This window comes from Pseudomonas sp. 9Ag (assembly GCF_902506445.1).
Taxonomy (GTDB): Bacteria; Pseudomonadota; Gammaproteobacteria; order Pseudomonadales; family Pseudomonadaceae; genus Stutzerimonas; species Stutzerimonas stutzeri_AB.
On the sequence record NZ_LR733836.1, the window covers coordinates 3,731,366 to 3,789,036 of the forward strand.

Annotated in this window: 48 protein-coding genes, 4 tRNA genes and 2 rRNA genes (2 of these 54 running past the window's edge); 34 read left to right on the forward strand and 20 right to left on the reverse strand. The window is 58.6% G+C overall.

Annotated elements, in window-relative coordinates:
* The 15 genes from rpoB to birA all read right to left on the reverse strand — a co-directional run.
* Positions 1-2,739 carry the 5' portion of a DNA-directed RNA polymerase subunit beta gene (gene rpoB / locus ALTERO38_RS17000; protein WP_159969089.1) on the reverse strand. The gene continues 1,332 nt to the left of window position 1, outside the view, so only the first 2,739 of its 4,071 coding nucleotides appear in the window; it begins with the start codon at positions 2,737-2,739; the stop codon falls past the left edge of the window.
* A 221-nt stretch (positions 2,740-2,960) separates the two neighbouring features.
* A complete protein-coding gene (rplL, locus tag ALTERO38_RS17005) occupies positions 2,961-3,329 on the reverse strand; it encodes a 50S ribosomal protein L7/L12 (RefSeq protein WP_102838131.1) in 369 nt (122 codons plus the stop codon).
* A gap of 77 nt (positions 3,330-3,406) precedes the next feature.
* On the reverse strand, positions 3,407-3,907 hold the full coding sequence (gene rplJ, locus ALTERO38_RS17010) for a 50S ribosomal protein L10 (RefSeq protein ID WP_102838132.1): 501 nt from the start codon (positions 3,905-3,907) through the stop codon (positions 3,407-3,409).
* Positions 3,908-4,117: 210 nt separating this feature from the next.
* Positions 4,118-4,813 carry a 50S ribosomal protein L1 gene (gene rplA, locus ALTERO38_RS17015; protein ID WP_102838133.1) on the reverse strand — a complete coding sequence of 232 codons (696 nt, stop codon included), beginning with the start codon at positions 4,811-4,813 and terminating at the stop codon, positions 4,118-4,120.
* Positions 4,813-5,244, reverse strand: coding sequence for a 50S ribosomal protein L11 (gene rplK / locus ALTERO38_RS17020; protein ID WP_102838134.1), 432 nt, complete (start codon positions 5,242-5,244; stop codon positions 4,813-4,815). Before rplK ends, rplA begins: the two co-directional genes overlap by 1 nt.
* A 111-nt stretch (positions 5,245-5,355) precedes the next feature.
* The gene (gene nusG, locus ALTERO38_RS17025) at positions 5,356-5,889 is read right to left on the reverse strand and encodes a transcription termination/antitermination protein NusG (protein ID WP_019342058.1); all 534 of its coding nucleotides are present in this window, start codon (positions 5,887-5,889) and stop codon (positions 5,356-5,358) included.
* 9 nt (positions 5,890-5,898) lie between these two features.
* Positions 5,899-6,267, reverse strand: a complete 369-nt coding sequence (gene secE / locus ALTERO38_RS17030) for a preprotein translocase subunit SecE (protein ID WP_148926961.1) — start codon at positions 6,265-6,267, stop codon at positions 5,899-5,901.
* 42 nt (positions 6,268-6,309) lie between these two features.
* A tRNA-Trp gene (locus ALTERO38_RS17035) sits at positions 6,310-6,385 on the reverse strand.
* 52 nt (positions 6,386-6,437) lie between these two features.
* Entirely contained in the window at positions 6,438-7,631 is a 1,194-nt protein-coding gene (gene tuf / locus ALTERO38_RS17040; protein ID WP_025240334.1) for an elongation factor Tu, read from the reverse strand.
* Positions 7,632-7,714: 83 nt separating this feature from the next.
* A tRNA-Thr gene (locus tag ALTERO38_RS17045) sits at positions 7,715-7,790 on the reverse strand.
* 24 nt (positions 7,791-7,814) lie between these two features.
* Positions 7,815-7,888: transfer RNA gene (locus tag ALTERO38_RS17050), tRNA-Gly, on the reverse strand.
* Between the two features lie 25 nt (positions 7,889-7,913).
* Positions 7,914-7,998, reverse strand: a tRNA-Tyr gene (locus ALTERO38_RS17055).
* Between the two features lie 140 nt (positions 7,999-8,138).
* Entirely contained in the window at positions 8,139-8,801 is a 663-nt protein-coding gene (locus ALTERO38_RS17060; RefSeq protein ID WP_159969090.1) for an SPOR domain-containing protein, read from the reverse strand.
* 10 nt (positions 8,802-8,811) lie between these two features.
* The gene (locus ALTERO38_RS17065; protein ID WP_159969091.1) at positions 8,812-9,552 is read right to left on the reverse strand and encodes a type III pantothenate kinase; all 741 of its coding nucleotides are present in this window, start codon (positions 9,550-9,552) and stop codon (positions 8,812-8,814) included.
* A complete protein-coding gene (gene birA, locus ALTERO38_RS17070; RefSeq protein ID WP_148926964.1) occupies positions 9,542-10,507 on the reverse strand; it encodes a bifunctional biotin--[acetyl-CoA-carboxylase] ligase/biotin operon repressor BirA in 966 nt (321 codons plus the stop codon). Before birA ends, ALTERO38_RS17065 begins: the two co-directional genes overlap by 11 nt.
* A gap of 664 nt (positions 10,508-11,171) precedes the next feature.
* Here birA and tssA point away from each other — a divergent pair.
* The 25 genes from tssA (at position 11,172) to ALTERO38_RS17195 (ending at position 42,960) form a co-directional block, all read left to right on the forward strand.
* Positions 11,172-12,734 carry a type VI secretion system protein TssA gene (gene tssA, locus ALTERO38_RS17075; RefSeq protein ID WP_159969092.1) on the forward strand — a complete coding sequence of 521 codons (1,563 nt, stop codon included), beginning with the start codon at positions 11,172-11,174 and terminating at the stop codon, positions 12,732-12,734.
* Between the two features lie 33 nt (positions 12,735-12,767).
* Positions 12,768-13,274 (forward strand): type VI secretion system contractile sheath small subunit, encoded by a 507-nt coding sequence (tssB, locus tag ALTERO38_RS17080; protein ID WP_019340452.1) that lies wholly within the window; start codon positions 12,768-12,770, stop codon positions 13,272-13,274.
* Between the two features lie 25 nt (positions 13,275-13,299).
* Positions 13,300-14,778: a type VI secretion system contractile sheath large subunit gene (gene tssC / locus ALTERO38_RS17085; RefSeq protein WP_159969093.1), complete on the forward strand. Its 1,479-nt coding sequence runs from the start codon at positions 13,300-13,302 to the stop codon at positions 14,776-14,778.
* Between the two features lie 6 nt (positions 14,779-14,784).
* Positions 14,785-15,189, forward strand: a complete 405-nt coding sequence (gene tssE, locus ALTERO38_RS17090; RefSeq protein WP_159969094.1) for a type VI secretion system baseplate subunit TssE — start codon at positions 14,785-14,787, stop codon at positions 15,187-15,189.
* 10 nt (positions 15,190-15,199) lie between these two features.
* Positions 15,200-15,475: a PAAR domain-containing protein gene (locus ALTERO38_RS17095; RefSeq protein WP_159969095.1), complete on the forward strand. Its 276-nt coding sequence runs from the start codon at positions 15,200-15,202 to the stop codon at positions 15,473-15,475.
* Positions 15,476-15,503: 28 nt separating this feature from the next.
* A complete protein-coding gene (tssF, locus tag ALTERO38_RS17100) occupies positions 15,504-17,294 on the forward strand; it encodes a type VI secretion system baseplate subunit TssF (RefSeq protein ID WP_159969096.1) in 1,791 nt (596 codons plus the stop codon).
* A complete protein-coding gene (tssG, locus tag ALTERO38_RS17105) occupies positions 17,258-18,265 on the forward strand; it encodes a type VI secretion system baseplate subunit TssG (RefSeq protein ID WP_159969097.1) in 1,008 nt (335 codons plus the stop codon). The genes tssF and tssG overlap by 37 nt, the downstream gene beginning before the upstream one ends.
* Before the next feature lie 10 nt (positions 18,266-18,275).
* On the forward strand, positions 18,276-20,876 hold the full coding sequence (tssH, locus tag ALTERO38_RS17110) for a type VI secretion system ATPase TssH (RefSeq protein WP_159969098.1): 2,601 nt from the start codon (positions 18,276-18,278) through the stop codon (positions 20,874-20,876).
* Between the two features lie 10 nt (positions 20,877-20,886).
* Entirely contained in the window at positions 20,887-22,389 is a 1,503-nt protein-coding gene (locus ALTERO38_RS17115) for a sigma-54-dependent Fis family transcriptional regulator (RefSeq protein WP_159969099.1), read from the forward strand.
* Positions 22,390-22,405: 16 nt separating this feature from the next.
* Positions 22,406-22,723 carry a YceK/YidQ family lipoprotein gene (locus ALTERO38_RS17120; RefSeq protein WP_159969100.1) on the forward strand — a complete coding sequence of 106 codons (318 nt, stop codon included), beginning with the start codon at positions 22,406-22,408 and terminating at the stop codon, positions 22,721-22,723.
* A 56-nt stretch (positions 22,724-22,779) separates the two neighbouring features.
* Positions 22,780-24,855: a type VI secretion system tip protein VgrG gene (locus tag ALTERO38_RS17125; RefSeq protein WP_159969101.1), complete on the forward strand. Its 2,076-nt coding sequence runs from the start codon at positions 22,780-22,782 to the stop codon at positions 24,853-24,855.
* A complete protein-coding gene (locus ALTERO38_RS17130) occupies positions 24,852-25,697 on the forward strand; it encodes a DUF4123 domain-containing protein (protein WP_159969102.1) in 846 nt (281 codons plus the stop codon). Before ALTERO38_RS17125 ends, ALTERO38_RS17130 begins: the two co-directional genes overlap by 4 nt.
* Before the next feature lie 4 nt (positions 25,698-25,701).
* Positions 25,702-26,448 (forward strand): hypothetical protein, encoded by a 747-nt coding sequence (locus ALTERO38_RS17135; RefSeq protein ID WP_256663910.1) that lies wholly within the window; start codon positions 25,702-25,704, stop codon positions 26,446-26,448.
* A 7-nt stretch (positions 26,449-26,455) separates the two neighbouring features.
* On the forward strand, positions 26,456-28,600 hold the full coding sequence (locus ALTERO38_RS17140; protein ID WP_256663911.1) for a lipase family protein: 2,145 nt from the start codon (positions 26,456-26,458) through the stop codon (positions 28,598-28,600).
* Positions 28,601-28,787: 187 nt separating this feature from the next.
* Entirely contained in the window at positions 28,788-28,922 is a 135-nt protein-coding gene (locus tag ALTERO38_RS17145) for a type VI secretion protein (protein ID WP_148925929.1), read from the forward strand.
* Positions 28,923-28,942: 20 nt separating this feature from the next.
* Entirely contained in the window at positions 28,943-30,136 is a 1,194-nt protein-coding gene (tagH, locus tag ALTERO38_RS17150; protein WP_148925928.1) for a type VI secretion system-associated FHA domain protein TagH, read from the forward strand.
* A gap of 5 nt (positions 30,137-30,141) precedes the next feature.
* The gene (gene tssJ, locus ALTERO38_RS17155; RefSeq protein WP_148925927.1) at positions 30,142-30,621 is read left to right on the forward strand and encodes a type VI secretion system lipoprotein TssJ; all 480 of its coding nucleotides are present in this window, start codon (positions 30,142-30,144) and stop codon (positions 30,619-30,621) included.
* Between the two features lie 3 nt (positions 30,622-30,624).
* Positions 30,625-31,956, forward strand: coding sequence for a type VI secretion system baseplate subunit TssK (tssK, locus tag ALTERO38_RS17160; protein WP_148925926.1), 1,332 nt, complete (start codon positions 30,625-30,627; stop codon positions 31,954-31,956).
* A 5-nt stretch (positions 31,957-31,961) separates the two neighbouring features.
* Entirely contained in the window at positions 31,962-32,834 is an 873-nt protein-coding gene (gene icmH / locus ALTERO38_RS17165) for a type IVB secretion system protein IcmH/DotU (protein ID WP_148925925.1), read from the forward strand.
* A 15-nt stretch (positions 32,835-32,849) separates the two neighbouring features.
* Positions 32,850-36,389, forward strand: coding sequence for a type VI secretion system membrane subunit TssM (gene tssM / locus ALTERO38_RS17170; protein ID WP_159969103.1), 3,540 nt, complete (start codon positions 32,850-32,852; stop codon positions 36,387-36,389).
* Positions 36,389-37,126, forward strand: coding sequence for a PP2C family serine/threonine-protein phosphatase (locus ALTERO38_RS17175; RefSeq protein WP_159969104.1), 738 nt, complete (start codon positions 36,389-36,391; stop codon positions 37,124-37,126). The genes tssM and ALTERO38_RS17175 overlap by 1 nt, the downstream gene beginning before the upstream one ends.
* Positions 37,123-38,112, forward strand: a complete 990-nt coding sequence (locus tag ALTERO38_RS17180; protein ID WP_178114604.1) for a serine/threonine-protein kinase — start codon at positions 37,123-37,125, stop codon at positions 38,110-38,112. Before ALTERO38_RS17175 ends, ALTERO38_RS17180 begins: the two co-directional genes overlap by 4 nt.
* Before the next feature lie 20 nt (positions 38,113-38,132).
* Positions 38,133-40,184 carry a type VI secretion system tip protein TssI/VgrG gene (tssI, locus tag ALTERO38_RS17185; protein ID WP_159969105.1) on the forward strand — a complete coding sequence of 684 codons (2,052 nt, stop codon included), beginning with the start codon at positions 38,133-38,135 and terminating at the stop codon, positions 40,182-40,184.
* 51 nt (positions 40,185-40,235) lie between these two features.
* Entirely contained in the window at positions 40,236-42,551 is a 2,316-nt protein-coding gene (locus ALTERO38_RS21585) for a hypothetical protein (RefSeq protein ID WP_159969106.1), read from the forward strand.
* Positions 42,552-42,561: 10 nt separating this feature from the next.
* Positions 42,562-42,960 (forward strand): lysozyme inhibitor LprI family protein, encoded by a 399-nt coding sequence (locus ALTERO38_RS17195; RefSeq protein ID WP_159969107.1) that lies wholly within the window; start codon positions 42,562-42,564, stop codon positions 42,958-42,960.
* Between the two features lie 431 nt (positions 42,961-43,391).
* Here the strand turns inward: ALTERO38_RS17195 and typA are convergent, their stop codons facing one another.
* Complete coding sequence (typA, locus tag ALTERO38_RS17200; protein ID WP_102838247.1) at positions 43,392-45,212, reverse strand: translational GTPase TypA; 1,821 nt, start codon at positions 45,210-45,212, stop codon at positions 43,392-43,394.
* A 167-nt stretch (positions 45,213-45,379) separates the two neighbouring features.
* Entirely contained in the window at positions 45,380-46,834 is a 1,455-nt protein-coding gene (gene thiI, locus ALTERO38_RS17205; RefSeq protein ID WP_159969108.1) for a tRNA uracil 4-sulfurtransferase ThiI, read from the reverse strand.
* Positions 46,835-47,181: 347 nt separating this feature from the next.
* On the opposite strand from thiI, the gene glnA reads away from it, so the two are divergent.
* From glnA to ntrC, 5 genes are all read left to right on the forward strand, one after another.
* Positions 47,182-48,588: a glutamate--ammonia ligase gene (glnA, locus tag ALTERO38_RS17210; protein ID WP_102838245.1), complete on the forward strand. Its 1,407-nt coding sequence runs from the start codon at positions 47,182-47,184 to the stop codon at positions 48,586-48,588.
* A gap of 185 nt (positions 48,589-48,773) precedes the next feature.
* Complete coding sequence (locus tag ALTERO38_RS17215) at positions 48,774-49,301, forward strand: DUF4124 domain-containing protein (RefSeq protein ID WP_159969109.1); 528 nt, start codon at positions 48,774-48,776, stop codon at positions 49,299-49,301.
* Positions 49,298-49,930, forward strand: coding sequence for a DUF4124 domain-containing protein (locus tag ALTERO38_RS17220; RefSeq protein WP_159969110.1), 633 nt, complete (start codon positions 49,298-49,300; stop codon positions 49,928-49,930). The genes ALTERO38_RS17215 and ALTERO38_RS17220 overlap by 4 nt, the downstream gene beginning before the upstream one ends.
* Positions 49,931-50,097: 167 nt before the next feature.
* Entirely contained in the window at positions 50,098-51,180 is a 1,083-nt protein-coding gene (gene glnL, locus ALTERO38_RS17225; protein ID WP_102838242.1) for a nitrogen regulation protein NR(II), read from the forward strand.
* A complete protein-coding gene (gene ntrC / locus ALTERO38_RS17230) occupies positions 51,177-52,613 on the forward strand; it encodes a nitrogen regulation protein NR(I) (RefSeq protein WP_159969111.1) in 1,437 nt (478 codons plus the stop codon). The genes glnL and ntrC overlap by 4 nt, the downstream gene beginning before the upstream one ends.
* 29 nt (positions 52,614-52,642) lie before the next feature.
* On the opposite strand, the gene ALTERO38_RS17235 is transcribed toward ntrC, so the two are convergent.
* Positions 52,643-53,098 carry a hypothetical protein gene (locus tag ALTERO38_RS17235; protein ID WP_159969112.1) on the reverse strand — a complete coding sequence of 152 codons (456 nt, stop codon included), beginning with the start codon at positions 53,096-53,098 and terminating at the stop codon, positions 52,643-52,645.
* On the opposite strand from ALTERO38_RS17235, the gene trmL reads away from it, so the two are divergent.
* The 4 genes from trmL to ALTERO38_RS17255 all read left to right on the forward strand — a co-directional run bounded on the left by trmL (position 53,097) and on the right by ALTERO38_RS17255 (position 56,101).
* Complete coding sequence (gene trmL / locus ALTERO38_RS17240) at positions 53,097-53,558, forward strand: tRNA (uridine(34)/cytosine(34)/5-carboxymethylaminomethyluridine(34)-2'-O)-methyltransferase TrmL (RefSeq protein WP_159969113.1); 462 nt, start codon at positions 53,097-53,099, stop codon at positions 53,556-53,558. The genes ALTERO38_RS17235 and trmL overlap by 2 nt on opposite strands.
* Before the next feature lie 196 nt (positions 53,559-53,754).
* On the forward strand, positions 53,755-54,291 hold the full coding sequence (hslV, locus tag ALTERO38_RS17245; protein ID WP_045431382.1) for an ATP-dependent protease subunit HslV: 537 nt from the start codon (positions 53,755-53,757) through the stop codon (positions 54,289-54,291).
* Positions 54,292-54,319: 28 nt separating this feature from the next.
* Positions 54,320-55,666, forward strand: a complete 1,347-nt coding sequence (gene hslU, locus ALTERO38_RS17250; protein WP_102838238.1) for an ATP-dependent protease ATPase subunit HslU — start codon at positions 54,320-54,322, stop codon at positions 55,664-55,666.
* Between the two features lie 60 nt (positions 55,667-55,726).
* Positions 55,727-56,101, forward strand: a complete 375-nt coding sequence (locus ALTERO38_RS17255; RefSeq protein WP_148925911.1) for a gamma-butyrobetaine hydroxylase-like domain-containing protein — start codon at positions 55,727-55,729, stop codon at positions 56,099-56,101.
* Between the two features lie 422 nt (positions 56,102-56,523).
* On the opposite strand, the gene rrf is transcribed toward ALTERO38_RS17255, so the two are convergent.
* Positions 56,524-56,639 (reverse strand): 5S ribosomal RNA (gene rrf / locus ALTERO38_RS17260).
* Between the two features lie 154 nt (positions 56,640-56,793).
* Positions 56,794-57,671: ribosomal RNA gene (locus ALTERO38_RS17265) — 23S ribosomal RNA — on the reverse strand; it runs 2,013 nt beyond the window's last position.

Below are 57,671 nucleotides of genomic sequence, written 5' to 3' on the forward strand. Positions count from 1 at the left end.
CTTCTCACCGAAGATGGCACGTAGCAGCTTTTCTTCTGGCGTCAGCTGGGTTTCGCCTTTTGGCGTGACTTTGCCTACCAGAATGTCGCCAGCGCCTACTTCAGCACCAACGTAAACGATGCCCGCCTCGTCCAGCTTGTTCAGCGCAGCTTCGCCCACGTTCGGAATGTCCGCCGTGATCTCTTCTGGGCCGAGCTTGGTGTCACGAGAAACGCAAGTCAGTTCCTGAATGTGGATGGTGGTGAAACGGTCTTCTTGAACCACACGTTCCGACAGGAGGATCGAGTCTTCGAAGTTGTAGCCGTTCCAGGGCATGAACGCGACGCGCATGTTCTGCCCGAGCGCCAACTCGCCCATGTCAGTGGACGGACCGTCTGCCATGATGTCGCCGCGCTCGACCACATCACCCTTGCTCACCAGCGGACGCTGGTTGATGCAGGTGTTCTGGTTGGAGCGGGTGTACTTGGTCAGGTTGTAGATGTCGACACCGGCTTCACCGGTTTCAACTTCCGCATCATGCACACGCACGACCACACGGCTTGCGTCGACCGAATCGATCACGCCGCCACGACGAGCAACAACACAAACGCCGGAGTCACGAGCTACGTTGCGCTCCATCCCGGTGCCGACCAGCGGCTTATCCGAACGCAGCGTCGGTACGGCCTGACGCTGCATGTTCGAGCCCATCAACGCGCGGTTGGCGTCGTCGTGCTCGAGAAATGGAATCAACGAAGCAGCAACGGATACGACCTGCTTTGGCGATACGTCCATCAGGGTCACGTCTTCCGGCGCCTTGACCGTGAATTCGTTCTGATGACGAACAGCAACCAGCTCGTCGACCAACTTGCGGCCGTCCAGCTTGGCGCTGGCCTGCGCGATCACATGGTCCGCTTCTTCGATCGCCGACAGGAACACGATCTCGTCGGTGACTTCGCCTTCCTTCACAACGCGGTACGGACTTTCCAGGAAGCCGTACTGATTGGTACGGGCATACGCAGCCAACGAGTTGATCAAGCCGATGTTCGGACCTTCCGGGGTCTCGATCGGGCACACACGGCCGTAATGGGTCGGGTGTACGTCGCGCACTTCAAAGCCTGCGCGCTCACGGGTCAGACCGCCCGGGCCGAGCGCGGAGACACGACGCTTGTGCGTGATCTCCGACAGCGGGTTGTTCTGGTCCATGAACTGTGACAGCTGGCTGGAGCCGAAGAATTCCTTCACCGCCGCCGCAACCGGCTTCGCGTTGATCAGATCCTGCGGCATCAAGCCTTCGCTTTCGGCCATCGACAGACGTTCCTTGACCGCACGCTCTACGCGCACCAAGCCGACACGGAACTGATTCTCAGCCATCTCGCCAACACAGCGGACGCGACGGTTACCCAGGTGGTCGATATCGTCGACTACACCTTTGCCGTTACGAATGTCGACCAGCGTCTTCAATACTGCAACGATGTCTTCGCGACTGAGAACGCCCGAACCTTCGATCTCGGTACGACCGATACGACGGTTGAACTTCATCCGGCCAACGGCCGACAGATCGTAGCGTTCTGATGCGAAGAACAGATTGTTGAACAGCGTCTCGGCAGCGTCCTTGGTTGGCGGCTCGCCAGGACGCATCATGCGATAGATCTCGACCAGCGCTTCGAGCTGGTTGGTTGTCGAATCGATTTTCAGCGTGTCTGAAATGAACGGACCACAATCGATATCGTTGGTATACAAGGTCTCGAACCGAACAACCTGTGCCTTGACCAGTTTGGCCAACACTTCTACGGTCAGCTCGGTGTTGCATTCGGCAATGATTTCTCCAGTCGCCGGATGCACGATAGCCTTCGCCGTGGTGCGCCCTAGGACGTAGTCCATAGGCATGTCGAGCGCTTTGATACCAGACTTGTCGAGCTGATTGATATGGCGCGCGGTAATGCGGCGACCCTGCTCAACGATCACTTTCCCGTTCTCGTCGGTGATATCGAACGAGGCGATTTCGCCGCGCAGACGCTGCGGAACCAGCTCAAGGCTTAGCGCTTCGCCCTTAACGTGGAACACGTTGGTGTCGTAGAACGCGTCGAGGATTTCTTCAGTGCCGTAATTCAACGCTCGCAGAAGCACCGAGGCAGGCAGCTTGCGGCGACGGTCGATACGCACGAAAACCGCGTCCTTCGGATCGAACTCGAAGTCCAGCCACGAGCCACGATACGGAATGATACGCGCGGAATACAGCAACTTGCCGGAGCTGTGGGTCTTGCCACGATCGTGATCGAAGAAGACACCTGGAGAACGGTGCAACTGAGACACGATAACGCGCTCGGTACCGTTGATGATGAAGGTACCGTTCTCGGTCATCAGGGGAATTTCCCCCATGTAGACTTCTTGTTCCTTGATGTCCTTGATCGCTTTGCTGGACGATTCTTTATCAAAGATGATCAGGCGAACCTTTACCCGCAGCGGTACGGCAAAAGTCACGCCGCGCAACACGCATTCCTTTACGTCAAAGGCCGGGTCGCCCAGGCGATAGCCGACGTACTCCAGCGCCGCATTGCCGGAATAGCTGATTATCGGAAAAACGGATTTGAAGGCTGCATGCAAGCCAATATCGCGGAATTGATCCTTGGTCGCTCCCGCCTGCAGGAATTCGCGGTACGAATCCAGCTGGATGGCCAAAAGATACGGCACGTCCATCACGTGCGGTAACTTGCTAAAGTCCTTGCGGATTCGTTTTTTCTCAGTGTATGAGTAAGCCATCAGCGTTCCCCAGCTTGGTCACCTGCTTGTTTGGCCTCTCCCGACGGGAGCAGCCAGAAAATCTTGCGAATCCTGTGATTCGCACCGCCCACCGGAGCGGTTGTCTTCCGTTCAAACTGCCGAATACTCAACAGGCAGCTATAACGGAAAAAGGCCGGTGGCAAAAGCCACCAGCCATCAGCCTTACGCGAGTTGCTTCGGCTGTAGACGCAAGGTCGCGCTTACTTGAGCTCGACTTTAGCGCCTGCTTCTTCCAGGGCTTTCTTAGCAGCTTCGGCTTCGTCCTTGGAAACGCCTTCCTTGACCACGCCAGGGGCGCCATCAACGACTGCCTTGGCTTCTTTCAAGCCCAGACCGGTCAGCTCGCGAACTGCCTTGATCACGTTTACTTTCTTTTCGCCAGCTTCCAGCAGCATGACGTTGAATTCAGTCTGCTCTTCAGCAGCGGCAGCAGCCGGGCCGGCAGCAGCGACGGTAGCAGCTGCAGCGGTCACACCGAACTTCTCTTCCATTGCCTTGATCAGTTCAACAACCTGCATCACGGACATGTCAGAAACGGCGTTGATGATGTCTTCGTTGGTCAGAGCCATGACTCTAAATTCCTGTATATGGTTGACGGCCTGCGGCCATCTAATTCAAAAGAAAATCGAAAAATGCTGCGCGCGAGTTAGGCCGCGGCTGCTTCTTTCTGGTCGCGAACGGCCGCCAATGTACGAGCCAGCTTGCTGGTAGCGCCTTGCATCACGCTCATCAGCTGGGAAATCGCCTCATCATAGGTCGGCAGAGTTGCCAAAGCGTCGATCTGGTTGGCTGCTATGAGCTGACCTTCAAATGCGGCTGCCTTGATCTCGAACTTATCCTGACCCTTGGCAAACTCCTTGAAGATGCGAGCAGCAGCGCCCGGATGTTCATTGGAGAAAGCAATAAGGGTCGGGCCTTTGAACACGTCATTGAGCACATCGTACTGAGTGCCTTCAACAGCGCGGCGCAGCAGGGTATTACGTACTACACGCACATATACACCAGCCTCGCGGGCCTCTTTACGGAGTCCGGTCATGGCCGACACAGTCACGCCACGGGCATCGGCCACGACAGCGGACAGGGCAGCTTTGGCAGCCTCGTTGACTTCAGCGACGATGGCTTTCTTGTCTTCGAGTTTGATTGCCACGGGTTCTTACTCCTGGATGTTACCGGTTCGCCCAATCGAAACTGGACGGGTTTTGGTGTCTGATTCGGTACGAATCGGGAGCACCTCTGCGTAGGCTTGAAAAAGCAGAGCTTCTACTGTTTAAGACTTCCGTCGCCTACGGTCTTGGATAGCCCCCGCCAGGCAGGGACCCCAATGTGTCGCACCCTGCCAAGCAGGGCGCAATATGCCTTACGCCTCGAGCGACGCCTGATCGATGATCAAGCCTGGACCCATGGTGGTGCTCAGGGTGACGCGCTTGACATAGATACCTTTGGAAGTGGACGGCTTCAGACGCTTGAGGTCCGAGAGCAGCGCTTCGACGTTCTGCTTCAACTGACCAGCTTCGAAACCAACTTTGCCGACCGATGTATGAATGATACCGTTCTTGTCAGTACGGAAGCGCACCTGACCGGCCTTCGCGTTCTTTACGGCAGTCGCAACGTCTGGCGTCACGGTACCGACCTTCGGGTTTGGCATCAGGCCGCGAGGACCAAGGATCTGACCCAGCTGGCCAACTACGCGCATGGCATCCGGCGAAGCGATAACGACGTCATAGTTCAGGTCGCCGCCTTTCATTTCGGCAGCCAGTTCATCCATACCAACGCGATCAGCACCTGCAGCCAGAGCAGCCTCTGCGGCCGGCCCTTGCGTGAACACGGCGACGCGAACGGTCTTGCCGGTGCCGTTAGGCAGAACGGTAGCGCCGCGCACAACCTGGTCGGATTTACGCGGATCAACACCGAGGTTGATAGCGATATCGAAGGACTCGGTGAACTTTACTGCGGACAGCTGAGCCAACAAAGTGGCGGCATCCTCGAACGAGTACTGCTTGCCCGCTTCGATTTTTTCAGCAAAAGTCTTCTGGCGTTTGGTCAGCTTAGCCATTACACACCCTCCACGTTCAGGCCCATGCTGCGGGCAGAGCCGGCAATGGTGCGCACAGCCGCATCCAGATCAGCAGCGGTCAAATCGGCATTCTTGGTCTTCGCTATCTCTTCAAGTTGAGCACGGGTAACAGTGCCGACTTTCTGAGTATTCGGGCGAGCAGAACCACTGCTGATGCCAGCAGCCTTCTTCAGCAGAACTGCAGCTGGCGTACTCTTGGTCTCGAATGTGAAGCTGCGGTCGCTATATACGGTAATGATTACCGGTGTTGGCAGACCTGGCTCCTGGCCTTGAGTACGAGCGTTAAACGCCTTACAGAATTCCATGATGTTGACACCATGCTGACCCAATGCTGGGCCAACTGGCGGCGACGGGTTGGCCTGACCGGCCTTTACCTGAAGCTTGATATAAGCTTGAATCTTCTTAGCCATAAATACTCCATTCTGGGTGCTAACGCCTTTCGGCTCCCCTGCTCACTTGAATATCCCAGTGACAACAAAACCCCGCAGCCATCAGCTGCGGGGTACGGGATTCTATTTCAGCTAGACCTTTTCGACCTGACTGAACTCCAACTCTACCGGTGTTGAACGACCAAAGATGAGCACCGCAACTTGGATGCGACTCTTCTCGTAGTTGACTTCCTCGACAACACCATTGAAATCAGCAAACGGACCATCAGCAACACGCACGACCTCGCCGGGCTCAAACAGCGTCTTCGGCTTCGGCTTATCGCTACCGTCTGCAACGCGACGCAAAATAGCCTCTGCTTCCTTGTCAGTGATCGGCGCGGGCTTGTCAGCGGTACCACCAATGAAGCCCATCACTCTCGGCGTATCCTTTACCAGGTGCCAAGCGCCCTCTGCCATATCCATCTGAACAAGAACGTAACCCGGAAAGAACTTGCGCTCACTCTTGCGCTTCTGACCGTTACGCATCTCGACCACTTCTTCAGTGGGAACAAGAATCTCGCCGAAATGATCCTCCATGCCGGCAAGCTTGATGCGCTCGATCAGCGAGCGCATCACGTGCTTCTCGTAACCCGAGTAAGCATGAACGACGTACCAACGCTTAGCCACGGGACACCCTTAACCTACAATCATGGAAACCAGCCAACCGAGCAGGGAATCGAGCCCCCACAACAGCAGCGCCATCACCAGCACGACCGCAACAACAATAAGTGTGGTCTGAGTGGTTTCTTGACGGGTCGGCCAGACGACTTTTCGGATCTCGACTCGCGCTTCTTTCAAAAGAATGAAGAAAGAACGACCTTTAGACGTCTGCAGCGCCACAAAGGCAGCGACAACAGCAAACACGAGCAGAGCAAGAACTCTGTACAGAATAGGCTCGGCGGCATAATACTGATTACCCACCACAGCCACGACCACCAAAGCAGCCACAACAAGCCACTTCACCAGATCGAAGCGCGAGTCTTTGGCTTCTGCTTTGACATTCATCTGCTAGAACCCTGTAAATACTGCCAAACTCGATATTGAATTTGGCAGGCCAGGAGGGAATCGAACCCCCAACCTGCGGTTTTGGAGACCGCCGCTCTGCCAATTGAGCTACTGGCCTAACAAGAGTCAGGCCGACTATTATGCCGGCCCGAATAGATCAGATCAATCGATTATTCGATGATCTTGGCAACCACGCCGGCACCAACGGTACGGCCGCCTTCGCGAATCGCGAAGCGCAGACCATCTTCCATGGCGATCGGAGCGATCAGGGTGACAACCATCTTGATGTTGTCGCCCGGCATTACCATCTCAACGCCTTCTGGCAGTTCGCAGTTACCGGTGACGTCAGTAGTACGGAAGTAGAACTGCGGACGGTAGCCTTTGAAGAACGGAGTGTGACGGCCGCCTTCTTCCTTGCTCAGTACGTAGACTTCGCCTTCGAACTTGGTGTGCGGCTTGATGGTGCCCGGCTTGGCCAGAACCTGACCACGCTCGACGTCATCACGCTTGGTACCACGCAGCAGCACGCCGACGTTCTCACCTGCACGACCTTCGTCGAGCAGCTTACGGAACATCTCAACACCGGTGCAGGTAGTCTTGGTCGTGGCACGGATACCAACGATTTCGATTTCTTCCTGAACTTTGACGATACCGCGCTCAACACGACCAGTCACAACGGTACCGCGACCGGAGATCGAGAACACGTCTTCGATTGGCATCAGGAACGGCTTGTCGATGGCACGCTCAGGCTCTGGGATGTAGCTGTCCAGAGTTTCGACCAGCTTACGCACGGCCGATACGCCCATTTCGTTGTCGTCCTGACCATTCAGCGCCATCAGCGCAGAACCGATAATGATCGGAGTGTCGTCACCCGGGAAGTCGTAGGTCGACAGCAGGTCACGCACTTCCATCTCAACCAGCTCAAGCAGCTCAGCGTCATCCACCATGTCCGCCTTGTTCAGGAAGACAACGATGTAAGGAACGCCAACCTGACGAGACAACAGGATGTGCTCACGCGTCTGCGGCATGGGGCCGTCAGCTGCGGAGCAAACCAGGATCGCGCCGTCCATCTGCGCAGCACCGGTGATCATGTTCTTCACATAGTCAGCGTGGCCTGGGCAGTCAACGTGGGCGTAGTGACGGATCGAGGAATCATATTCAACGTGGGAGGTGTTGATGGTGATACCACGAGCCTTCTCTTCCGGCGCGTTGTCGATCTGCGAGAAGTCACGCGCAGAGCCGCCCCAAGTTTCAGCACAGACCTTGGTCAGCGCTGCGGTGAGCGTGGTTTTGCCATGGTCGACGTGACCAATGGTACCGACGTTCAGGTGCGGTTTGTTACGTTCGAATTTTTCTTTAGCCATCGAGACCGTCTCCCATCGTTGAATTGAGCTAGTCACGCCACCATTAAAACAAAGGCAGATATATACATATCTGCCTTTGAGATTGGAGCTCATGAGCGGATTTGAACCGCTGACCTCACCCTTACCAAGGGTGTGCTCTACCAGCTGAGCTACATGAGCGCATCATGTTGCGCGATACAAACTTGGAGCGGGTAGCGGGAATCGAACCCGCATCATCAGCTTGGAAGGCTGAGGTTCTACCACTAAACTATACCCGCGCTAGCCTGAGCCGACGCTGAAAACTGGTGGAGGGGGAAGGATTCGAACCTTCGAAGTCGATGACGTCAGATTTACAGTCTGATCCCTTTGGCCGCTCGGGAACCCCTCCAAAACGAGGGCGCATTTTCAATGCCCTCATCTGCACTGTCAAGCTTTTTCTCAATAAAATCCTGAGGTTAGCTTGCACTACAGTTGCCCCACCACCAGCCATAAAGGCTCAGCTGCGGAGCGGGCGCCATTCTATGAGAACTATTCTAAGTTTGCAATGCTTGAGCAGGGCATTTGTTGATGCTCAAGTTCAGGAAAATCTCTCATGAGATCGCGAAGCAACGGCTCGCCAAGAAGATGCTGTCGCGCTCCTGCCACCTGCACCCAATAGCTGCGATGGGTTCTCGGCAGCTCGCGGATCGACGCAGCATAATCAATCCCCTGAAGACGGCTTACAACGCTTTCAGCCGAGTCTTTGCGGGAGAATATCCCCAAGGAAATCCCGTTAGAAAGATCGCCTACCGTGATTATATAGCTGTCTATATTGCGGGACTGTAGCTCTCTCAACTGACGGAGAGATGCCTGCCGGGATACCAGTGGCGGCAAATATACCCAGTAATCGATGCCCGCAGCCTCATCGACAGACTTGACGCGAGAATCGATGTCCCGGCTCAGTAAACGCTGCTCAATGGCCAGCGCCATCGACTCCTGATCGAAACCACCGAGAAATAGACAGCCAGCGTCTTCGTCATTTGAAGACACACGGGGCGCTAGTGACTTAGTTTCGCTAAGCAGCTTTAGATCCGCCCCAGAAGAAGCACGAGCCGTTTTTACCTCCCCCTCAACGAGCGGAGATCGCTGGTTAAGGTTATAGAGGTAAAACAGGAGATTCAGCACTACCAGCAGCATTAAAAGCCAGCGCATGGATACCTCTTTAGGGGCAGGCTATCGCGAGCCCCCTGAAAACCAGATCCGGCACACATCTCACCCCGGGAAGGTCTGCAACCAGCGCTGCATCTCCCCCGGTAACATAGATGGTGAAGTCTTTTCCTAATTGATCTTCAGCTAGGCCAATCTGACTGGCGACATAGCTTCGCAACATGATCAAACAACCCCGCTCGACACCTTCAGCAGTGCTTCTACCTGGTGTAATGGCACCCAACGCAACGGAAGTCTCAGCAGGCTCGTACTGGATGCGACGTGTATGCGCAACCAGCTGACCACGTAAAAGCGCGATGCCTGGCGCTATATAACCACCAAGGTGAACACCCCCACAGGCCACCAAATCTACGGTGACGGCAGTACCCAAGTCGATGATCAGGCACGGCCCTTGGCACATGCCATACGCAGCGATGATTGCCAACCAACGGTCCAGCCCCAAGCGGCCCTGGTCCCGATAACCATTTGTAACCCCAGCGACGTCCTTGGCCGGGCACACCCTCAACACCTCCACTCCCAATGCACTAGATAGAACATCTACCAGCGCACAGATTTCCTCTTCGCTCCTGACACTGACCAAGCGGCAGCGAGTAATTTTTCCGACACCATGGACCAGCAACTCCTGCGCCAGGTCAGCCGCTTGGCTCGTGACACTGGAGGCTAGCAACGACCCATCTGCAGCCGATATCACGCGCCACTTAATGAGGCTGTTGCCACAATCCAGTTCAAGAATCATGATCGAGCCTCAAGCTTAATTCCCCACCACTAAAGCACTGCTCTCCGCGCCCTTCGATCCATAGGCGCAGCGCCCCCTGCTCATCAATACCATTCATTACACCCTTAACCTGCTGGGCGCCGGTACTTAAGACACAGCTCTTACCGTACCAGATATTGTTTGCTTCCCACTCCTCTCGCAACGAGGAGAAGCCTTCACGGGAGTGCCTGCCTATATAGTGATACATGGACTCACTGAGAAACTGCGACAGGTCAGCGCGACTCGCCAAGCGCCCCGTCTGTTCCCGCACAGTCGTCCAAGGCTGGCCGATGTTCAGGGATCCTGGCCTCATGTTTACATTCACCCCAATTCCAATAATCACATGACATGCGTCTGCCGGATCACCATTTAACTCAATCAGAATGCCAGCGATCTTCCTACCGTCCGCATATACATCGTTTGGCCACTTTAACCCCACACCTTCAACACCTAAGCGGCGAAGAGCACGTAGTACAGCCAGACCAACGACCAGGCTCAATCCAGATAGGCCCTGAATACCGTTTGAAACCTTCAACGCTAAGCTGTAATAGATATTCTGAGCGGGAGGACTCGCCCATTCGCGCCCTCTTCGGCCTCGCCCTGCAGTTTGCCCCTCCGCCATTACCACAAACGGCGCTGGAACGCCCGACTGTAGCAACCTTAACGCCTCAGCATTAGTAGAGTCGGTAGTCTCGAGCAGATAGAGCCGCCAGCCAAGGCGATCCGCTACAGCGAAACTGTCTTCGTAATTTAATAGCGAAAGCGGCTCTGCTAAGCGATAACCCTTCCCGGGCACTTTGAATAGTTCTAGGCCGCAGTCACTCTCGAATCGCTGCAGATATTTCCAGACTGCACTCCGACTTACACCAAGAGCAAGCCCTAGCTCTTCGCCGGAATGAAAGCGACCGTCACTGAGTAACCGTAGCAAGTTATTCATACCCCCTCCTTCAAGCGGTGAAATTAAGACCGCCAGCGCCAAGGTACATCGATTTTATTGCACTCAAAGACAAACCCCCGATCCTCTTACGAAGATCGGGGGTTTGGTGTAGAAGCTTGACGATGACCTACTCTCACATGGGGAAGCCCCACACTACCATCGGCGATGCGTCGTTTCACTACTGAGTTCGGCGAATTCGCCATCCGTGCAAGCCTTTATTTTCGATAACTTCTTGATTTACAAGAGGTTTCGCTAAAGGCCTGCGCCGGAGAAGGTGCGCATTATAGGCACTCAGATTCTCACGTCAACGGTTGTTTTGGGTTTTTCACTGCCCACGTATTTCTGACACAGCCCCCATGAAGCCATCCTTATATAGAGGCATACGACATGGAGTAATGGCGATGCTAGAAGAGGCACGGCAGACCACCGTTGGCCGTTAAGGTTCGCCGCAAAAACCTGCTGAGCAGTTAACTGCTACACATATTGGACATTCATAGCCGGACAAAAGGGCCAGCACACCGTTAGTTGGAAACCACTTCACAGTCACCGCGAGAGGCCACGCCTAGGATGCGCACCTCAAGGCGTACATATACGCCGCAATTACCGCGCATGAAGCGCCCAGCAATGCAGCTTAGCTGCCTGCTGGAACCAGTTGAGTCATGGAATGACGTTCTCTACCCAGCTGGCAGCTCGCTATCTTGAGCTAGCCAACTCGCCCATAGCAGCAGGCTCGTTCGCAGGCGAAGACGCTCGCTACGCGCCCGAGTACGAAATACTTGAGCAAGAGCTAGGCAAAGCTTCCTCTGTTCACGTCGCAGGGGCTGTAGATTGGGAAGTCATTCGTAATGGCAGCGAACATCTCTTAGCGACAAGGACTAAAGACCTAAAACTAGCGTCTTGGCTCACCTGGAGCTTGTATCAGCAGGATTCGTTCGTTGGGCTCCATGCCGGTCTCGCCATGGTCGGCCGCCTGTGCCGAGATCACTGGAACGAAATCCATCCTCTTAAACCACGCACTCGAGCAGCAGCCATCAGCTGGCTGGTGCCACGCCTGGAGCAGGTGCTGGCAGATCATGTTCCGATGGGCGAGCAGCTCTCGTTGTTCGAACAGGTTGCAATTGAACTACGAAATCTTGAGAACTGCCTTGCTAGCCATCTAGGCACGCAGGCCCCTTTGCTTCTGCCTCTCTGCCGACGGCTCGACGAAATGGTTAAGCGTGCCGGCAATGCCCATCCACACCAGGGGCCCGTCGGCACAGCCATAGCCCAGGTCAAACAAGCCGCTGCTCAGGTCTTTAACTCAATTGCACTAGTCGAGCATGAAAAGGACGCGCACAAAAGCCTGCGTAGCCTGCAAGACCAGGCACGCCCACTGTGCAGCTGGTGGCTTAAGCAGAAAGCTACCGACCTGAAGCCGCTTCGTCTGGCGCGTACGCTGCTATGGCTGCCGATCGACATCCTGCCGGAGCGTAACGCCGAGCAGATTACTGCCCTACGCGGCGTCCCGGCAGACAAGCTTGCCAGCTATCGCGAGCGTTTCGCACAAGGGCTCTATGCTGATCTGCTAACAGATCTGGAGACGAGCATAGCGCGGGCCCCTTTCTGGCTCGACGGTCAACGCCTGGCCTGGGAATGCTTGAACGAGCTCGACGCAGAACAGGCGATGCGGGAGGTTGAAATCCAGCTCGCGCTGTTCCTGCAACGCATGCCGGGCCTCGACGAGCTGCGTTTTCATGATGGCGCCCCTTTCGCCGATGCCGAAACCCGCGCCTGGATCAGCGCTCGAGTGATGCCGCACGTACAACCGTCACAGGCACCGAGCGAATCGATCAGCAACCAGAGCGGTACGACGCCCGCCTGGGAAGAAGCGCTTCAAGACGTTCTGCCACACCTGCGCAAGGACGGCCTCAAGAGCGCCGTACAAAAGCTCAAGCTCGGGCTTAACCAGGCACGAGGTGGGCGTGAGCGTTTCTTCTGGCAACTGACGTTGGCCCGCCTGTGCTTTCAGGCCAAAAAATACGACCTGGCCAAAACCCAGCTCGAATCGCTCGATCAGACGCTGCAGGCCACAGGCCTCGGCGATTGGGAACCCGATCTCGCCCTCGAGGTGCTGCGTCTGTTGCATAGCTGCTGCGAGCTGCTGCCGCAGAACCACGCCGTGCGTGAAAGCAAGGATGAGATTTACCGCAGGCTGTGCCACCTCGATCTCGAAGTGGTACTCGATTAGGCCCCCGGGCCGTAAACGCAAAGGAGAAGACCCATGGCCAAAGAAGGCTCGGTAGCCCCAAAAGAACGCATCAATGTCACCTTTAAGCCCTCGACCGGCGGCGCTCAGGAAGAGCTGGAGCTCCCACTGAAATTGATGGTGCTCGGCGACTTCACTCAGCGCCCTGACGACCGCAAGATCGAAGACCGCAAGCCGATCGCCATCGACAAGAACAGCTTCGACGAAGTCTTGGCCAAGCAGGAGCTGAACCTCACCTTCTCGGTGCCAAACCGCCTGCAGGATGAGCCCACCGACGAAGAGCTGGCCGTGCAGCTGAACATCAACTCGATGAAGGACTTCAACCCGGCCAACCTGGTCGAGCAAGTTCCGGAACTGAAGAAGCTGATGGAACTGCGCGACGCGCTGGTCGCACTCAAAGGCCCGCTGGGCAACGCCCCGGCCTTCCGCAAAGCGATCGAAAGCGTGCTAGCCGATGACGTCTCGCGCGACCGCGTACTCGGTGAGCTGGGCCTCGCCGCGAAAGAACAACTGGACGCCTGAATCTCCGACAAGGAAAGCCAACACAATGAGCATCAATGCAGCAGCCGTCGAAAGCGGCAAAAACCTAGCCGAGCTAGGCATCCTCGACCGCATCATCGCCGAAACCAAACTGACCCCCGATGACGAGGCTTATGACATCGCCAAGCGCGGCGTGTCGGCCTTCATCGAAGAACTGCTCAAGCCACAGAACGAACACGAGCCAGTCAAAAAGGCCATGGTCGACCGCATGATCGCGGAAATCGACGCCAAACTCAGCCGTCAGATGGACGAGATTCTCCACCACCAGCAATTCCAGGCGCTGGAATCCTCCTGGCGCGGCCTCAAGCTGCTGGTCGATCGCACCAACTTCCGCGAGAACATCAAGCTCGAGGTTCTCAACGCGTCCAAGCAGGACCTGCTCGACGATTTCGAAGACAGCCCGGAAGTCGTTCAATCCGGCCTGTACAAGCACATCTACACTGCTGAGTACGGCCAGTTTGGCGGCCAGCCGGTCGGCGCGCTTATCGCCAACTACTTCTTTGATCCGAGCGCACCTGACATCAAGACCATGCAGTACGTCGCGTCGGTTGCCAGCATGTCCCACGCGCCTTTCATCGCCGCGGCCGGTCCGAAGTTCTTCGGCTTGGAAAGCTTCACGGGTCTGCCGGACCTCAAGGACCTGAAGGATCACTTCGAAGGCCCGCAGTTTGCCAAATGGCAGAGCTTCCGCGAGCAGGAAGATGCCCGTTACGTCGGCCTGACCGTTCCACGCTTCCTGCTGCGCAACCCCTACGATCCGGAAGACAACCCGGTCAGATCCTTCGTTTACAAGGAAAACGTAGCCAACAGCCACGAGCATTACCTGTGGGGCAACACCGCCTACACGTTTGCTAGCCGTCTGACCGACAGCTTCGCCAAGTTCCGCTGGTGCCCGAACATCATCGGCCCACAGAGCGGCGGCGCGGTCGAGGACCTCCCCCTGCACCATTTTGAAAGCATGGGTGAGATCGAAACAAAGATCCCAACTGAAGTCCTCGTCTCCGACCGTCGTGAATACGAACTGGCCGATGAAGGCTTCATCGCCCTGACCATGCGCAAGGGCAGTGATAACGCTGCGTTCTTCTCGGCCAATTCCACACAGAAGCCGAAGTTCTTTGGCAACAGCGAAGAAGGCAAGAACGCTGAGCTCAATTACAAGCTCGGCACCCAGCTGCCCTACCTGTTCATCGTTAACCGCCTGGCGCACTACCTCAAAGTGCTGCAGCGCGAGCAGATCGGCGCCTGGAAAGAGCGCACCGACCTGGAGCTAGAACTGAACAAGTGGATCCGCCAGTACGTAGCTGACCAGGAGAATCCAAGCTCCGAAGTCCGTAGCCGTCGTCCGCTGCGCGCCGCGCAAGTGGTCGTCAGCGATGTCGAGGGTGAGCCGGGCTGGTACCGCGTTAGCCTGAACGTGCGTCCGCACTTCAAGTACATGGGTGCCGATTTCACCCTGTCCCTGGTTGGCAAGCTGGACAAGGAATAAGCATCCATGGCCTACGGCAGCCTTTTCGAACGCCTCGGAGGTGACGCCGACAAGCGCGCCGGCTGGAGTCGCGAAGTCGCGGCAATGGCTTCGGTGGCTGCCCATCTGGCCAAAATGCTCAGCACCCGAGCGGGCAGCGTGCAGACGTTGCCCGACTACGGGTTGCCCGATTTGAACGATATGCGCCTGTCGTTGCACGACTCGTTGCAACAGGCGCGCATCGCCATCGAACGCTTCATCGAGGCGTACGAACCGCGCTTGAGCCAGGTCCGGGTGATATCCCTGCCCCGCGACCACGATCCACTGAGCCTGTCTTTCGCCATCGAAGGCCTGCTGGAAATCGACGGATTCAAGCGTCACGTGAGTTTCTCCGCGAGCCTGGATGGCAGCGGACAAGTGAAAGTCCACTAAGGAGAGCCTGATGTCTGGTAAACCCGCAGCCCGCCAGGGAGACCCCACCGATTGCCCGAAAAAGGGCCACGGAACCAACCCGATCGCAGCCGGCTCTCCTGACGTGCTACTCGACGGCATGCCTGCCGCCCGTATGGGCGACCCGACGTCCTGCGGCAGCGCATTGGCCAGTGCAGTCATCCCAACAGTGCTGATTAACGGCAAGCCGGCTACTACGGTAGGTACGACGGGTGATCACGGCAATCCGGTGATCGCCGGATCCAGCACCATTGTGATTGGCGGTTGACCATGCGTATTACAGGGATGGCCGGCTGATGTCTTTCAACAACTACTACCAGAGCGAACTCACCGCCCTGCGCCAACTCGGCAAGCGCTTCTCCGAGCGCAGCCCGGCGCTGGCGCCGTTTCTGGGACAAGCGGGGCGTGACCCGGACGTCGAGCGGCTGCTGGAAGGCTTTGCCTTTCTCACGGGCCGGCTGCGGCAGAAGCTCGATGACGAGCTGCCGGAGCTGACCCACTCGTTGATGCACCTGCTGTGGCCAAACTACATGCGCCCTCTACCGGCGTTCAGCATGTTGCAGTTCGACCCGGTCAAACGCCCAGGGCCAGCACTCATGGTGCCGCGCAACACGCCGGTCGAATCCAAGCCGATCCAGGGTGTGACCTGCCGTTTTCGCACCGCTTACGCCACTGAAGTGTTGCCGTTGGCGCTCGACGGGCTGGATTATTCGGTCAAGGGCCGCGGCGCACTGCTCAGTCTTCGCCTGCAGATGACGGCCGACGGTCATCTCGGCGAGTTGAACCTCAAGCAGCTGCGCCTTCATCTTGCTGGCGAGCGCTACATCAGTCAGATGCTCTACCTGAGCCTGCTGCGCAATGTCGCTGGCGTGCAGCTGGTCGCGCTGGATGCGAAGGGAAAACCCTTTACCGACGGTTTCGGTATTGACCTGCCCGCGCTCCATATCGATCCGACGAAGTTGCAACCGGTGGGATTTACCGAAGACCAGGCGCTGATCCCCTACCCGCTTAACACCTTCCGCGGTTATCGCTACCTGCAGGAATACTTCGCCTTTCAGGAGAAGTTCCTGTTCATCGACCTGCTGGGCCTCGATGCACTGAGGCGCCTGCCGCAAGAAGTGTTGGAACAGGCCCGGGGCTTCGAACTGCGCTTCGACATTCACAAGGCCGGCGTGCAGCGAATCCGCCCGACACTGGAAAACGTGCGTCTGTATTGCACGCCAGTGGTGAACCTGTTTGAGCACGACGCCATCCCGATTCGCCTGGACGGCAAGCAGGACCAGTATCTGTTGCTGCCATCGGAACTTAATAGCAACCACTGCGGTGTATTTTCGGTCGACCGCGTCACCGGCTGGAAGCCCGGCGGCATGGGCTATGAAGAATACGTGCCATTTGAGTCCTTCGAGCACGACCCGAGTTTCGACGTGCCCGTGGCGCGACCGCATTACAGCGTGCGCCAGCAGCCGTCAATGCTAGGCGATGGGCTAGAGACATACCTTAGCTTCGGCCTGCGCAATCTCGACCAACACGAGACACTGTCCATCGAACTTACCTGCACCAACCAGAACCTGCCGCGCCAACTTCGGCTGGGTGACATCTGCCTGCCCAGCGAAGACACGCCGGAATTCCTGACCTTCCGGAACATCAGCCCAGTCACGCCCAGCTACGCGCCGCCATTGCACCGCGACTTTCTCTGGAAGCTGATCAGCAATATGTCGCTCAACTACCTGTCGCTGGCCAACGTCGAGGCGCTCAAAGTCATCCTCGAAACCTATGACCTACCGCGCTACTACGACCAGCACGCCGAAAAGGTCAGCAAACGCCTGCTCGGTGGGCTCAAGCAGATCGGCCATCAACACGTCGATCGGCTGCACCGTGGCCTGCCAGTTCGTGGCGTGCGCACCGAACTGGTGATGGACCCAGAGGGTTATCTGGGCGAAGGCGATCTGTTCCTTTTCGCTTCGATACTTAATGAATTCTTTGCGCTGTACGCCAGCCTCAACTCGTATCACGAGCTGCGCGTCAGGAGCACACAAGGAGAGGTGTACCAATGGACGCCGCGCATGGGGCAGCAACCCCTGCTCTAAACCGGATCAGCCGGGGCATCCGCGAGTACAGCCTGTTCCAGGGTGTGCTACTGGTGATGGACCGTCTGAAGGCAGCACATCCCGATCTGGACGAAGAGGCGCTCTACGAGCACCTTGAGTTCCAGGCCAACCCGAGCCTGGGGTTTCCCGGCAGTGACGTCGATCGCGTTGAGTTTTTTCAGGAGCGCTGCGAGCTACGTGCACGCCTGCGCATAAATCTGGTCAGCCTGTTGGGTGCCGGATCGCCACTGCCAGCGTTCTATGGTGAGCAGGCCCTGGGCGACAGCACCGAAGGAAACCCGACACGCGACTTCCTCGACCTATTCAACAACCGCTTGCAGCGTTTGATGCTGCCGATCTGGCAGAAGTACCGCTACCGCGCGCGCTTTACCAGCGGCGCGCGCGATCCACTGTCCGAACAGCTGTTTGCCCTGATCGGCCTGGGCGGTGAACAGATCCGGGCCGCCTCCGAGCTCAACTGGAAGCGCTTGCTGCCCTATTTGGGTCTTCTCAGCCTGCGGGCGCATTCGGCCGCGTTGATCGAGTCGGTGCTGCGCTACTACTTCAAGCATGCCGACCTGCGCATCGAGCAGTGTCTGGAGCGTCAGGTCGAAATACTTGCCGAGCAACAGAATCGCCTGGGGCTCGCCAACAGTCAGCTCGGCGAGAGCCTGGTGCTCGGTGATCGGGTACGCGATCGCGGCGGCAAATTCCGCATCCACATTCGCCAGCTCAGCTGGGACCGCTTCCACGAATTCCTGCCTGTAGGCAGCGGCTACCAGCCGCTCTGCGCGCTGGTTCGCTTCACCCTGCGCGACCCCCTCGACTACGACATACGCCTGGAACTGCGCCGCGACGAAATCCGCGAAATGCGCATCGGCGCCGAAAACCCCTGTCGCCTTGGCTGGACCAGCTGGCTTGGCAGCGAATGCGCCGACGGCATGGTCACCCTGGGCAGCCAGACTCATTAAGGACGATGAAATGATTAACGTAGACCTTCAACAACTGGTTCAGGCACTCGACGCCGAGACCAAGCGCGATCTCGAAACTGCAGCCGAGCGCTGTGCGGTGCGTGGCGGCAGCAAAATTCTCCTCGAAGACCTGCTGCTCGGATTGTTGGAGCGACCCGAAGGTTTGCTGACGCGCGCGCTCCAGGACGCCGATGTCGACGCAGGCGCGCTCTCCCAAGCGTTGCAACCGCGTGGCGAACACAGTGAATCGCGCAACCCGGTGTTTTCGGCAGAACTGGTGCAGTGGCTGCAGGACGCTCTTTTGGTCGGGAACCTTGAACTCGGCCAGAGCCAGATCGACCAAGCCGCGCTGATCCTGGCACTGCTGCGCAACCCGATGCGTTACGCCGGCAGCCACTACCAACCGCTACTGTCGCGCCTGAACGCCGAACGGCTGCGCGAGTTCGCATTGGCTCAGCAACCACAGCCGGCCGCCGGTAAGTCCGCGCCAGCGGGCGAATCCAACCTGTCACGATTCACTCACAATTTCACCCAGCAAGCCCGCGACGGCAAGCTTGACCCGGTGCTGTGCCGCGACGCGGCGATCCGCCAGATGATCGACATCCTTGCGCGCCGTCGCAAGAGCAACCCGATCGTGGTCGGCGAAGCAGGCGTCGGTAAAACTGCCATCGTCGAAGGGCTGGCGCTGCGCATTGCCAATGGTGAAGTGCCTGACGCGCTAAAGGACGTCGAGCTGCTGTGCCTGGACCTTGGTTTGCTGCAGGCAGGCGCGAGCGTGAAAGGCGAATTCGAACGGCGGCTGCAAGGCGTTATCGACGAGGTCAAAGCCTCGCCCAAGCCGATCATCCTGTTCATCGATGAAGCCCACACCCTGATCGGCGCTGGCGGCCAGGCTGGCAGTGGCGATGCCGCCAACTTGCTCAAGCCGGCATTGGCCCGAGGCGAGTTGCGCACCATCGCGGCTACCACTTGGAGCGAATACAAGAAGTATTTCGAGAAGGACCCGGCCCTCGCACGACGCTTCCAGCCCGTCCAGCTTCACGAGCCCACCGTAGACGAAGCAGTGACCATCCTGCGCGGCCTCGCACCGGTGTATGAAAAGAGCCACGGCATTTACCTGCGCGACGACGCCGTCGTGGCCGCCGCAGAGCTATCGGCCCGCTACCTGGCCGGCCGCCAATTGCCCGACAAGGCCGTGGATGTTCTAGACACCGCCTGCGCCCGGGTACGCATCAGCCTTGCGGCCGCACCCGAAGCTCTTGAGCGCTTGCGCGGCGAGATCGCCGAGGCCGAACGCCAGGGATTCGCGCTGCACCGTGACCTCGATGCAGGCTTGCACGTTGACACCGACATCCTCGACGGCCTGGAAACGCGACTGGCGGCAGCCCGCGCAGAACTCGAGCAGCTGGAAACCCGCTGGTCCGCTCAGCGTGCGCTGGCCGAGAGGCTATTGGATCTGCGCAAGCAATGCGCGACTGCTCGAACATCGCCCGAGAGCGTATCCGATGACGAAACCCGTCCTGATCTTGAACAGCTCGAAGCCGAGCTAAGGGACCTTCAGGTAGAGCTTGCAAGTGCCCAAGCCGCCGAGCGGCTGGTGAGTTTCGAGGTCTGCCCTCGCCTAGTGGCTGAAGTTATCAGCCACTGGACCGGCGTACCGCTCTCCCAGCTGGCGCGCGAGCACAACAGCAAGGTACTCAGCTTTGCTGCTGATCTGCGCCAACGTGTGCGCGGGCAGGAACAGGCCATCGAAGCACTGGACCGCTCCATGCGAGCCACGGCTGCTGGACTGAACAAGCCCGATGCGCCGGTCGGCGTCTTTCTGCTGGTAGGCCCAAGCGGCGTAGGCAAGACCGAAACCGCACTCGCCTTGGCCGACCTGCTCTATGGCGGCGAACGTTTCCTCACCACAATCAACATGTCCGAGTTTCAGGAAAAACACACCGTATCCCGCCTGATCGGGGCGCCGCCGGGTTATGTAGGTTACGGCGAAGGCGGCATGCTCACCGAGGCCGTTCGCCAGAAGCCGTACTCGGTCGTGCTGCTTGATGAAGTCGAGAAAGCCGATCCGGACGTAATGAACGTCTTCTACCAGATCTTCGACAAGGGCGTAGCCAACGACGGTGAAGGACGGGAGATCAACTTCCGCAACACCCTAATCCTGATGACCAGCAACCTCGCGAGCGATCGTATCGCCGATCTTTGCCAAGGCGGCCAGCGACCAGAGACGGAAGACCTGGAGCTGGCGATTCGAGCTGCGCTGATCCAGCATTTCAAACCGGCCCTGCTTGCCCGCATGCGCGTTGTGCCCTACTACCCGATCCAGGGCGAAGTGCTAAACGAACTGGTCGCGCTCAAGCTGTCGAGGTTTGGCGAGCGGCTCTCGCGTCGCCAGCTGCAGTTCAGCCACTGCGAGGCGTTGGTCGAGAACCTGGCCGAGCGCTGCACTCACAGCGACAGCGGTGCGCGCCTGATCGATCATTTGATCGATCAGCATTTGCAGCCACTGGTCGTCGATCGGCTGCTCGACGCCATAGCGAGTGGCCAAGCATTGCAACGTGTGCATGCAACCCTCGACGGCAGCGGGACGGTGGTCTGTGAGTTCGCTTAAGGTCCCGCCAATGCTCACTGGGCAATCCACGCCTACCAGTGCGCTACTGGATCGCTTAGCCGAGCTGGCCTGGACGCCCGATACAAGCGGCTGGTTGAACGGACTGGTAGAAATCGCAGCGCAGCTGGCTAGCTGCCCGCTCGCTCAGCTCTACTTGCTAGACGCAACCCACACACGTCTGACCCTGTCGGCAGAATGGTTCGAAGGCTCGCGGCGGCAAGAAACCGCGAGCCTGCCCAGCGACTACCGGGACGAACAACTGCTGCAGTACTGTCTCAGCCAGAATCACCAGTTGAGCATCGTCCCGCTGGACGCCAACCTGCATGAGACCGGTTTTCTTCCTGAATCGTCGCGCCCTTGGCGCAGCCTGCTCTGCCTACCGTTGGAAAACGCCGAAGGTCATGTCATCGGGCTGATGGTGGCTGCCAGTACCGCTACCCAGGACCTCGCCATTGCAGCCGAAACCTTGACCAACCTTGGCCGTTTCGCCCTCGGCCAGGCTCATCTGCTACATAGACTGCGCGGCGCAGCGCAACCTGCACCTGAAGAGAAAACCCCTCCGCGCCCTTGTGCCAGTGGGTACGGGCTAATTGGTGAGAGCCCGCGCATGCGGGCGGTTTACGGGCTGATAGGCAAAGTCCTGCACAACCCGGTCAGTGTTCTGCTGACAGGTGAAACAGGTACCGGTAAGGAACTCGTGGCTCGTGCGATACACGAGTGCGGCTCGCGGCGCAGCCAAGCCTTCATCGTGCAGAACTGTGCTGCCCTGCCCGAACATTTGCTCGAAAGCGAGCTGTTCGGCTATCGAAAAGGCGCCTTCACTGGCGCCGAGCGCGACCATGAGGGTCTGTTCGACGCAGCCGACGGCGGCACTTTGTTCCTCGACGAAATTGGCGACATGCCGCTGACCCTACAAGCCAAGCTGCTGCGCGTACTGCAGGAAGGCGAGGTCCGACCGCTTGGCAGCACGCGCACCCATAAAGTTGACGTCCGAATCGTCGCCGCAACTCATCAGGACCTGCACAAGCGAGTCGAGGAGGGTCGATTTCGTGAAGACCTGTACTACCGCCTGTCCATCTTTCCGATCGAGTTGCCGCCGCTTAGGGACCGCCATCAGGACGTCCTTCGTCTAGCCCGTCATTTCGCCGACAAGGCCTGCGGTTTTCTGCAGCGCGATAGCGTGCGCTGGTCGGACGCGGCGCTTGAACAACTGGCCGATTATTCGTTTCCCGGCAACGTGCGCGAGCTCAAGGGGCTGGTCGAACGCGCCGTACTCCTGTGCGACGGAGGCGAATTATTACCGGAACATTTCAGCCTGCGAACCATGGACAACGACCTGGATAGCACCTTGGATTTGCGCGCGAGGCTTGAACGGGTCGAACGCAACCTGCTGATTGATTGCTTGCGTAAGAACGGCGGCAACCAGAGTCAAGCCGCGCGAGAACTAGGGCTGCCGCGCCGCACCCTGCTCTATCGCATGGAACGCCTGGGTGTTAACGCCAGCAGACTTTGAGCTCAAGGAGATGAGCATGAGTTTTCGGAGTTACCTGATTGCCGCTGCCCTGGCTGGCATTCTGATGCCCTTGACAGGGTGCGGCACACTCATAGGTCGATCAAACAGCCAGGGAGATCTTTATCCAGGACTCCAACAGGACGCTGCATTTCTTGGCCTAACCGGCGCGGGCGAGCCTTACAACCCGGAATATGTCGCAACCATCTTCTGCTACTTGGCAGTCGTCTGCGTTCCAGGAACTCTTCTTTCGGTACCGCTCGACGCGGCAATCGATACGGTGCTGCTACCCATTGACTTGATCAACATCGCAGTTCCCCCGGCCGGTAATCGCTAGCCTCGCTACCCTGCCATCAAGACTCCACGGAAGCCCCACCGAACAAGGATCCCCATATGTTCAACCCGGCCAATGACAACCATTTCAGCCTCGCCATAGAAGGCATCGAGCACGACCTCCAGATTCTCGAATTCAAAGGCCGAGAAGCGCTATCGCAGCCGTTCGCTTTCGAGCTGGAACTGGTCAGCGAGCGCCCAGATCTGGACCTGGAAAGCCTGCTGCATCAGGCAGCTTTCCTGGCACTTTCACCAGCCGGTAACGGCATTCATGGTCTGATCTACCGCGTTGCCCAGGGCGACTCCGGGAAGCGTCTGACGCGCTATCACGTCACCCTGCGCCCACAGCTGGCCTACTTGGCTCACCGCGTCAACCAGCGCATCTTTCAGCACCTCACGGTGGAGAAGATCATCGCCCAGGTGCTAGAGGAGCATGGCATTCAGGCCAACGCCTTTCGCTTCGGGCTCGGTTCTGTGTATCCGGAGCGCGACTATTGCGTGCAGTACGACGAGACCGACCTGCACTTCATTCAGCGTCTGTGCGAGGAAGAAGGCATTCACTACCACTTCCAGCACAGCGCTGAGGGCCATGTGCTGGTGTTTGGTGACGACCAGACGAGCTTTCCCAAGCTCGCGCCAGTGGCGTATCAGCAGGATTCCGGCTTGGTCGCCGACCAGCCGGTGATCAAGCGCTTCGGTCTGCGGGCCGAGACCCGCACCAGCCGTGTCACCCGGCGCGACTACGACTTTGAGAAACCGCGCCTGATTATGGAAGGTGCCTTCCAGAGCGAATTCCAACCGGACCTGGAAGATTACGACTATCCCGGTCGCTTCACCGAGCGAACCCGAGGCAAGCACCTGTCGCAACGCGCTCTGGAACGCCACCGCAGCGACTATGAGCTGGCTGAGGGCGAGAGCGACCAACCGCTGCTGATCACTGGCCACTTCCTCGCCATGAGCGAGCACCCGCGCGGTGACTGGAACCAACTCTGGCTGCTCAACGAAATCCTCCACGAAGGCAAACAGCCGCAAGTATTGGAGGAGTCGGTAACGAGCGACAGCCTGCCACGGGACGGTTTCACCCAGGGTTACCGCAACCTGTTCACCGCCACGCCCTGGGACATTCTCTATCGGCCAGCCCTGAAGCACCCCAAGCCAAAGGTGCTCGGTAGCCAGACCGCCGTGGTCACTGGCCCTGCCGGTGAAGAAATCCACTGCGACGAGTACGGCCGGGTAAAAGTCCAGTTCCACTGGGATCGCGAAGGCCAGGCCGACGACAAAACCAGTTGTTGGCTGCGTGTTTCCTCAAGCTGGGCCGGCGACCGCTACGGCAGCATCGCCATCCCGCGGGTAGGCATGGAGGTGCTGGTGACATTCCTCGAAGGCGACCCCGACCAGCCTCTGGTCACAGGCTGCCTATACCACAAGGAACATGTAGTCCCTTACGACCTGCCTGCTAACAAGACCCGTACCGTCTTCAAGACCCTGAGCTCGCCCGGCGGTGGTGGCGACAACGAATTACGTATCGAAGACCGCAAAGGTGCCGAGCAAATCTACGTTCACGCCCAGCGCGACTGGGACGAAAACATCGAGCACGACCAGAAGATCCGCATCGGGCACGAACGCCACGACACCGTCGAGGCCAACAGCTACAGCGAATTCAAGGCAGAGGAACACCGCACCAACCACGCCGATCGTAAGACGGAAATTCGCGCAAATGACCACCTTACCGTGGGCAACACCCAACACGTGAAGATCGGCACCGGGCAGTTCGTCGAGGCGGGAGACGAGATCCACTACTACGCCGGAAGCAAAGTCGTGATCGACGCCGGCATGGAACTCACTGCCACAGGCGGCGGCAGCTTCCTCAAACTTGACCCAAGTGGCGTCACGTTGAACGGCGCGACCATCAAGATGAATTCGGGTGGCGCGCCCGGCAGAGGCTCGGGCATAAGTATTCTTGCTCCGCAGATTCCCTGGGCTGCGGATCAGGACAAAGCTGGCGCCACGCCCAGGCTAGCGCTGGCCAATACCCAGCTGCAGCTGGCGCGCAAAGCTCGTCAGATCGGCGCCAGTCGCTGCCCAATATGCGAAGCGTGCCGCGCGGGTATGTGTGAAATTGGAGCAGGTCGATGAGCGAGAGGGTTGAACACTGGCTCAGCGAGCAACAAGTCCAGAACCGACGGTTGCTGCTCGTTATCGATAGCCTGGCAGAACCCGATCCGCTGCCAGGCTTGTTCTCAGCAGACCTGGTACACAGCTACGCAAATCTCTATCAGGGCATCGAGGTCGCCGAGATGGCCAGCGTGGGCCCCTGGCTGATAGTGCTGAACGAGCTGAACCTCACGCAGCTAGCGTCGCTCACCGACGCACCGGAGCAGAATTGGGGCTGGCTCGCCAGCGTCGAACACGTAGACCTCGCGGCGCTCAAGCAACACTGGCGAGCCCGCATCTTCGCCGACGAGCAGGGGCAACGGTCGCTCTATCGGTTCCAGGACAACCGAATAGTCGCGCGTCACCTCGCCGAACTGGACGCCTCTCAACGCCCTCTGCTGCTTGGTCCGCTGACAAGCGCGCTCTGCTGGGATGATCACGACTGGCAATGGTTCGATAACGAGCAACCAGGCGAGTACCCCGAACCCTTCGAAAAACCATGGTTGTCTATCCCAGAACCCGAGCACGTAAGGCGCGCTGTGACACACCACAATCTCGAGTTGTGGCTATGGGAGAACCACACACATGCGACCACCAATCTCGCAGAGACTCGAGTGCTGAGCGAATGGCTAGACCGTCAACTCGACAAAGCGAAGAAATGGCGCTGGCACAGCGAGCCGCAACTGCACTTCCTGCTGCGCTACCAGCTCGACCCCGCACTGGCGGACCATCCAGCCTGGCTGCCGGCTGAAAAGGAAACACCAGAAGCCCACTATTCACGAGTCAGTGCAGTGCTGACTTCAAGCCGTTCAGCACAGGGTTGATCAGATGACGTCTCACACCTTTTCTCGGAGCCGCTTCCTGCCCATTCACGCATGGTCTGTACTGTTTGGCCTTCTGCTCAGCGGTTGCAGCACGCTCGGTTCGGTCGGCGCAGAAACCTTTACTTTGAAAGGTGAGCTACCGGCTAACTTCGCACTGAAAGCCCAAGCGCATTACGGCGGATCCGAGGGATGCAGTGGACGCGGTCATGTCAAGGGTTTTAAGAAAGAGTACGAAAACTTGCCACATGGGTATGAGTTCGAGATTCCAGTTAGTTATCGCGACGGACTTTGTGAGCTGCAATTGACTAGGGTTGGGCTTTTTATCCATGCAAAGTATGGACAGCAAGACTGGCAGAAAACGTACGATAACGGCGAATTGATTGTCGTAGACGGATTGCCGCCAAATGCCTCTACCTTAGATGGATCTTCACCTAAAACAGCCCAATGTTCCTGGCTTTTCCAAATCAGCAAGCTTGAGCTAGGAATAGCAAAAACTCTGGATTGCAAAGGCGCGGGTGCTCATTTGATGCGCAACGTTCTTCCAAAACAAAATATAACGTTAAACCTAGAGGTGGCCAGTAACGATCGACCCTATATGAAGAACTATTGGAAAAAAACTGCAACGGGCTGGAAGCCATGCACGGGCCGCTGGGGAACAAGGTTTGAAGAGCTTTGTACAGCCCCGCCAAAGTTCCTTGAATTTAAAATGGATGACCGTACTTGTACGGTTTACCCGGACTGCACGGAGTGACTAAGGGATGAGTAACTCCACACCACAGACTGTACTCCAATGCCCGATTCGCTTCGTTTGGATTAGCTTTCGCCTAGTAGACGAGTACGGGAACGGCCAACCTTACGCTGGACTCGCTTGCAGGCTAACGGATAGCCAAGGATTTGATCATTCGGCAACACTAGACGACGACGGCTATGCACGTGTGGATAACGTTCATAGCGGACCCATGGTTTTATTCTGCCAAGATGATTACACCGGCGACGATTCTTGGTATGCGGGGCTGTGCAACAGAGAACAGTTTCCCATTCCTCTTTCAGCACTTCAGGTTGCAGCGGAGCAATCATCGGCAGGGCCTCGCCGCACTGATGGACAAACCTATCTAGCAAAAGAGCGCGCAACGAAAGAAAATGCTTATTTCATACGGGCCGAAGTAAGCGATTTCGTAGAGAGCAAGGGCCACCTTCCAGCTCCAGACAAAAATTGGACCACTCAGTCTTCACTAAAACTTAACGCAGGCCCAGCAGCTTGTAAGCCTGGTATTGCTCTTGGTTGCAGCAGGCACCATGTCATCGAGATAAAGGCGCTACGCGCCTATAGCCCGCTGCTTTCCCGTGGCGCTGATTTCTGCGCGCTGAACGCCTATCACCTTGCGGTCATGAGCGCTTTCGTCTACGCGCCTTTCAGTGCAGCTACCAATCCTTACCACTCAGCGCCGCCGCCCTATACATCGCTTGGCAGCATCGGATACGTACTTCAGAACCAGTTAGGGCGTCGGATTCGGCCAACGCAATTCAATACCGCCTCCCCCTATCACCTGCTCTGTGAAGAAGTCCCATATTCAAAGCGCCTCGAGATCATGCCTTACGATCCGACGCGCTACGAAAAGGAAGTACAGGAGGGCTGGCGAAATCCAGAGGATGTGCACTTCCTGCACGATACAGATAACGAAACGAACACAAATACCCAAGCGTTCATCACCCACAGCGACAAAATCGTGTTGATCTCTATTCGGGGCACGCAGGAGCTTCTAGCAGATGCCAGTCGAGACGCAGACGCTCGCCAAGTGCCTTACGAAGAGGGTGAAGGTCAAGCACACCGCGGCTTCTATAGGGGCTTCCAGGCAGCGAAGCCTTTTGTGGAACGTTACCTCAACGCTTTTTATACGGGCGAGCAAACGCTAGTCGTCTGCGGCCACAGCCTTGGTGGAGCAATAGCGCTTTTAGTCGCCGAATGGCTACGTCGCAAACCCACAAAACCAAAAGTCGTTCTATACACCTTCGGCGCCCCACGTGCGGGCGACGCAGCCTTCGTTAACGCAGCCCAATCCCTAACCCATCACCGTATCGTCAACCACAACGATCCGGTCCCAGCCCTTCCACTGCCGTGGATGGACGCGGAGTGGAAGCTGGCGCTTCCCGGAGCAGCTCTGGCGTACAGCTCACCGATCACCGGCATTGCGTTACTGCTAGCAGGGATCGTCAACCTTCAAGGCGACCCCTACGAGCATCACGGGGAGCAATGGCATTTTATGCCGCGCAAGCCTGGAGGTGGGAGCGAAGCCTCAGTGCTATGGCAACCAGGTTGTGCGCTGGTAGACGAGCAAAGCTGTGCACGCTACGTCGGGGAAGTCGGGCTGGATGGTGATATGCCGAACCGCCTCGCGCTCGCGGCTACGCACCATCTGAGTGACCGCGGCTATGCACGCGCAGCGCTTACTAACCTGCTGCGCTGGAATACCAGCGTCGAGGAGCGAAACGGAAAGTTATTCACCGAAGCTGAAACCCGTGACATCTACGCCCAGCTGCTGAGCACCACCCAGCTACTGGAAAGCTGGCAGGCGCGCTCCTTCAATGAATTCCGCTGGGAAATCAGGCGCAGGGGCGTGATGCGTTTCTATGGCAAAACGGATATCGAATTGCGCGCCATCTACGCCGACGCAGTGAACCAAGGCGAGCGCGTGCGGGCCGAACAAAGCCCAGCACTTACCCGCACGCAGCAACGCTTGCTAGCGCAGGCGGAGCGCATAGTCACGCCGCGCAGCGTATTCGGTGAACACGCGGAACGAGCTGACCTGGCTGAGTTGGTTGCGCAATGGCGTGCCATCGAAGATAACAAGACCGCTGAGCGGCTGGCGGCCGTCAAGAGAAATCCTGTCCGGGCTCTTGTCTAGAGCCGGCAACGCCCCGGCGAGCCACATTTATAGCCCCAGCTCTCGTTTCAATCCCAACCCCATTCTTTTTCGTGACCCGGTTCACCCACACAGACAAGCGGGTGAACTTCAATACTCAGCCTGAGTCCCGCTTCGCCGTATTCGGTCAGCGGGCCGTTTGCCCACACGCTTTCAAGGAGGAAATCGCGTGCTAGCCCGCTATTGCGCCCTCGTTTTATTCGCCGCATCCCTCGCCCTCGCCGGTTGCTCCGGCAACTATAAGTTCAACGACGACGAATATCGCCCATTGGGCGATCCGCAGGCGCCTGCCCGCAGCAACTGACCCATCAGGAGAAAGGAACCATGGAACTGGTTTTCGATATGGTCAGTGCTCAGCAATTTGCGCCAGGCCTGATCAGCAGCAAGACGTTCAAGCAGGCCGGCGGCATCATTGGTCGTGCGGAAGAGTGCGACTGGGTCATCCCGGACCGCAAGCGTGTAGTATCCAGTCGCCACGCCGAGGTGAGCTACCGGGACGGGGCGTTTTTCCTTACCGACACCAGCAGCAATGGCATCCAGTTCAAGGACACAGGCGCCAGCCTGGACAAAGGCCGGGCGCAGCGAATCGAACATGGCAGCGTGTATTGCCTAGGCGACTTTGAAATCCGGGCTCGCCTGATCCAGGACCCGGCCTCCTTCGAAGGAAATATCGGCCGACCGCAGCCCGCTGGCAGCATCATTCCAGACGACGCATTTCTCGATCTCGACCCGCTTACAGCCCTAGACCAGCAAGAACATGCTTACGCCAAAACCGACGATCTGACCGCAGTGCTAGCGCCATCAAGGGTGCAAGCCCAGCAGCGCGATTATGCACAGATCGATGAAGAGAACTTGCAGGTCCCCGAGCTGGTGATGCCAGCACCAGCCACTCAGCCAAAGGCCACGCTCGAACCTGAACGCCTACCGCCCGACTTCTGGACGCGCTTCAGCACGGCGTTGGGAGTGGATCTATCGGATCTGGATGAGGAGGCTCGGCAAGCCCTGGCACTGAAAGCTGCGGCCTTGCTCAAGCAAAGCGTTGGCGGTTTGCAACAGGCGTTGCGCACCCGCGGCGAGTTGAAAAACGAGATGCGCCTGTCGTTGACCACCGTGCAGAGTGCCGGCAACAACCCACTTAAGCACAGCATCGACAGCGGGGAGGCGCTGACCCTTCTGCTGCGCGGTGGAAAGTCGGGGCAGCTGCCTGCCGAACAGGCTATGGGGCGCGCTTACCGTGATCTCCAGGCGCATCAGGTAGCCATGCTGGCTGCCAGCCGCTCCGCGGTCAAAGGCATCCTTGAGCAGCTTTCACCGGATCAGCTGGCGCTGCGCTTCGAGCGTGATAACAAGCCGCTTATGTCCACTTCCGGTAGCCGCTGGCGTGCCTTTAAACGGCTGCATTCTGCGATGCAACGCGACGACGATTGGAGCGAGCGGTTGTTCGCTCGTGACTTCGCCCAGGCTTACGAGGAGCAGGCCCGTCTGGTCGCCACGCTCAATACAGACCTTCAAGGATGATATTCATGTCTCGCTTTTTTCCTGCCGCGGCGCTCGCAGCGCTTGCGGTTCTGAGTGGCTGCTCTGCCCTCTCGCCCAACTCTGACTTGACCAAGCTGGACTTGTCACTGCAGGGCAGCGACAGGCTCAACCCCGACCTTAACGGCCGCCCTTCGCCTGTCGTGATTCGCCTCCTGGAACTCAAGCATCCGGTGGCCTTCGAGAATGCCGACTTCTTTTCGCTCTACCAGCGTCCCAAGGAAGCGCTATCGCCGGACCTCGTCATTCAGGAAGAGCTGGAACTGCGTCCGGGCGAGCAGCGCGACCTCAAGCTGTTTGTTAAGGATGGCAGCCGCTACGTCGGCGTGCTGGCCGCCTATCGCGATTTGCCCGAATCAAGCTGGCGCTTCGTCATTCCTCTGCAACACAAAGCGCAGAACCGAATCGAGCTAAGGCTCGATGAGCACGGAATCAAGGCTATCGATCCGCTCGTGAAGGGAGACTGATCGATGAGCATGAACAAAGTCATATGGCAGGAAGGCATGCTGCTGCGTCCTCAGCACTTCCAGCAAAGCGACCGCTATTACGACGCGCAGCTAAAGCAGCGAACCCAGAAGTTGGGTCACTACGCCTGGGGTTTTTTTTGGCTGGAGATCGACCGTCAGTTCCTTAACATGGGCAAGCTCGTGCTTAGCCAGGCGAGTGGGCTGCTTCCAGATGGGAGCCTCTTCGAGATCGGTGCTGAGCGTGAGCCGCTGGCCCTGGACGTGCCGCCCAACACTGGCAACACGCCGGTGTATCTGGCTTTACCGCTTGTCACCGGTAATCACATCGAGAGCCGCCGCCCTGAGCAGAAGGACGTTTTGGCGCGCTACACCGCGTTCGACGAAGAAGTCACTGACTCGAACGCCGGCGATAGCAGCAGCAGTCAAGTCAGCACCGGCCGTCCGGACTTTCGGTTGCTGCTGGGCGAGCAGCAGAGCGATCAGGCTTACGTGAAGCTCAAGCTTTGCGACATCCTCGACACCACGCCAGACGGTGTGATCAGCCTCGACCCTGAGTACATCCCGACCTTTATCGACTTTCAGGCGTCCAGCTACCTGCTGTCGTGCCTGAAAGAAGTGATCAGCATGCTCGGCCATCGCGGCGACATCCTCGCAGAGCGTATTCGTGCCACCGGTAAAGTCGGCGGAGCGGAAGTCGGTGATTTCATGATGCTGCAACTGATCAACCGCTACGAACCCGTGCTACGCCATTACATGGGCATCGACCGGATCCATCCCGAACACATCTACCGTGAGCTGCTGGGATTGCTGGGCGAACTGGCGACGTTCTCCAGCGAGACCAAGCGACCTCGCCTGGATGGCCGTTACCTGCACAACGACCAGGGACTGTCGTTCCGCAAGCTGATGGATGCGATTCGCCAAGTGCTGTCGATGGTGCTCGAGCAGCACGCCATCGAGCTGCTTCTGCAACAGCGTCAATACGGCATTCAGGTCTCGCCGTTGCACGACCATAAGCTGCTCGGCAGCGCCTCGTTCGTACTCGCAGCCAGCGCCCAATGCGACTCCGAAGAGCTGCGCACCCGCCTGCCGGCTCACCTAAAGGTCGGTCCGGTTGAGCGTATTCGCCAGCTGGTCAACCTCCATCTGCCGGGAATCAAGGTCAAGCCACTGCCCGTCGCGCCACGGCAGATCCCGTTCCATTCCGGCAAGACCTACTTTGCTTTGGAACTCAGCTCCGAGGAGCTGGCGCAGCTGGAGCGTTCTGGCGGCTTCGCCTTCCATGTGTCCGGTGAATTTACCGGGCTTGAGCTGAAATTCTGGGCGATCAGGAACTGACCAACATGATCAGAGAAATGGACTACGCACAGGACGACAAGACAGTCATCCTCAATCGCCACGGCGACGCCCCGGCACAGAGCCCGCTGACTGACTTCAGCACCCCGCCCAAATTCGAGCAGCTTGAAGAGCGGATGATCTATGCCGCGCGGCTGCGTCCGGCCGAAACTTTCAATATCAGCCTCAATCCGCTCGTCGCGGCAGCATCTTCATTGCTCTCAGAAGTCGTGCGGCTCAAGCACAGCTATGAAGGCGAAGACCTGCACGCCCTCAACCAGCGATTGTCCGGCGAACTCAAGCTGTTCGAGCACCGAGCCCTGCACGACGGCGCCGAGAGCAGTCAGGTGATGGCCGCTCGCTACGTGCTATGCACCGCTATCGACGAAGCGGTCGTCACCACACCCTGGGGAAACGAGAGCGAATGGTCGCAGATGAGTCTGCTATCGAGCTTCCACAACGAAACCTTCGGCGGTGAGAAGTTCTTTCAGTTGCTCGAGCGTCTCTCACGCAACCCGGTCAAGCACCTGCCGATGCTGGAACTGATGTATCTGTGCTTGTCGCTGGGTTTCGAAGGCAAATACCGAGTGATGCCACGCGGCATGCTCGAGCTCGAAGCGGTACGCGACAGCCTTTACCGGCAGATCCGCCAGCTGCGCGGCGACGTGCCACGCGAGGTATCGCCGCACTGGCAGGGGCTGCGTGATACGCGTCGGCGTCTGGTGCGTATCGTGCCTTGGTGGCTGGTCGCGCTGTTCACAATGATCTGTCTGGTAACGGTGTATGCGGGCTTCGCCTGGGTGCTGGGTGAACAACGCGATGCCGTACTGCAACCGTATCAACCCGTCGATCCGACCGTTCAGGTCGAGCCCAAGCCGTAACAAGGACGTACTGCCATGAAGGTTTTTTTCGGCAAGCTTGCCGCGTTTTTTCGCAAGACCTGGGTATGGAGCCTGTGCGTCTTGCTGGTGTTGGCCCTGCTCGTATGGTTCGTTGGGCCACTACTGGCGGTGGACGACTACAAGTTCTGGGAGTCGTCCAGCAGTCGTCTGCTGACCATCGCCGGCCTCTGCCTGGTCTGGGGCCTGTTCATTGTGTTCGCCAGCTGGCATAGCACTCGTCGCAAGCAGGCCGAAGCCAGCGACGAAGAGGTTCAGGAGCGGCTTCGCCGTGAAGGCTTGGTCAGCGAAGAGCAAGGCATCCTGGGCCAGCGCTACCGCGACGCCGTTCGTACGCTCAAGAGCTCGAGTCTGTACCGCGGCCGCAGCGAGAAATGGCGCAACGACCTGCCCTGGTATTTGCTGCTCGGTCCTCAAGGCAGCGGCAAAACCTCATTGCTGGACTTTTCCGGCCTGGACTTTCCCCTCAACCGTGGTGAAAACCAGCGACTGACCAGGGATGTCTCAGGCACCCGCTACGCAGACTGGTACTTCGCCGACCATGCCGTGCTGATCGATACGGCCGGCCGCTACCTGACTCAGCCCGACTCGGGTGTCGATGGCAAGGCCTGGGAAACACTACTTGGCCTGCTGCGCCGCCGCCGTGCACGCCCGCTCAATGGCGTGCTAATCAACATCCCCGTCGAGCAGCTGCTGCACTCGAGCGAACTGGAGCTCGAAACGCTGGCGCGCCAGAGCCGTCAGCGTCTGCACGAGATCCACCAGCGCCTGGGCGCCGACGTACCGGTTTATCTGGTGCTGAGCAAAGCGGATAAGATGCTTGGCTTCGACGAGTTCTTCGACCAACTTTCGCGCGAGGAAAGCGACCAGGTGCTCGGCGCGAGCTTCCGCAAGGAACAGGATGGCACCGACGTCAACGTGGTTCGAGCCGAATTCGAGGAGCTGCTGCGCCGGCTCAACAGCCAGGTCATCCTGCGCATGCACCAAGAGCGCGATACCCAGCGCCGGGGTCGCATCCTTGATTTCCCGCACCAGCTTGGCCAGATTGGCGAGCGGTTATGCCTGTTCGTCGAACTAGCGTTCTCAGGCAACCGCTACCAGCGTGCCAGCCAGCTGCGCGGTTTTTACCTCACCAGTGCACCGCAACTCCAAGGTGGACTCGATCCGCTCACCAGCGGCATCGGCCGCAACCTCGGCCTGTCGAGCAGCGCGTTGCCGACATTCCGCAGCGGACGTGCTCGCTTTATCAATCACTTACTCAGCCGCGTGATCTTCCCCGAAGCCGACCTCGCCGGTCTCGATCAGAAGGAAGTACGCCGCATCGATTGGGGCCAGCGCGCCCTGTATGCCGCGAGTTTCACCTGCCTGGCGCTGTTCGGCGCTCTTTGGGCCAATGGCTTCTCCAACAACCATGAACGGCTTGAGCAGTTACGCGGCCTCGCTGACCAGCTGGGCCGCGAGCATCAGGGCATCACGGCTCAAGACGACGCACTGCGTACGCTCAAAGCGCTGGATACCAGCTTTGCGGCTACTCAGGTGTTTCCGGATAAGGCTGACGTGTCCTATTTGCAGCGCGGCGGGCTTTACCAAGGAGAGGTAGTCGATCCCACCGTCCACCAGGCCTACCGCCGTGAGCTGGAAACCCTGCTTCTGCCTCGCGTTGCACATCAGCTCGAAGCCCAGATACGTGCCAACCTGACTGATCGAGAACGCCTGCTTGGTAGCCTGCGTGCCTATCTTATGCTTAGCCTGGAAGGGCGTCGCGACGACGGCTTTCTAAAGGACTGGGTAGCCGCCGATTGGTCGCTGCGTTACGCCGGCAATGCCGTCGCACAGAACGGTCTCAACACCCATTTTGAGCGGCTGCTCGGTGACGGCTTCGCGCCTTACGCGCTCAACGACCAACTCGTCGCCGAGGCACGTCAGGTGTTGCGCAGCGAATCGTTGGCCACTGTCGTCTACCGCATGTTGCGCGATCAGGCTCGCAGCCTGCCTGATTACCGGTTCAGTCAGCATCTCGGACCGCAAGGCGCCCTGTTCAGCGGTAGCGACTACACCATCCCTGGCTTTTATACCCAGAATGGCTATCAGAAATTCTACATCGCGCAGGGCAGCGAACTGGTGCGCGAGATTCTGCGTGACAACTGGGTACTTGGCGAAGGCGATAACTTAAGCATGAAAGATCTCGGTCGCTTGATGGTCGAGATGGAGCAGCTCTATTTCCGGGATTACGCCAACTATTGGAGCGAAGCGGTCGCCCAGCTGACGCTGGAGCCTATCGCCGGTGCTGGCCAGGGCACGGTGCTGCTTAGTGGGTTGTCCGCGGCTAATTCGCCGCTGTTACAACTGCTTGTCGAAGTCCGTGACAACACCCGCTTTGCCGGCGTGGTCGATACCGCCGGCGACGCGGTGGACGCAGCCGATGCTCTCAAAAGCGCCAACGGCAAGCTGGGCAAAGCCGCCAAGCTCGCATCAGCCGCTGCCGAGCAGGCCCAGGCCGCACTGGCCAAGAACGTGCCTGACACGGCGCGCAAAACACTCGAGCGCCGCTTCGAGCCGCTGCATCGCCTGCTTGACGACAATGCAGGCGCTAGCGCTGAGCTTGTTCCCACGCTACAGGCCCTCGATGCGCTTCAACTACAACTGGCAAGTCTGGCCCACGCCAGTGCGCCTGATCAGGCGGCCTTTGAACTCGCCAAAGCGCGCATGGCTGGTCAGCGTGATGCCATCAACCAACTGCGAGCCAGCGCAGCGCGGCTACCACAACCGATCGGCAACTGGCTCGGCCTGCTCGCCGAAGACAGCTGGACTCTGGTCTTGAACGACGCCTACCACTACCTCAACCAACGCTACCAGAGCGAACTGTACGCGTTCTATAAAGGTTCGCTACGCCAGCGCTATCCTTTCAGCGCACACAGCGAGAGCGACGTCGCCATCGCTGACTTCCGGGAGTTTTTCAAGGCCCAAGGCGTTGCTGACGGGTTCTTTGATCGCTACCTGAAGGCGTTCGTCAGCGGAAGCGCTGGCCAATATCAGCTTCGTCGAGTCGACGGCCGTGGCTTGCCCTTGTCTCGCGAGTTCCTGTCGCAGATGAGCAACGCGCAAACGATCCGCCGCAGTTTCTTCGCAGAGAACCCGAACGAGCCGCAGATCCGTTTCAAGCTCGAGCCTTACTCGCTGGATTCGAGCCTGGGTCGCGCTGACTTCCGCTTTGGCAATCAGCAGATGGAATACCGCCACGGCCCGATCGTGCAGACCGCCTTCAGCTGGCCAGCCGACGCAGAGGATGGCCGCACCAGCCTGGTGGTCGAGGAACTCGGCGGGCGTCGTGTCGGTATCGAGAAGAACACCGGCCCCTGGTCGCTATTCCGCCTGCTGGACCTGATGCAGGTCGATTACCACAGCGGTCGCGACGTGCTGATGCTCAAGGCCAATCTGGGCGGCCGCAACGCCAACTACCTGTTACACAGCCAGCGTTCGCCGAACCCGTTCGACATCGCCCTGCTGCGCGACTTCAAACTTCCGGCGACACTTTAATGACAGCCACTGCGAACCTGGCGTACAGCTGGCGCAGCGCCGCGCGGACCGATACGGGCAAAGTCCGCGCACGCAATGAAGACGCCTTTCTCGACCTCCCCGAGCAAGGCCTCTGGGTCGTGGCCGATGGAATGGGCGGCCACCACAACGGCGCGCTAGCCAGCCGCCTGATCGTCGAGCAGCTCGCCGCGTTGCCTGAGGGCAGCATGGCGGAGCGCTTGGTCGCTCTGCGCCGCTGTTTGCATGACCTCAACCGCAGACTTGGGCAAGAACTGACGGTCACGGCAGATCGACCCGATCCCGTGATTGGCAGTACCGTGGTCGCGCTGCTGATGGAGGCCGACCGTGCCGCCTGCGTATGGGCTGGCGACAGCCGCTGCTACCTGTGGCGCCGGGGACGGCTTTATCAGCTCTCGCGCGACCATTCGCTGTTACAACAGCTGATCGACGAACAGAGCCTGAGCCCGCAGGAGGCCGCGCGTCACCCAGCCGCAAACGCCCTAACCCGCGCCATCGGCGCCAGCGAACAACTGACACTGGATATCCTCGAGTTCGATGTTTATCCAGGCGATACCCTACTGCTATGCAGCGACGGGCTCTACCAAAGCCTGTCACCGGACAGCTTGGGAGCATCGCTCAATGCGCCATCGACTGGCCTGGCTCTGCAAAGGCTGTTTGAGGAGGCCATGGACGGGCCGTGTCGAGACAACCTGAGCGCAGTGGTGATACGGCTATGAGCGAGCCCCTGCGCGCCGAGCCGGCGTCGGACCTTACCTACTTCGCCTTTGCGGCCTCGGCAGCCACACCGGAGAGCCTGGCAACATCGGCCGCTGCCATCGTCGCGAGTGATTTGCCAGCAGTATTGGCAGGCCGCTATCTGATCGAACGACTGCTTGGCGTCGGCGGCATGGGCGCCGTTTACCGCGCCCGAGACCTTTTGCGTGAGCAGTTTGGTGACCCGGAGCCGTACATCGCACTTAAAACCTTGAGCGATGAATTCGCTGAGTATCCCGATGCTCACACGCTGCTCTATACCGAGTTCGCTCTTACCGCTCGCCTAAGCCATCGCCACGTTGTGCGGCTGTTCGGTTTTGACGTGGACGCCGTCAGCCAGCGCGCGTTCATCACTCTTGAGCTGCTCAAGGGACCAACCCTCGACCAGGTGCTCAGCGAACGTCCGGAAGGGCTCACGTGGGACGAGCTACGCGAAATTGCCGTGCCCCTGATAGAAGCGTTGGCCTATTCACACAGTCGCGGCGTCATCCACGGTGACATCAAACCAAGCAACGTGATATTGGCCGAAGACGGGCTTCGCTTGTTCGACTACGGTCTCGGCCAGCCGCTCGAAGGCGGTCTGAAAAATCTGCCACGCCTGTCTCGGAACCGATTCAAAGCATGGACCACGCGCTACGCAGCCCCTGAACTTCTCGACGGCTCCGAGCCATCGGAAGCCAGCGATGTGTACGCGCTCGGTTGCCTGCTTTATGAAATGGCCAGCGGCAGCCACCCGTTCCGCCGGCTAAACGCCAAGCAGGCAAAAGCGATGGGGCTCGACAAGCAATTGGTACGGCCGCAGAACCTGCCCTGTGGCTGGCTTACCTTGCGAGCAGCGCTAGCGTTCGACGCTGATCAGCGCCAAGCCAGCTTGACCCAACTGTTGAATATATTCCGCCGTCCCGCACCAAGCCGCCTGCAGCGCTGGTTCGGACGCGCCCATGGATGACAACAAAACAAGGAAGCGCCATGTTCAACGCGGCCAATGACACTCATTTCAGCCTCGCTATCGATGGCGTAGAGCACGACCTGCAGGTTCTAGCGTTTACCGGGCGCGAAGCCATCAGCCAACCCTATCGTTTCGATCTTGAGCTGGTCAGCGAGCGTCCCGATCTCGCCCTGCAGAGCCTGCTGCACAAATCAGCATTTCTGTCGCTCTCACCTGCCGGTAATGGCATCCACGGATTGATCCATCGCGTCGCACAAGGTGAATCAGGCAAACGTCTGACCCGCTACCGGGTGACCCTCGTTCCGCAACTTGCCTACCTCACGCACCGTACCGATCAGCGCATCTTTCAGCACCTGACCGTGCCGCAAATCATTGCCCAGGTGCTCGAGGGTCACGGAATCCAGGCGAACGCCTATCGCTTTCAGCTCGGTCCGGTGGTCTATCCCGAGCGCAACTACTGCACCCAGTACGACGAAACCGACCTGCACTTTGTCCAGCGCCTATGCGAAGAAGAAGGTATCCACTATCACTTCGAGCACAGCCCGCAGGGTCATGTACTGGTGTTCGGTGATGACCAGACGAGCTTTCCCAAACTTGGCCAGCCCACCGCGTACCTGCAAGACAGCGGGCTGGTAGCCGACGAGCCTGTGATCAAGCGCTTCTCCGTGCGCCTGGAGACTAGTACCAACAGGGTGAGCCGACGGGATTACGACTTTGAACAGCCTCGCCTGGTGATGGAGGCCGCGCAGAAAGGCCAAGCGGGTGACGGACAGAGATCGTCTGAGCCAGACCTCGAAGACTATGACTACCCGGGTCGCTTCACCGATCGAGCCCGAGGCAAGCACCTGTCCCAGCGCTCACTGGAGCGCCACCGCGCTGACTACCGCCTGGCTGAAGGTCGGAGCGACCAGCCACGACTGGTTAGCGGGCACCTGCTGGAAATATCTGACCATCCGCGCCAGGAATGGAATGACCTCTGGCTGCTGACCGAGGTGCTCCACGAAGGCAAACAGCCGCAGGTGCTTGAGGAGTCGGTAACAAGCGAGACTGGTGTACGAGACAGTTTCACCCAAGGCTACCGCAACCAGTTTACCGCCACCCCGTGGGAGGTCCCTTATCGCCCGGCTCTGACGCACCCCAAACCGCGCGTGCTCGGCAGTCAGAGCGCTATGGTCACAGGCCCTGCGGGAGAAGAAATCCACTGCGACGAGTACGGCCGCGTAAAGGTTCAGTTTTTCTGGGATCGCCACGGCCAAGCCGATGACAAGACAAGCTGCTGGCTGCGCGTCAGTTCAAGCTGGGCCGGCGACCGCTACGGCGGTATTGCCATCCCGCGCGTCGGCATGGAAGTCCTGGTTACCTTTCTCGAAGCTGACCCCGACCAGCCCTTGGTAACTGGCTGCCTCTACCATGCCGAACACCAGGTCCCCTACGACCTACCAGAAAACAGGACCCGCAGCGTTTTCAAGACACTGTCGAGCCCCGGCGGGGGCGGCTACAACGAACTACGCATCGAGGATCGCAAGGGCGCTGAGCAGATATACATCCACGCCCAGCGGGACTGGGACGAAAACATTGAGCACGACCAGAAGATTCGCGTCGGCCACGAGCGTCACGACACGGTGGAAGCCAACAGCTACAGCGAATTCCAGGCTGAAGAACACCTGACCGTGACAAGCGACCGTAAGGTCGAGGTCAAACCTGATGACCATCTCACCGTCGGACAGAGCCAGCACATCAAGCTCGGCACTGCTCAGCTGACCAAAGCCGGCCGCGAAATACACCTCAAAGCTGGCCAGAAAATGGTCATCGAAGCCGGCATCGAACTGACGCTCAAGGCCGGCGGTAGCTTCATCAAGCTTGATCCGGGCGGCATCACAGTTTCTGGCCCGCTGATCAAAATCAATGCAGGCGGCGCACCGGGCAAAGGCTCGGGGATCAAGATCAAACCGCCCGTGCTGCCGGGCGCAGCGGATAGTGACAAGGCGGGGAGTTTGTTGGAGCAGGCGCAGGCGGGCGACCAGCCTGCCGAGCCGCGTCGGCGCAAGCGTTCACTCAATTTTTCCGGCTAAGACAAGGACAGGCTTGCCTAGCGGCAGCCCTATGAACAGGACGTATCAGACATGGCCGAAAGCAAACCGATCAATTGGGCGCTCCCCTTCCCGAGCAAGTCGCCGGATAGCCACTCGCTACAACTCATGACTCACATGGCCAACGCCAAGGGCGGCTACTACCCGACCGGCGAAAACGGCCTATGGCACGGCGGCGTGCATTTCGACGAGGGCACTGCGGTATTTTTCGATCAGTCGAGCGTGCGCTGCATGGCCGACGGCGAGGTGATTGCCTACCGTATCGACGAGCGCTACCCGTTCAGCGAGTTCACCGATGAAATCCCTAGGATCAAACGCGCGCCCTTCTCCACTGGGTTCGTCCTGGTGAAGCATAAGCTTCAGCCGCCACCGCTGCGCAATGCAGATGGCACCATCGCCGAAGGGCAGACGCCTCCAAGTCTGAACCTCTATAGCCTGTACATGCACTTGTTAGATTGGGCAGGCTACCAAGCGCAACCAGACCTGCAGCGCCCCGCCTTCTGGGAAGCCAAACGCTATACCGTGAATACCGAGAGCGACGGCCTGGGCGTACGCGCCGGTCCGAGCATGAACACCGCCAGGCTGTCGGAGCTGTCCAAGGGTGCGGAAATCACCATCGGCGAAACGGAAGGCGAATTCAGCAAGCTGGTCAGCCTCCTCAGCGGAACCGCACATCCCGCCTTGGCAGCAGACGATGAGGGGCAACTGCCCGGTTATGTATTCACCCGTTTGCTCAAACCGGTGAGCGAGCCTGCAAAATACGGAAAAGTCGTTGTCCTGGAGAACGGGTTGCCGATCAAGGCCGGTGAACTGATTGGCCATCCGGGCTTGTACCAGAACCACAACAGCGCTGCTCAGCACATGATCCATGTCGAACTGTTCAGCTGCGACGATGTGCCCGCGTTCATCGCCCGGAGCCGCACTTGGGCCAGCCGCTTGCCCGAGGACCAGAAAACACTCCTCAAGGTCTACAAGGGCGCCAGCAAGCTGATCGCGCATCGAGACGACATAAATACCGAGAATCCGCCGAAGCTGGACGATGACGGCACGCAGATCGGCGTCGACCTGGTCATTCCGCAGTCCCAGTTGGATGGGCTCCCCGCTTCGAGAAAAATCCAAGTCAAGGATGGCGCTAACAACACTATGTACTGGTGGCGGCTGGACGGTCTGTTCGCCGACGCTAACGGCAACCCCATCGACGGCTGGCTCGCCGAACAGGAGTTGATCACCACCCGCCACAACCCGTGGGAGTGGGAAGGTTTCCAATGCATAGAGGAAACCGGAACGCCCGTCGAAAAGCTCGCGTACAGCCTTAACGCCCGCCGCCTGCTAACCCCGGACGAACAGCACAACTATCGCACCCAGCTAAACAAGGTGGACGGCGGCCCTATTCTGGCACTAGCCCGTTTGAATGACATTGCAGACGCGGACAACGACGGCGTACTGAGCAGCCAAGAAATCAGGGCCGCCCTTACCAAACCGTGGCAGGCGCAGCTCTTAGGCGAGCTGATCGCACGATACGAAAGCGAATGGTTTTGGAACAAAACTAAGTGGGACGAGCTTGATTCTCTCTTGGCGGAAGAACTTGAACAGCCCAACCTGATTTGGGAGGCGGAGAAGCAGCGAATTGAGAAGTTAAGCTGGTGGGAAGATGTCGCCGATAAGGCTTACGTTAACGCGGACGGGGCAGCATGGCACTTGCAGCCGCTAACTTTCATTGGAACTTTCATTGGAACTTTCAATACAGCGGCTAGGGTTGAACCTACTATCAGAGAAGGGCGGATCACATTTGATGCTGAAGGGAATAATATTCCTTCATCTCCGTTTTTCAGTCGTGTTATCCACTGGCCAGGGAACGAGCTTTCAGGAGTTACGTTGGGGCGTGGCTACGACATGGGTTTCAGAACTGAGTCAGAAATTCATGATCATATGAAAAATGCCGGAATCGCTCACGATCAGGCGACAAAGATTGCTCAGGCCTATGGCAAAAAAGGAACTGCTGCGCAGCAATTCGTAGTCAGCAACAAGACAATCATTGGCGAAATTAGCTCCGAGCAGGAAATCAATCTCTTTAATGAGATCTATCCAGACTACATAGAACGGGCCATCGCCAATTATGATCGCTGGACAGAGAGCGAGCCTGAACGAACAGACTGGAGCTCCCTAAATCAGGTCATTAGAGATGTGCTGGTAGACTTCGTGTATCAAGGCTTCACAAAAGGGCCAAATCCAATGAAAGCCGGGATGAGAAACGACAAGGATCAGTTGATACGCTATATAGAAAATACGCCTGCGATCAGCCAGTACGAGCCAGGGCGAAACAGAGCTCGCTACCTCAGGAATAATTAGGGCATACAGTATGAAAAAAATTTCGTTTATGGTTTTCTTTCTTCTGCCTCCTGCGTTCAGCGATACCCTGTCAAATCCGTGTGAAAACATTGAGCTGTCCCAGCAAGTCGCGCAGTGTGCAGCATATAGAAAAGATCTGTCAGATAAGCTCTTGAACATTTCGTATAAGGCAACTTTGGGACGTATCCGGCAGCAGTTCGAAAGAATGCCCTCACTGGCGGACCAATACATCTCCGTTGTTAAAGAAGCGCAGCAGCACTGGATTAAACTGCGAGATGCCGACTGCAAGATCGAAGCTTTCGAAATAGAAGAAACCACAGAAGCGCATCAAGTAACGACTGATAATTGCATTTCGAGGATGAGTAACAATAGAGCTGACTATTTGGACGGCATCGCTCCAGATATATGAACAACGCACACTTTTTGAAATGGTTCCCTGTCATAACTATCTGCTGCTCACAACTGAGAAAAACCTTTATTATTCTGGCGCTTTTGCTAATAGCGTATGTAGCTATGGGCGAAGCGGCCGCCAGTAACCATATGGCTCGCCAGGGCGGCGCCGGGGTGATCGATTAGTTGAAGCTGGTCGGCACCGCCAGCCGTATCGCCGGCGAGGCTGCAACTGCTGCTGGCGCCCAAACACCAAGCGAATGTCGAGACAGGGTTCGAGCGTAGCCCGCGGTGGACTTGCTACGAATATCTAAGCGATTGAGCCAGTAGATAACCGATGCGCGCCGCATCAACCGATGAAAGGCTAACAGGCTGCGCGCCTGAGTTGCGGCAACGAAAAAGCCCCCGTCGGCTCTCGCCGGCGGGGGCTTTTAGTCAGCTAGGCTTAGATCAAGCCTTGGCTTTCTTCGCAGCGCGGTTGCGCTCGCCTTCGTCAAGGATCTTCTTGCGAAGACGGATCGACTTCGGGGTCACTTCGCACAGCTCGTCGTCCTGGATGAATTCCAGAGCCTGTTCCAAGGTGAAGCGAACCGGCGGAACCAGGGCGATGGTTTCGTCCTTGCCCGAAGCACGCATGTTGTCGAGCTTCTTGCCCTTGGTTGGGTTAACGCCCATGTCGTTGTCGCGGCTGTTCAGGCCGACGATCTGACCGTTGTAGATTTCCTGGCCGTGCTCGACGAACAGCTTGCCGCGCGCTTGCAGGGTTTCCAGGGAGTAGGTCAGCGCCTTGCCGGTATCGATCGATACCAGTACGCCGTTCTGGCGGCCGGACATGTGGCCAGACTTCATCACGTCGTAACGGTCGAAGATCGAGGTCAGGATGCCGGCGCCGTTGGTGATGGTCAGGAACTGGTTACGGAAACCGATCAGACCGCGAGCCGGGATGTTGTATTCCAGGCGAACACGGCCTTTGCCATCCGGCACCATGTTGCTCAGGTCGCCCTTACGCAGGCCCATCTCTTCCATGACCTTGCCCTGCGCTTCTTCAGGGATGTCGATGGTGACGTTCTCGAACGGCTCGTGCTTGGCGCCGTCGACTTCACGAATGATCACTTCAGGACGGCCTACGCCCATCTCGAAGCCTTCGCGGCGCATGTTCTCGATCAGTACCGACAGGTGCAGCTCACCACGGCCGGAAACCTTGAACTTGTCAGCCGAGTCGCCTTCTTCAACGCGCAGCGCCACGTTGTACAGCAGCTCTTTGTCCAGACGGTCCTTGATGTTACGGCTGGTGACGAACTTGCCTTCCTTGCCGCAGAACGGCGAGTCATTGACCTGGAAGGTCATGGAAACGGTCGGCTCGTCAACGGTCAGCGGCTTCATCGCTTCGACGTTGTTCTGGTCGCACAGGGTGTCGGAGATGAACAGTTCGTCCATACCGCTGATGCAGACGATGTCGCCGGCAGTAGCTTCTTCGACGTCAACACGGTGCAGACCGTGGTGACCCATGAGCTTGAGGATACGGCCGTTACGCTTCTTGCCATGCATGTCGATGGCAGTAACGGGAGTGTTGGGCTTGACGCGACCACGGGCGATACGGCCTACGCCGATAATGCCGAGGAAGCTGTTGTAGTCCAGAGCTGAAATCTGCATCTGGAACGGGCCGTCGATGTCGACCTTCGGAGCGGGTACGTGGTCAACAATCGCCTGGTAGAGCGGGGTCATGTCTTCGGCCATGTCGGTGTGGTCCAGACCGGCGATGCCGTTCAGGGCCGACGCGTAGACGACCTGGAAGTCCAGCTGCTCTTCGGTGGCGCCGAGGTTGTCGAACAGGTCGAAGATCTGGTCCAGAACCCAGTCAGGACGCGCGCCCGGACGGTCGACCTTGTTGATCACGACGATCGGGCGCAGGCCGGCTTCGAAGGCCTTCTTGGTCACGAAGCGGGTTTGCGGCATCGGGCCGTCTTGAGCATCGACCAGCAGCAGTACGGAGTCGACCATCGACATCACGCGCTCGACTTCACCGCCGAAGTCGGCGTGGCCGGGGGTGTCGACGATGTTGATGCGGTAGTCGTTCCACTTGATAGCGGTGTTCTTGGCCAGGATGGTGATGCCGCGCTCTTTTTCCTGGTCGTTGGAGTCCATCACGCGCTCGTCGTTGAGCTCGCCGCGCTCCAGAGTGCCGGACTGACGCAGGAGCTTGTCGACCAGGGTAGTTTTGCCATGGTCAACGTGAGCAATGATGGCGATGTTACGTAGATTATCGATCACAGTAGTGGTCTCGTAGTTGGGTCGGGCCGCTCGGCAAGTGCATCGAGCGGCCCAACGCGAAAAATTGGATGAAGATGAAGGTTCGTTAACGACGTGTCGCAGCAATTCAGCCGCGAAGCGGGTCGGGAGGGCGGTGGCGGATACTGCCGCCCAGCAGGCCGGGCTGTTTAGCTCGGACGATAAACGCGCACATTGACATGCCCCTCGCTCAACAAATGATGAGCATGCAGGCGGCTCATGACACCTTTATCGCAATACAGCAGGTACTGGCGGTTCTCATCCAGCTCCTTGAAGCGGTTGTTCAGCGCATAGAACGGCAGCGTATGCACTTCGATGCCCTGCAGTTGCAGAGGTTCGTCCTCGGCGAGGTCAGGGTGGCGAATGTCTAGCACTACCTGCCCGGCGCTCGCCTCGATGACTTCTTCAACTTGCAAATCCTGGCCCAGCTCGTCGATCACTCGATCAATGGCCACCTGGCGCGTGTTCGCCATGGCTCGCTCGAGCACCGCCATGTCGAACTGTTTTTCCTCATGTTCGATGCGGTAGCGCTTGGCCTTGGTCGTCGGATTCTTCGAAATCACGCCACAATACTCGGGCATGTTCTTGGCGAACTCGGCGGTGCCTATCTCGAAGGCGGTGTCGATGATGTCCTGCTTGTGGCTGGCGATCAGCGGCCGCAGCACCAGCATGTCGGTGGCGGAATCGATCACCGACAAGTTCGGCAGAGTCTGGCTGGAAACCTGGGAAATGGCCTCGCCAGTGACCAGGGCGTCGATGTGCAGCCGCTCAGCAATCTGGGTCGACGCCCGCAGCATCATGCGCTTGAGCACGACGCCCATTTGGCTATCGTCGACTTTCTCAAGGATCTCACCGACGACTTCCTCGAAGGGCACACTGATAAACAGTACCCGGTGCGAACTGCCGTACTTCTTCCATAAATAGTGGGCAACTTCCATCACACCCAGCTCATGGGCGCGGCCACCCAGATTGAAGAAGCAGAAATGAGTCATCAGCCCGCGGCGCATCATCTGATAGGCCGCTACGGTGGAATCGAAACCGCCGGACATCAGCACTAGGGTCTGCTCCAACGCGCCCAGCGGGTAGCCGCCAATGCCGTCATGCTGCGCATGCACGACAAACAGGCGCTGGTCGCGGATTTCCATCCGCACTTCGACTTCCGGTGTTTTGAGCGAGATGCCCGCAGCGTCGCACTGTTGGCGAAGCTCGCTGCCAACATATCGCTCCACATCCATCGAGCTGAATGGGTGCTTTCCAGCTCGCTTGCAGCGCACGGCGAAGATCTTGCCCGGGAGACGGTCAGCATAGTGCGCCTTGCACTTGGCGAGGATGTCGTCCAGATCGCCCAGCGGGTACTCATGTACCTCCAGGCAATGCGCGATGCCCGGCGTGCAACGCAGGCGCTCAATCATCTGCTGCAAAGTTTTCGCGTCGCTGAGCGCGGTTTCAACCTCAACGTTGTCCCACACCCCTTCCACCCGCAATTCGGGATCGAGGTCGCGCAGCACGGTACGGATGTTCTTCGCCAATTGACGAATGAAGCCCTTACGTACCGGCGGGCTCTTGATGGTGATTTCGGGGAAAACCTTGACGATCAGCTTCATGGAAAACAGCGCAGCGCCAGCATGGCGTGAAAAGAGGGGGGCGGAGTATATCGGAATTTGATCAAGCTTTAGTCAGTTTTATCGGACAGCCTAGCTTTGCACCCAAATGGACCACTGGCGCAAGCATCCGCACCACTTTAGCGCATAAACACCGGAGCGCAGCGCCGACAAATGGCAGCAAGCACGCCAAACGGCCGCTGCAAGCCCAACCGGAACCATCTCGGAGCACTGGCATGCAATTTGCTCCCTTGTGAGGCAGGTCGCCTTGACGGAGTATCGCCCGCTCGGCTTCACCCCCTAGATTCCGGAAGCTTATCTGTCAACGCTTCCACCACTTGGAGAGCACCATGTCGAAGTCGCTTCAACTGATCAAAGATTACGATGTGAAGTGGATTGATCTGCGCTTCACCGACACCAAGGGCAAGCAGCATCACGTGACCGTTCCGGCGCGCGACGCCCACGACGAAGACTTCTTCGAGCACGGCAAGATGTTCGACGGCTCGTCCATCCATGGCTGGAAGGGCATCGAAGCCTCCGACATGATCCTGATGCCGGTCGATGAAACTGCCGTTCTGGATCCGTTCACCGAAGAGCCGACCCTGATTCTGGTCTGCGACATCGTCGAGCCGAGCACTATGCAGGGCTACGACCGCGACCCGCGCTCCATCGCCAAGCGCGCCGAGGAGTTCCTCAAGTCCACCGGTATCGGCGACACAGTATTCGTTGGCCCGGAGCCTGAGTTCTTCATCTTCGACCAGGTCAAATTCAAGTCCGACATCTCCGGCTCCATGTTCAAGATCTACTCTGAACAGGGTTCCTGGATGACCGACCAGGACGTCGAAGGCGGCAACAAGGGCCATCGGCCAGCCGTCAAGGGCGGTTACTTCCCCGTTCCGCCGTGCGACCACGACCACGAAATCCGTACTGCCATGTGCAACGCGATGGAAGAGATGGGCCTGGTCGTCGAAGTGCATCACCACGAAGTGGCGACCGCTGGTCAGAACGAAATCGGCGTCAAGTTCAACACGCTGGTTAACAAGGCTGACGAAGTTCAAACCTTGAAGTACTGCGTGCACAACGTGGCTGATGTCTACGGCAAGACCGCCACCTTCATGCCGAAGCCGCTGTATGGCGACAACGGATCGGGCATGCACGTACACATGTCGATCTCCAAAGACGGCAAAAACACCTTCGCAGGTGAAGGCTATGCCGGCCTGTCCGAGACCGCTCTGTACTTCATCGGCGGCATCATCAAGCATGGCAAGGCTCTGAACGGCTTCACCAACCCGTCGACCAACTCGTACAAGCGCCTGGTTCCGGGCTTCGAAGCACCGGTCATGCTGGCCTACTCGGCTCGTAACCGTTCTGCCTCGATCCGTATCCCGTACGTTTCCAGCCCGAAAGCCCGCCGTATCGAAGCGCGCTTCCCGGATCCGGCTGCCAACCCTTACCTGTGCTTCGCCGCACTGCTGATGGCTGGCCTGGACGGCATCCAGAACAAGATTCACCCTGGCGATGCCGCTGACAAGAACCTCTACGATCTGCCGCCGGAAGAAGGCAAGCTGATCCCGCAGGTTTGCGGCAGCCTGAAGGAAGCCCTGGAAGAACTCGACAAGGGCCGTGCGTTCCTGACCAAGGGCGGCGTGTTCTCCGATGACTTCATCGACGCCTACCTCGAGCTGAAGAGCGAGGAAGAAATCAAGGTCCGTACCTTCGTTCACCCGCTGGAATACGACCTGTACTACAGCGTCTAAGCCAGTCCGCGTGACAGAAAAGGCCTCCTTCGGGAGGCTTTTTCGTTTCTGCGATGTCACTAGCCAGTGATACCGACGTTGCGACAAGCGACCGAAGTGGCGTCGATCTCAAATCCCAAAGGTCGCACTTGCCTCGCCGCCTGCGCGGTGCAAGGCTTCCAGTCATCCCTACCGCGGAGCTTCCCATGCGCATTGCATTGTTCAGCCTGCTACTCGTCCTCATGGCTCCCGCCATGGCGCAGATCTACAAATACACTGACGACAAGGGCAACACCGTCTTCACCAATCAACCTCCGGAAGGCGTCGAGGCAAACGCTGTCGATCTCCCACCCGCCAACACCGTGAACATCAAGACGCCCGACGCCCCGCCGCCGCTAGCCAACGAGCAAAGCAGCGAGGGTCAACAGCAGCCCTATCGCAGCCTCGCGATTGGCGGCATCCCGGATGAGCAGGCGTTGCGCGCCAACAGCGGCACCTTTGTCGTCAACGCCCAGCTCGATCCGCCCCTAAAGCAAGGACACCAGATCCGCTTCTTGCTCGATGGCGTTCCTCAGGCAGAACCTAGCAGCACGACCGCACTGCAGCTGGTAAACGTGGATCGCGGAACTCATCTGCTGGAAGTCCAGGTGCTCAGCGGTGGGCAGGTCGTGCAACAAGCCGAAGAACAATTCACCGTGCAGCGCGTCCACACCTCCAGCCCTGCCCGTCGATGAAGCGCCTCTCGCGGCTTGGACTGGTCGGACTGTTACTGGCGTGTGCGCTACCTGCGAGCGCGGCGATCTACAGCTATATCGACGTCGAAGGCAATCGGGTCTTTACCGACCGCCCCGACGGTCGTGCGGTCGAACAGGTAGAGACCAAACCTGCGAATACGATGGCCGCCCAGCCCCTACCACCCCCGAAGCAAGCGGTTAAGGTCCTCAAAGCCACCGCGCCCAGCTACATATTGCTCGATATCCTGCTACCAGCTCCCGACGCCACCATCCGCAACAACGCCGGCGAGCTGGCAGTCAGCGTAACCAGTCAGCCACCCCTTCATCCGGGCCATCAGTATCGTTTGCTACTCGACGGTGCGCCCGCAAGCGCACCCGGTGAGAGTCCTGTTCTGACTTTGCAGAATATCGACCGAGGCAGCCACCAGCTGGTGGTCGAAGTGATCGACAGTCAGGGCGAGCGCGTACAGTCCAGCGAGCCACGCGCGTTCCACATGATGCGCACCTCTCTTGCGCAACGCCGAATGGTCAACCCATGCAGGAAGGCGGACTACGGTGTCCGCCCGGAGTGTCCGCTGAAGGATAAGCCCAAGGAAAAGAAAGATATTCCATTCGTGCCCTTTCTGTGACCACTCTATGCACCTTACTGGTGCACTGATTCAGCCATCTGGTTTAGCGCAGCCCTTCTCGATCGATGCCCCGCGCTGGAGCGCCAGTGCCAGCGGTGCCGCGCCGAAGAGGAGCGCATTGGTTTGCTTCTTGCATTTCCCGACTCACACCCCGGATGCAGACTGCCATGATCAACGAAGCCCTACAGCGCCTGCTGATCGAGAATCTCACCACCGCCACCCTTTTGCTGAATTCGCGGTTGCGCCTGGAATATATGAACCCGGCTGCCGAGATGCTGCTGGCAGTCAGCGGCCAGCGCAGTCACGGACAATTCATCAGCGAGCTCTTTACTGAATCCTCCGAGGCCCTGGCTGCGTTGCGGCTGGCTGTGGAAGAAGCGCACCCCTTCACCAAGCGCGAAGCGACGCTGACCTCCGCCAGCGGACAGACGCTAACCGTGGACTACGCGGTGACGCCGGTACTGACGAAGCAGGAGACCATGCTGCTGCTGGAAGTGCTACCGCGTGACCGACTGCTGCGCATCACCAAGGAAGAGGCCCAGCTGTCAAAGCAGGAAACCACCAAGATGCTGGTTCGCGGCCTCGCCCATGAGATCAAGAATCCGCTCGGTGGCATACGCGGAGCCGCTCAGCTGCTGGCTCGCGAGTTGCCCGAGGAGCACCTCAAGGACTACACCGAGGTCATCATCGAAGAGGCTGACCGCCTGCGAAACTTGGTCGACCGCATGCTCGGTTCGAACAAGCTCCCCTCGCTGGCGATGACCAACATTCACGAAGTTCTCGAGCATGTCGCCAGCCTGATAGAAGCCGAGTGCCAGGGCAGCCTCATTTTGGTGCGCGACTACGACCCAAGCATTCCCGAGGTCCTGATGGACCGCGCACAGATGATTCAGGCCGTGCTCAATATCATGCGCAACGCCATGCAGGCGCTTGCCGGGCAATCCGAATTGGGTCTGGGCCGGTTGACCCTACGCACTCGTTCGCTGCGCCAATTCACCATCGGCCACATTCGCCATCGCCTCGTGGCGCGGATCGAAATCATCGACAACGGGCCAGGCATCCCTGCCGAGCTGCAGAACACCCTCTTCTACCCAATGGTCAGCGGCCGCCCAGACGGCACCGGGCTCGGCTTGGCCATTACCCAGAACATCATCAGTCAGCACCAGGGTCTGATCGAATGCGAAAGCCATCCCGGGCATACCGCGTTCTCGATCTTCCTGCCGCTGGAACAAGGAGCACCAACCGCATGAGCCGCAGCGAAACTGTCTGGATTGTCGACGATGACCGCTCCATCCGTTGGGTTTTGGAGAAAGCCCTGCAGCAGGAGGGCATGACGACTCAAAGCTTCGACAGTGCCGATGGCGTACTGGCGAAGCTCGCGCGGCAGCAGCCGGACGTGATCATTTCCGACATCCGCATGCCCGGCGTGAGCGGTCTCGACATGCTGGCGCAGATCCGTGATCTCTATCCGCGCCTGCCGGTGATCATCATGACCGCGCATTCGGACCTCGACAGCGCGGTGGCTTCCTACCAGGGCGGTGCGTTTGAATACCTGCCCAAACCCTTCGACGTCGATGAAGCGGTGTCTCTGGTCAAGCGCGCCAATCAGCACGCGAAAGAACAACAAGGGCTCAAAGCGCCTGCCGACCAGCGCCAAACGACAGAAATCATCGGCGAAGCGCCGGCAATGCAGGAGGTGTTCCGCGCAATCGGTCGCCTCTCGCACTCCAACATCACGGTCCTGATCAATGGCGAGTCCGGCACCGGTAAAGAACTGGTCGCCCACGCCCTGCACCGGCACAGCCCGCGCTCGGCCTCCCCGTTTATCGCCCTGAACATGGCCGCAATTCCCAAAGACCTGATGGAGTCGGAGCTGTTCGGTCACGAAAAAGGCGCCTTCACCGGCGCCGCCAACCAGCGTCGCGGCCGCTTCGAGCAGGCCGATGGCGGCACCCTGTTCCTCGACGAAATCGGCGACATGCCCGCCGACACCCAGACCCGACTCTTGCGCGTACTGGCTGACGGCGAGTTCTATCGGGTCGGCGGCCATACACCGGTCAAAGTTGACGTGCGCATCATTGCCGCAACCCACCAGGACTTGGAAACCCTGGTTCAGGCCGGCAAATTTCGCGAAGACCTGTTCCATCGACTGAACGTCATTCGCATTCATATTCCCCGTCTGTCCGACCGCCGCGAAGACATCCCGACGCTGGCTTCACACTTCCTCGCCAGTGCCGCTACCGAGTTGGCAGTCGAGACCAAGCTGCTCAAGCCGGAAACCGAGGAATACCTGCAGAACCTGCCGTGGCCAGGCAACGTTCGCCAACTGGAAAATACCTGCCGCTGGATCACAGTAATGGCGTCCGGGAGGGAGGTGCATGTCGATGACCTGCCCCCGGAGCTGCTCAATCAGCCGGCCGATGCCATGCCGTCGAACAACTGGGAGCAGGCGCTGCGCCATTGGGCGGACCTGGCGCTGGCTCGCGGCCAGTCGAATCTGCTCGACGAGGCGGTACCGGTATTCGAGCGCATCATGATCGAGACCGCGCTCAAGCACACCGCCGGACGGCGCCGTGATGCGGCCCTGCTGCTGGGCTGGGGCCGAAATACGCTGACGCGCAAGATCAAGGAGCTGGGCATGGGCGGGGACAGCGCTGACGAGGACGAGGGAGACGAGGCCTGAGTCGGCAACGGCGGATAGGCGGGTTCGCTTCAGCGCGGTTTGACCTCGATCAGCAAGCGCCACTCGCCATCGGTTTTTTCACCCGACCAGCTGGCTATCAGCGGTCGGGTCGCCACGAAATGCAGTAACAACCCCTTCTCGGTTGATTGCACGCGCCAGCCCGCACTGCCGCCCTCGATTTCCACGCGCCCGGCATCTGCATTGCCCTTGGACTGGAAGAGCATCCCGACCGCTCCATCAACGTCCTGGCTGTAGAGCTCCGGCTCGCGGCTGAACCATAACTGCAATCCCCTCGCGACAGGCTCGATACGCAACAACTCAACCGGGCCCGGGCGAAAGACGTGGCCGAGAAACGAGCCGAACAACAGCCCGAGCAGCACCAGCGAGCCAAAAAAGCGCCGGCGAATGCGCGGTAGCGGGTCGTCAGCCGCAGGGCCGCCTGCCGCAGTAGAATGCCGGTCGTTTTCAGAGTCGGTGCCGCGCATGTTTCATGTATTCCTTTTTCAACCGGAAATTCCGCCGAATACCGGCAACATTATCAGGCTCTGCGCCAACGCCGGCTGCAGCCTGCATCTGATCGAGCCTTTGGGCTTCGAACTGGATGACAAGCGGCTGCGCCGCGCCGGGCTGGATTATCACGAGTATGCCCCGCTCAAGCGACACGCCGACCTCGACAGCTGCCTCGAAAGCCTCGGTCACCCTCGCCTGTTTGCCTTCACTACCAAAGGTTCGCAGCCGTTTCATGAGGTCAGATTCCAGCGCGGCGATGCCTTCCTGTTCGGCCCGGAAAGTCGCGGCTTGCCGCCGGGGATCCGCGACGCACTGCCCACCGAGCAGCGCCTGCGTTTGCCAATGCGTCCCGACAGCCGCAGCCTGAACCTGTCAAACACCGTAGCCGTCGCCGTCTACGAGGCTTGGCGACAGCTGGATTTCGCATTGCAATAGCGCCGTCCCGCCAGCCGCGTGTTGCTCGGCGCTCAGTCGGGCTCAGCTCTGCCTGCACGGCAAGCTCCCTCGCCTCACTCGACGGGCTCATAAGGGGTCGGGACGTGATTCCCTCGCATCGGTTGAAATGCGCGGCAGCGTCCCCCATATCAAGCGCATTCGGGCATTCATCGCCCCGCTGCGTGGAGATTTTCCTTTGACCACCATCGTTTCAGTACGCCGCAACGGCAAAGTCGTCATGGGCGGCGACGGCCAGGTTTCCCTCGGCAATACCGTCATGAAAGGCAACGCCAAAAAGGTCCGGCGCCTCTACCACGGCCAGGTCCTGGCGGGCTTCGCTGGTGCCACCGCTGACGCCTTCACGCTATTCGAGCGATTCGAAGGTCAGCTGGAGAAACACCAGGGCCATCTTGTGCGCGCGGCCGTTGAGCTGGCCAAGGACTGGCGGACCGACCGTTCGCTGAGCCGCCTGGAAGCCATGCTAGCAGTGGCCAACAAAGACGCCTCGCTGATCATCACCGGCAACGGCGATGTGGTGCAGCCAGAAAACGACCTGATCGCCATGGGCTCCGGTGGCGGGTTCGCCCAAGCCGCCGCAATGGCGCTGATGCAGAAAGGTGATCAGAGCATGTCCGCGCAAGACATCACCGAAACCGCGTTGAACATTGCCGGCACCATCTGTGTCTTCACCAACCAGAATCTCACCATCGAGGAGCTCGACAGCGCGATCTGATCGCCCTTGAGCCCCGGAGTACCGCACCATGTCCATGACGCCCCGCGAGATCGTCCACGAACTCAATCGCCATATCATCGGCCAGGACGACGCCAAGCGTGCCGTCGCCATTGCCCTGCGCAACCGCTGGCGGCGGATGCAGCTCTCCGCTGAGCTGCGCCCCGAAGTCACCCCGAAAAACATCCTGATGATCGGCCCCACCGGCGTGGGCAAGACCGAGATTGCTCGGCGCCTGGCGAAGCTCGCCAACGCGCCATTCATCAAGGTTGAAGCGACCAAGTTCACCGAGGTGGGTTATGTCGGGCGCGATGTCGAGTCAATCATCCGTGACCTCGCCGACGCCGCACTGAAGATGCTGCGCGAACAGGAAGTAGTCAAAATGCGCCATCGGGCTGAAGATGCTGCCGAAGATCGAATCCTCGACGCGCTGCTGCCCCAGGCCCGGCCGGCCGGCTTTAACGAAGATCAGCCCGCGCAGAGCACCGATTCCAATACGCGCCAGCTATTTCGCAAGCGCCTGCGAGAAGGCCAGCTGGACGACAAGGAAATCGACATCGATGTAGCCGAGAGCCCGGCCGGCGTCGAGATCATGGCCCCGCCGGGCATGGAGGAAATGACCAATCAGCTACAGAGCCTCTTCTCCAATATGGGCAAAGGCAAGACGAAGAGTCGCAAGCTGAAGATCAAGGACGCGCTCAAACTGGTCCGCGATGAAGAAGCCGCACGTCTGGTCAATGAGGAAGAGCTCAAAGCCCGTGCCCTGGAAGCCGTCGAGCAACACGGCATCGTCTTCATCGACGAGATCGACAAGGTCGCCAAGCGCGGCAACACCAGCGGTGCCGACGTTTCCCGCGAGGGCGTTCAGCGCGACTTGCTGCCACTGATCGAAGGCAGCACGGTCAACACCAAGCTGGGCATGGTCAAGACCGACCATATCCTGTTCATCGCCTCGGGCGCGTTCCACCTGTCCAAGCCCAGTGATCTGGTGCCCGAGTTGCAGGGTCGCCTGCCGATTCGCGTCGAGCTCAAGGCGCTGTCGCCGGAAGACTTCGAGCGCATCCTCACTGAACCGCACGCCTCGCTGACCGAACAGTACCGCGAGCTGCTGAAGACCGAAGGACTAGGGATCGAATTCGCCGCGGATGGTATCAAGCGTTTGGCCGAAATCGCCTGGCAGGTCAACGAGAAGACCGAGAACATCGGCGCTCGACGCTTGCACACGCTGCTCGAGCGGCTGTTGGAAGAGGTCTCGTTCAGCGCCGGCGACCTGGCCGGACAGCAGAACGGCGAGCCGATCCGTATCGACACAGCCTACGTCAACAGCCACCTCGGTGAGCTGGCCGAGGATGAAGACCTGTCGCGCTACATTCTCTAACGCAAGCGATTGCGCCGGGTCTCGCTAAACGCGACCCGGCGCCTTTGTCTGGAGCACTCGATGCGCATCCCCACCGCGATCAAACTACACAAGACATCGAAAACGCTGGAGCTGGAGTACGGACCCGAGCAGCGCTACGTGCTGCCGGCGGAGTTTTTGCGGGTGCACTCGCCGTCTGCCGAAGTCCAGGGCCACGGTAATCCAATCCTCCAGACCGGCAAGATCAACGTTGCACTCGATGGCATCGAGCCGGCCGGACAATACGCGTTGAAGCTGACCTTTAGCGATGGCCATGACAGCGGCCTGTACAGCTGGGACTACCTCTATCGGTTGGCGACCAATCAAGAGCAGATATGGGCGGATTACCTCGAGGCACTTGCAGCCGCTGGGAAGTCGAGGGACCCGGACATCTCACCGGTCAAGCTGATGCTGTAACGGCTGGGCCGTAGGGTGGATCACGCTTCACCGATCCACCAACACTGGTACAAACCAAGCAGAGCGGTGGATGTAAAAAGCGACATCCACCCTTGTATCTCGACTACCACGCTATGTTGGGGTGATAGTTCCCGACTGATCATTGGGGGAAGGCCAGGAAGCCGTATCCACCCTTAGGCTTTGAGCCTGCGACGTAGATAGCGCTGCGGCCTTCCATACTCACTCTTACAGCTCGAACGGTATCCAGAGCCCGCCTCCGGCGAGAGCTCGCATCAGCAAGGTAGAGCTGAGTGAAGTGTTGATCTTTCTGAACCAGCAGGAGGACTTATGCCCAGCGTCATCGGCATCGATATCGCCAAACGCACGTTCGANCAAAGACAAACCCCCGATCCTCTTACGAAGATCGGGGGTTTGGTGTAGAAGCTTGACGATGACCTACTCTCACATGGGGAAGCCCCACACTACCATCGGCGATGCGTCGTTTCACTACTGAGTTCGGGATGGGATCAGGTGGTTCCAACGCTCTATGGTCGTCAAGCAATTCGGTTGGGGAGTCGGTGTTTAGTCGCTTCCCCTAATTGGGTATGTGATGGTGTTGCAGTATTGGTTTGCTTTGCGAGCGATGCGTCTTTTCGGTTTGTTTGTCGACTTCAACAGTCTGACACGCAAACATCAAATTGTTTGGGTGTTATATGGTCAAGCCTCACGGGCAATTAGTATTGGTTAGCTCAACGCCTCACAGCGCTTACACACCCAACCTATCAACGTCGTAGTCTTCGACGGCCCTTCAGGGAGCTCAAGGCTCCAGTGAGATCTCATCTTGAGGCAAGTTTCCCGCTTAGATGCTTTCAGCGGTTATCTCTTCCGAACATAGCTACCCGGCAATGCCACTGGCGTGACAACCGGAACACCAGAGGTTCGTCCACTCCGGTCCTCTCGTACTAGGAGCAGCCCCTCTCAAATCTCAAACGTCCACGGCAGATAGGGACCGAACTGTCTCACGACGTTCTAAACCCAGCTCGCGTACCACTTTAAATGGCGAACAGCCATACCCTTGGGACCGGCTTCAGCCCCAGGATGTGATGAGCCGACATCGAGGTGCCAAACACCGCCGTCGATATGAACTCTTGGGCGGTATCAGCCTGTTATCCCCGGAGTACCTTTTATCCGTTGAGCGATGGCCCTTCCATACAGAACCACCGGATCACTAAGACCTACTTTCGTACCTGCTCGACGTGTCTGTCTCGCAGTCAAGCGCGCTTTTGCCTTTATACTCTACGACCGATTTCCGACCGGTCTGAGCGCACCTTCGTACTCCTCCGTTACTCTTTAGGAGGAGACCGCCCCAGTCAAACTACCCACCATACACTGTCCTCGATCCGGATAACGGACCAGAGTTAGAACCTCAAAGTTGCCAGGGTGGTATTTCAAGGATGGCTCCACGCGAACTGGCGTCCACGCTTCAAAGCCTCCCACCTATCCTACACAAGCAAATTCAAAGTCCAGTGCAAAGCTATAGTAAAGGTTCACGGGGTCTTTCCGTCTAGCCGCGGATACACTGCATCTTCAC

Coding starts and splice junctions, on each gene's coding strand:
- rplL (WP_102838131.1), bottom strand. CDS start 3,329: ATGGCTCTGACCAACGAAGACATCATCAACGCCGTTTCTGACATGTCC.
- rplA (WP_102838133.1), bottom strand. CDS start 4,813: ATGGCTAAGCTGACCAAACGCCAGAAGACTTTTGCTGAAAAAATCGAA.
- rplK (WP_102838134.1), bottom strand. CDS start 5,244: ATGGCTAAGAAGATTCAAGCTTATATCAAGCTTCAGGTAAAGGCCGGT.
- secE (WP_148926961.1), bottom strand. CDS start 6,267: ATGAATGTCAAAGCAGAAGCCAAAGACTCGCGCTTCGATCTGGTGAAG.
- tuf (WP_025240334.1), bottom strand. CDS start 7,631: ATGGCTAAAGAAAAATTCGAACGTAACAAACCGCACCTGAACGTCGGT.
- ALTERO38_RS17060 (WP_159969090.1), bottom strand. CDS start 8,801: ATGCGCTGGCTTTTAATGCTGCTGGTAGTGCTGAATCTCCTGTTTTAC.
- ALTERO38_RS17065 (WP_159969091.1), bottom strand. CDS start 9,552: ATGATTCTTGAACTGGATTGTGGCAACAGCCTCATTAAGTGGCGCGTG.
- birA (WP_148926964.1), bottom strand. CDS start 10,507: ATGAATAACTTGCTACGGTTACTCAGTGACGGTCGCTTTCATTCCGGC.
- tssA (WP_159969092.1), top strand. CDS start 11,172: ATGACGTTCTCTACCCAGCTGGCAGCTCGCTATCTTGAGCTAGCCAAC.
- tssB (WP_019340452.1), top strand. CDS start 12,768: ATGGCCAAAGAAGGCTCGGTAGCCCCAAAAGAACGCATCAATGTCACC.
- tssC (WP_159969093.1), top strand. CDS start 13,300: ATGAGCATCAATGCAGCAGCCGTCGAAAGCGGCAAAAACCTAGCCGAG.
- tssE (WP_159969094.1), top strand. CDS start 14,785: ATGGCCTACGGCAGCCTTTTCGAACGCCTCGGAGGTGACGCCGACAAG.
- ALTERO38_RS17095 (WP_159969095.1), top strand. CDS start 15,200: ATGTCTGGTAAACCCGCAGCCCGCCAGGGAGACCCCACCGATTGCCCG.
- tssF (WP_159969096.1), top strand. CDS start 15,504: ATGTCTTTCAACAACTACTACCAGAGCGAACTCACCGCCCTGCGCCAA.
- tssG (WP_159969097.1), top strand. CDS start 17,258: ATGGACGCCGCGCATGGGGCAGCAACCCCTGCTCTAAACCGGATCAGC.
- tssH (WP_159969098.1), top strand. CDS start 18,276: ATGATTAACGTAGACCTTCAACAACTGGTTCAGGCACTCGACGCCGAG.
- ALTERO38_RS17115 (WP_159969099.1), top strand. CDS start 20,887: ATGCTCACTGGGCAATCCACGCCTACCAGTGCGCTACTGGATCGCTTA.
- ALTERO38_RS17120 (WP_159969100.1), top strand. CDS start 22,406: ATGAGTTTTCGGAGTTACCTGATTGCCGCTGCCCTGGCTGGCATTCTG.
- ALTERO38_RS17125 (WP_159969101.1), top strand. CDS start 22,780: ATGTTCAACCCGGCCAATGACAACCATTTCAGCCTCGCCATAGAAGGC.
- ALTERO38_RS17130 (WP_159969102.1), top strand. CDS start 24,852: ATGAGCGAGAGGGTTGAACACTGGCTCAGCGAGCAACAAGTCCAGAAC.
- ALTERO38_RS17135 (WP_256663910.1), top strand. CDS start 25,702: ATGACGTCTCACACCTTTTCTCGGAGCCGCTTCCTGCCCATTCACGCA.
- ALTERO38_RS17140 (WP_256663911.1), top strand. CDS start 26,456: ATGAGTAACTCCACACCACAGACTGTACTCCAATGCCCGATTCGCTTC.
- tagH (WP_148925928.1), top strand. CDS start 28,943: ATGGAACTGGTTTTCGATATGGTCAGTGCTCAGCAATTTGCGCCAGGC.
- tssJ (WP_148925927.1), top strand. CDS start 30,142: ATGTCTCGCTTTTTTCCTGCCGCGGCGCTCGCAGCGCTTGCGGTTCTG.
- tssK (WP_148925926.1), top strand. CDS start 30,625: ATGAGCATGAACAAAGTCATATGGCAGGAAGGCATGCTGCTGCGTCCT.
- icmH (WP_148925925.1), top strand. CDS start 31,962: ATGATCAGAGAAATGGACTACGCACAGGACGACAAGACAGTCATCCTC.
- tssM (WP_159969103.1), top strand. CDS start 32,850: ATGAAGGTTTTTTTCGGCAAGCTTGCCGCGTTTTTTCGCAAGACCTGG.
- ALTERO38_RS17175 (WP_159969104.1), top strand. CDS start 36,389: ATGACAGCCACTGCGAACCTGGCGTACAGCTGGCGCAGCGCCGCGCGG.
- ALTERO38_RS17180 (WP_178114604.1), top strand. CDS start 37,123: ATGAGCGAGCCCCTGCGCGCCGAGCCGGCGTCGGACCTTACCTACTTC.
- tssI (WP_159969105.1), top strand. CDS start 38,133: ATGTTCAACGCGGCCAATGACACTCATTTCAGCCTCGCTATCGATGGC.
- ALTERO38_RS21585 (WP_159969106.1), top strand. CDS start 40,236: ATGGCCGAAAGCAAACCGATCAATTGGGCGCTCCCCTTCCCGAGCAAG.
- ALTERO38_RS17195 (WP_159969107.1), top strand. CDS start 42,562: ATGAAAAAAATTTCGTTTATGGTTTTCTTTCTTCTGCCTCCTGCGTTC.
- thiI (WP_159969108.1), bottom strand. CDS start 46,834: ATGAAGCTGATCGTCAAGGTTTTCCCCGAAATCACCATCAAGAGCCCG.
- glnA (WP_102838245.1), top strand. CDS start 47,182: ATGTCGAAGTCGCTTCAACTGATCAAAGATTACGATGTGAAGTGGATT.
- ALTERO38_RS17215 (WP_159969109.1), top strand. CDS start 48,774: ATGCGCATTGCATTGTTCAGCCTGCTACTCGTCCTCATGGCTCCCGCC.
- ALTERO38_RS17220 (WP_159969110.1), top strand. CDS start 49,298: ATGAAGCGCCTCTCGCGGCTTGGACTGGTCGGACTGTTACTGGCGTGT.
- glnL (WP_102838242.1), top strand. CDS start 50,098: ATGATCAACGAAGCCCTACAGCGCCTGCTGATCGAGAATCTCACCACC.
- ntrC (WP_159969111.1), top strand. CDS start 51,177: ATGAGCCGCAGCGAAACTGTCTGGATTGTCGACGATGACCGCTCCATC.
- trmL (WP_159969113.1), top strand. CDS start 53,097: ATGTTTCATGTATTCCTTTTTCAACCGGAAATTCCGCCGAATACCGGC.
- ALTERO38_RS17235 (WP_159969112.1), bottom strand. CDS start 53,098: ATGCGCGGCACCGACTCTGAAAACGACCGGCATTCTACTGCGGCAGGC.
- hslU (WP_102838238.1), top strand. CDS start 54,320: ATGTCCATGACGCCCCGCGAGATCGTCCACGAACTCAATCGCCATATC.
- ALTERO38_RS17255 (WP_148925911.1), top strand. CDS start 55,727: ATGCGCATCCCCACCGCGATCAAACTACACAAGACATCGAAAACGCTG.